This window comes from Dyadobacter sp. Leaf189 (assembly GCF_001424405.1).
Lineage (GTDB): Bacteria > Bacteroidota > Bacteroidia > Cytophagales > Spirosomataceae > Dyadobacter.
Genome location: NZ_LMPS01000004.1, coordinates 346,030 through 403,700, shown reverse-complemented (window position 1 = coordinate 403,700; position 57,671 = coordinate 346,030). Strand labels below are relative to the sequence as shown.

General features: G+C 48.5%; 52 protein-coding genes and 1 pseudogene (2 of these 53 only partly in view). 31 read left to right on the top strand and 22 right to left on the bottom strand.

Annotated features, from left to right (window positions below):
- The 3 genes from ASG33_RS10980 to ASG33_RS10970 all read left to right on the top strand — a co-directional run.
- A protein-coding gene (locus tag ASG33_RS10980; protein ID WP_082489187.1) for an exo-alpha-sialidase crosses the window boundary here: on the top strand, positions 1-372 show its 3' portion. It extends 789 nt beyond the left edge of the window; 372 of the gene's 1,161 nt are visible here — the last part of the coding sequence; its start codon lies off the left edge, out of view; it ends in the stop codon at positions 370-372.
- A 60-nt stretch (positions 373-432) separates the two neighbouring features.
- Positions 433-1,371, top strand: coding sequence for a glycerophosphodiester phosphodiesterase family protein (locus ASG33_RS10975; protein WP_056284402.1), 939 nt, complete (start codon positions 433-435; stop codon positions 1,369-1,371).
- 150 nt (positions 1,372-1,521) lie between these two features.
- Positions 1,522-2,061 carry a YceI family protein gene (locus tag ASG33_RS10970; protein ID WP_056286374.1) on the top strand — a complete coding sequence of 180 codons (540 nt, stop codon included), beginning with the start codon at positions 1,522-1,524 and terminating at the stop codon, positions 2,059-2,061.
- 89 nt (positions 2,062-2,150) lie between these two features.
- On the opposite strand, the gene ASG33_RS10965 is transcribed toward ASG33_RS10970, so the two are convergent.
- From ASG33_RS10965 to ASG33_RS10910, 11 genes are all read right to left on the bottom strand, one after another.
- Positions 2,151-3,899 (bottom strand): DUF6528 family protein, encoded by a 1,749-nt coding sequence (locus tag ASG33_RS10965; RefSeq protein ID WP_056284395.1) that lies wholly within the window; start codon positions 3,897-3,899, stop codon positions 2,151-2,153.
- A 13-nt stretch (positions 3,900-3,912) separates the two neighbouring features.
- Positions 3,913-5,466 carry a RagB/SusD family nutrient uptake outer membrane protein gene (locus tag ASG33_RS10960; RefSeq protein WP_056284391.1) on the bottom strand — a complete coding sequence of 518 codons (1,554 nt, stop codon included), beginning with the start codon at positions 5,464-5,466 and terminating at the stop codon, positions 3,913-3,915.
- Positions 5,467-5,486: 20 nt separating this feature from the next.
- Positions 5,487-8,861, bottom strand: a complete 3,375-nt coding sequence (locus ASG33_RS10955; RefSeq protein WP_056284388.1) for a TonB-dependent receptor — start codon at positions 8,859-8,861, stop codon at positions 5,487-5,489.
- Between the two features lie 313 nt (positions 8,862-9,174).
- Positions 9,175-10,179: a FecR family protein gene (locus ASG33_RS10950; protein ID WP_056284384.1), complete on the bottom strand. Its 1,005-nt coding sequence runs from the start codon at positions 10,177-10,179 to the stop codon at positions 9,175-9,177.
- Between the two features lie 12 nt (positions 10,180-10,191).
- Positions 10,192-10,749 (bottom strand): RNA polymerase sigma factor, encoded by a 558-nt coding sequence (locus ASG33_RS10945; protein WP_056284380.1) that lies wholly within the window; start codon positions 10,747-10,749, stop codon positions 10,192-10,194.
- A 237-nt stretch (positions 10,750-10,986) separates the two neighbouring features.
- Positions 10,987-11,664, bottom strand: coding sequence for a VTT domain-containing protein (locus ASG33_RS10935; RefSeq protein WP_056284375.1), 678 nt, complete (start codon positions 11,662-11,664; stop codon positions 10,987-10,989).
- A gap of 62 nt (positions 11,665-11,726) precedes the next feature.
- Positions 11,727-12,113 (bottom strand): GreA/GreB family elongation factor, encoded by a 387-nt coding sequence (locus tag ASG33_RS10930; protein ID WP_056286371.1) that lies wholly within the window; start codon positions 12,111-12,113, stop codon positions 11,727-11,729.
- 228 nt (positions 12,114-12,341) lie between these two features.
- Positions 12,342-13,325, bottom strand: a complete 984-nt coding sequence (locus ASG33_RS10925) for a hypothetical protein (protein WP_056284372.1) — start codon at positions 13,323-13,325, stop codon at positions 12,342-12,344.
- A 128-nt stretch (positions 13,326-13,453) separates the two neighbouring features.
- Positions 13,454-14,299 carry an AraC family transcriptional regulator gene (locus tag ASG33_RS10920; RefSeq protein WP_056284368.1) on the bottom strand — a complete coding sequence of 282 codons (846 nt, stop codon included), beginning with the start codon at positions 14,297-14,299 and terminating at the stop codon, positions 13,454-13,456.
- Between the two features lie 5 nt (positions 14,300-14,304).
- Complete coding sequence (locus ASG33_RS10915; RefSeq protein WP_056284365.1) at positions 14,305-15,120, bottom strand: oxidoreductase; 816 nt, start codon at positions 15,118-15,120, stop codon at positions 14,305-14,307.
- A 140-nt stretch (positions 15,121-15,260) separates the two neighbouring features.
- On the bottom strand, positions 15,261-15,539 hold the full coding sequence (locus ASG33_RS10910) for a hypothetical protein (RefSeq protein ID WP_056284362.1): 279 nt from the start codon (positions 15,537-15,539) through the stop codon (positions 15,261-15,263).
- 336 nt (positions 15,540-15,875) lie between these two features.
- On the opposite strand from ASG33_RS10910, the gene ASG33_RS26270 reads away from it, so the two are divergent.
- The 7 genes from ASG33_RS26270 (at position 15,876) to ASG33_RS10880 (ending at position 24,696) form a co-directional block, all read left to right on the top strand.
- Positions 15,876-15,953 carry a potassium-transporting ATPase subunit F gene (locus ASG33_RS26270; protein WP_082489226.1) on the top strand — a complete coding sequence of 26 codons (78 nt, stop codon included), beginning with the start codon at positions 15,876-15,878 and terminating at the stop codon, positions 15,951-15,953.
- Between the two features lie 48 nt (positions 15,954-16,001).
- The gene (gene kdpA / locus ASG33_RS10905; RefSeq protein ID WP_056284359.1) at positions 16,002-17,687 is read left to right on the top strand and encodes a potassium-transporting ATPase subunit KdpA; all 1,686 of its coding nucleotides are present in this window, start codon (positions 16,002-16,004) and stop codon (positions 17,685-17,687) included.
- Positions 17,688-17,845: 158 nt separating this feature from the next.
- The gene (kdpB, locus tag ASG33_RS10900; protein WP_056284356.1) at positions 17,846-19,885 is read left to right on the top strand and encodes a potassium-transporting ATPase subunit KdpB; all 2,040 of its coding nucleotides are present in this window, start codon (positions 17,846-17,848) and stop codon (positions 19,883-19,885) included.
- A 61-nt stretch (positions 19,886-19,946) separates the two neighbouring features.
- Entirely contained in the window at positions 19,947-20,510 is a 564-nt protein-coding gene (locus ASG33_RS10895) for a K(+)-transporting ATPase subunit C (protein ID WP_056284353.1), read from the top strand.
- 27 nt (positions 20,511-20,537) lie between these two features.
- On the top strand, positions 20,538-21,623 hold the full coding sequence (locus tag ASG33_RS10890; protein WP_056284351.1) for a porin: 1,086 nt from the start codon (positions 20,538-20,540) through the stop codon (positions 21,621-21,623).
- A gap of 193 nt (positions 21,624-21,816) precedes the next feature.
- Positions 21,817-22,941, top strand: a complete 1,125-nt coding sequence (locus ASG33_RS10885; RefSeq protein ID WP_056284348.1) for a histidine kinase — start codon at positions 21,817-21,819, stop codon at positions 22,939-22,941.
- A gap of 30 nt (positions 22,942-22,971) precedes the next feature.
- Positions 22,972-24,696, top strand: coding sequence for an ATP-binding protein (locus ASG33_RS10880; protein ID WP_056284345.1), 1,725 nt, complete (start codon positions 22,972-22,974; stop codon positions 24,694-24,696).
- 123 nt (positions 24,697-24,819) lie between these two features.
- Here ASG33_RS10880 and ASG33_RS25770 read toward each other — a convergent pair whose 3' ends face one another.
- Positions 24,820-25,329 (bottom strand): T9SS type A sorting domain-containing protein, encoded by a 510-nt coding sequence (locus ASG33_RS25770; protein WP_157474708.1) that lies wholly within the window; start codon positions 25,327-25,329, stop codon positions 24,820-24,822.
- Here ASG33_RS25770 and ASG33_RS10870 point away from each other — a divergent pair.
- Entirely contained in the window at positions 25,322-25,663 is a 342-nt protein-coding gene (locus tag ASG33_RS10870; protein ID WP_056284341.1) for a hypothetical protein, read from the top strand. The genes ASG33_RS25770 and ASG33_RS10870 overlap by 8 nt on opposite strands.
- Before the next feature lie 80 nt (positions 25,664-25,743).
- On the opposite strand, the pseudogene ASG33_RS26265 reads toward ASG33_RS10870, so the two are convergent.
- A pseudogene (locus ASG33_RS26265) lies at positions 25,744-25,833 on the bottom strand (hypothetical protein); the annotation flags it as partial.
- Between ASG33_RS26265 and ASG33_RS10865 the strand changes: the two are divergent.
- Positions 25,820-26,080, top strand: coding sequence for a hypothetical protein (locus ASG33_RS10865; protein WP_056284338.1), 261 nt, complete (start codon positions 25,820-25,822; stop codon positions 26,078-26,080). The pseudogene ASG33_RS26265 and the gene ASG33_RS10865 sit on opposite strands and share 14 nt — an antisense overlap.
- Positions 26,081-26,281: 201 nt before the next feature.
- Here ASG33_RS10865 and ASG33_RS10860 read toward each other — a convergent pair whose 3' ends face one another.
- From ASG33_RS10860 to ASG33_RS10820, 9 genes are all read right to left on the bottom strand, one after another.
- On the bottom strand, positions 26,282-26,950 hold the full coding sequence (locus ASG33_RS10860) for a hypothetical protein (protein WP_056284335.1): 669 nt from the start codon (positions 26,948-26,950) through the stop codon (positions 26,282-26,284).
- Positions 26,951-27,064: 114 nt separating this feature from the next.
- A complete protein-coding gene (locus ASG33_RS10855) occupies positions 27,065-28,642 on the bottom strand; it encodes a trypsin-like peptidase domain-containing protein (RefSeq protein WP_082489185.1) in 1,578 nt (525 codons plus the stop codon).
- A 371-nt stretch (positions 28,643-29,013) separates the two neighbouring features.
- On the bottom strand, positions 29,014-30,108 hold the full coding sequence (locus ASG33_RS10850; protein WP_056284330.1) for a hypothetical protein: 1,095 nt from the start codon (positions 30,106-30,108) through the stop codon (positions 29,014-29,016).
- Positions 30,109-30,113: 5 nt separating this feature from the next.
- A complete protein-coding gene (locus tag ASG33_RS10845; protein ID WP_056284327.1) occupies positions 30,114-33,278 on the bottom strand; it encodes an FAD-dependent oxidoreductase in 3,165 nt (1,054 codons plus the stop codon).
- Positions 33,279-33,311: 33 nt separating this feature from the next.
- On the bottom strand, positions 33,312-34,607 hold the full coding sequence (locus ASG33_RS10840) for a hypothetical protein (protein ID WP_056284324.1): 1,296 nt from the start codon (positions 34,605-34,607) through the stop codon (positions 33,312-33,314).
- A gap of 21 nt (positions 34,608-34,628) precedes the next feature.
- The gene (locus tag ASG33_RS10835; protein WP_056284321.1) at positions 34,629-36,071 is read right to left on the bottom strand and encodes a RagB/SusD family nutrient uptake outer membrane protein; all 1,443 of its coding nucleotides are present in this window, start codon (positions 36,069-36,071) and stop codon (positions 34,629-34,631) included.
- Between the two features lie 12 nt (positions 36,072-36,083).
- Positions 36,084-39,551 carry a TonB-dependent receptor gene (locus ASG33_RS10830; protein ID WP_056284318.1) on the bottom strand — a complete coding sequence of 1,156 codons (3,468 nt, stop codon included), beginning with the start codon at positions 39,549-39,551 and terminating at the stop codon, positions 36,084-36,086.
- Positions 39,552-39,621: 70 nt separating this feature from the next.
- Positions 39,622-40,620, bottom strand: coding sequence for a FecR family protein (locus tag ASG33_RS10825; RefSeq protein WP_056284315.1), 999 nt, complete (start codon positions 40,618-40,620; stop codon positions 39,622-39,624).
- 1 nt (position 40,621) lies between these two features.
- Positions 40,622-41,260 (bottom strand): RNA polymerase sigma-70 factor, encoded by a 639-nt coding sequence (locus tag ASG33_RS10820; RefSeq protein ID WP_056284312.1) that lies wholly within the window; start codon positions 41,258-41,260, stop codon positions 40,622-40,624.
- Positions 41,261-41,554: 294 nt separating this feature from the next.
- On the opposite strand from ASG33_RS10820, the gene gdhA reads away from it, so the two are divergent.
- The 19 genes from gdhA to ASG33_RS10735 form a co-directional block, all read left to right on the top strand.
- Positions 41,555-42,892, top strand: coding sequence for an NADP-specific glutamate dehydrogenase (gene gdhA, locus ASG33_RS10815; protein ID WP_255356494.1), 1,338 nt, complete (start codon positions 41,555-41,557; stop codon positions 42,890-42,892).
- Between the two features lie 115 nt (positions 42,893-43,007).
- Entirely contained in the window at positions 43,008-43,442 is a 435-nt protein-coding gene (locus ASG33_RS10810) for a cupin domain-containing protein (protein ID WP_082489184.1), read from the top strand.
- Between the two features lie 41 nt (positions 43,443-43,483).
- Positions 43,484-44,290 (top strand): helix-turn-helix domain-containing protein, encoded by an 807-nt coding sequence (locus ASG33_RS10805; protein ID WP_056284309.1) that lies wholly within the window; start codon positions 43,484-43,486, stop codon positions 44,288-44,290.
- Between the two features lie 72 nt (positions 44,291-44,362).
- Positions 44,363-45,334 (top strand): nitrilase family protein, encoded by a 972-nt coding sequence (locus tag ASG33_RS10800; protein WP_056286362.1) that lies wholly within the window; start codon positions 44,363-44,365, stop codon positions 45,332-45,334.
- 141 nt (positions 45,335-45,475) lie between these two features.
- The gene (locus tag ASG33_RS10795) at positions 45,476-46,480 is read left to right on the top strand and encodes a glycosyl hydrolase (protein WP_056284306.1); all 1,005 of its coding nucleotides are present in this window, start codon (positions 45,476-45,478) and stop codon (positions 46,478-46,480) included.
- Between the two features lie 2 nt (positions 46,481-46,482).
- A complete protein-coding gene (locus ASG33_RS25765; RefSeq protein ID WP_157474706.1) occupies positions 46,483-46,626 on the top strand; it encodes a hypothetical protein in 144 nt (47 codons plus the stop codon).
- 50 nt (positions 46,627-46,676) lie between these two features.
- Positions 46,677-46,898 (top strand): hypothetical protein, encoded by a 222-nt coding sequence (locus ASG33_RS10790; protein WP_056284303.1) that lies wholly within the window; start codon positions 46,677-46,679, stop codon positions 46,896-46,898.
- A 216-nt stretch (positions 46,899-47,114) separates the two neighbouring features.
- Complete coding sequence (locus ASG33_RS10785; RefSeq protein WP_082489183.1) at positions 47,115-47,522, top strand: EthD family reductase; 408 nt, start codon at positions 47,115-47,117, stop codon at positions 47,520-47,522.
- A 205-nt stretch (positions 47,523-47,727) separates the two neighbouring features.
- Positions 47,728-48,042 carry a hypothetical protein gene (locus ASG33_RS26060; RefSeq protein ID WP_056284300.1) on the top strand — a complete coding sequence of 105 codons (315 nt, stop codon included), beginning with the start codon at positions 47,728-47,730 and terminating at the stop codon, positions 48,040-48,042.
- Positions 48,043-48,064: 22 nt separating this feature from the next.
- Entirely contained in the window at positions 48,065-48,304 is a 240-nt protein-coding gene (locus tag ASG33_RS26055; protein ID WP_056284298.1) for an alpha-L-rhamnosidase C-terminal domain-containing protein, read from the top strand.
- Positions 48,301-49,170: an AraC family transcriptional regulator gene (locus ASG33_RS10770; RefSeq protein ID WP_056284295.1), complete on the top strand. Its 870-nt coding sequence runs from the start codon at positions 48,301-48,303 to the stop codon at positions 49,168-49,170. The genes ASG33_RS26055 and ASG33_RS10770 overlap by 4 nt, the downstream gene beginning before the upstream one ends.
- Positions 49,171-49,289: 119 nt before the next feature.
- Positions 49,290-49,805 carry a cyclophilin-like fold protein gene (locus ASG33_RS10765; RefSeq protein ID WP_056284292.1) on the top strand — a complete coding sequence of 172 codons (516 nt, stop codon included), beginning with the start codon at positions 49,290-49,292 and terminating at the stop codon, positions 49,803-49,805.
- Positions 49,806-50,054: 249 nt separating this feature from the next.
- Positions 50,055-50,258: a hypothetical protein gene (locus tag ASG33_RS25760; protein ID WP_157474704.1), complete on the top strand. Its 204-nt coding sequence runs from the start codon at positions 50,055-50,057 to the stop codon at positions 50,256-50,258.
- 71 nt (positions 50,259-50,329) lie between these two features.
- The gene (gene paoA, locus ASG33_RS10760; protein WP_056284287.1) at positions 50,330-50,974 is read left to right on the top strand and encodes an aldehyde dehydrogenase iron-sulfur subunit PaoA; all 645 of its coding nucleotides are present in this window, start codon (positions 50,330-50,332) and stop codon (positions 50,972-50,974) included.
- Positions 50,975-51,019: 45 nt separating this feature from the next.
- Positions 51,020-51,970, top strand: coding sequence for a xanthine dehydrogenase family protein subunit M (locus ASG33_RS10755; protein ID WP_056284285.1), 951 nt, complete (start codon positions 51,020-51,022; stop codon positions 51,968-51,970).
- Between the two features lies 1 nt (position 51,971).
- Positions 51,972-54,170, top strand: coding sequence for an aldehyde oxidoreductase molybdenum-binding subunit PaoC (paoC, locus tag ASG33_RS10750; RefSeq protein ID WP_056284282.1), 2,199 nt, complete (start codon positions 51,972-51,974; stop codon positions 54,168-54,170).
- A 115-nt stretch (positions 54,171-54,285) separates the two neighbouring features.
- Positions 54,286-54,918: a (2Fe-2S)-binding protein gene (locus ASG33_RS10745; RefSeq protein WP_056284279.1), complete on the top strand. Its 633-nt coding sequence runs from the start codon at positions 54,286-54,288 to the stop codon at positions 54,916-54,918.
- Positions 54,915-55,934: a xanthine dehydrogenase family protein subunit M gene (locus tag ASG33_RS10740; protein ID WP_056284276.1), complete on the top strand. Its 1,020-nt coding sequence runs from the start codon at positions 54,915-54,917 to the stop codon at positions 55,932-55,934. Before ASG33_RS10745 ends, ASG33_RS10740 begins: the two co-directional genes overlap by 4 nt.
- A 2-nt stretch (positions 55,935-55,936) precedes the next feature.
- Positions 55,937-57,671, top strand: partial view of a xanthine dehydrogenase family protein molybdopterin-binding subunit gene (locus ASG33_RS10735; RefSeq protein ID WP_056284275.1) — the 5' portion only. Its footprint extends 494 nt past the window's final position; 1,735 of the gene's 2,229 nt are visible here — the first part of the coding sequence; it begins with the start codon at positions 55,937-55,939; its stop codon lies beyond the right edge, outside the window.

Genomic DNA, 57,671 nt, shown 5'->3' with positions numbered 1-57,671 from the left:
GTGCGTGCGCGCATTGTGGCGGTGAGCAGTGATGGTGGTGTGAAATGGGATACTACTTATTTTGACCACAACCTGCCGGATCCCGTATGCGAAGGAAGCATTCTGACCATTGGCAAAAACAAAAAACAAAACATCCTCGCATTCTCCAACGCTGCCGACACCAAAAACCGTGATAACCTCACATTAAGGATCAGTTTCGATGATGGAAAAACATGGACGAAACAGTATGTAGTGGATAAAAGCAACGCCGGTGAAAGGGACTTTACTGCGTACTCTGATCTTGTAAAAACAGGAAAAAAGACGATCGGAGTGCTTTATGAACGGGACGGTTATAAATCGATTGTATACAAAGAGATAACCTGGGGTAAGTAGGTTAGCTGTTTTTATGCAAAATCGAGGACAAGCCAAACCCCTGATTTTAACAAAACATATATGCAAACGCGACCCATTTACGGCCTGATTTTAGCAGGTATGCTGACGTTCAGCGGTAGTTTTTCAGTCTGTGCACAGGATAAGTTGAATGTGATCAAATCCGGCAGTGCGAAGGAAATGCATGCTTTTTTCAAATATACAGGCAACGACAGGCTGCTGATTGCGGGACATCGCGGTGGTATGGTGAAGGGATTTCCTGAAAATTCGATTGCTACTTTTGAAAATACGCTGAAACATACGCCGACATTTTTCGAGATCGATCCGCGGCTGACCAAGGATAGCGTGATCGTTTTGATGCACGACGCCACGCTGGACCGCACCACGACCGGAACGGGAAACCTGAAAGATTACACTTATGAAGAACTGAAAAAGTTCAGGCTGAAAGATGCCGAAGGTAATGTGACCAACTTTCAGATCCCGACCTTAGCGGAGGTCATTGAATGGGCGCGGGGGAAAACAATCCTGAACCTGGACCGCAAAGACGTGCCTTTGAAAATGACGGCTGACCTGATCCGTAAATACAAAGCCGACGCCTTCGTCATGCTCACAGTGCACAATCCCGCAGAGGCAAGGTTCTACCTCGATGATAACAAGGACCGCATGTTTTCCGCATTTGTCACGAACAAAAAGCAGTTTGACGAATACGAGCAGGCGGGCATTCCTTTTACCCAAATGATCGCCTATATCGGTCCGCGTGTGAAGCCCGACAACCAGGAGCTTTACACCATGCTCCACAAAAAAGGCACCATGTGCATGATATCGGCGGCTTCCTCTTACGACAAGCTCAAAAGCGCCGAGGAAAGAAAGGCTGCGTACATCTCCATTGTGAAAGACGGCGCGTCCATACTTGAAACGGACCTGCCGATCGAGGTCGCAGAAACCGTGGACGATCTCATCAAAAAGGATACGCCCAAGAAGAAATTTTTCGGAAGAAAATAGCGGCTGGTTGAGAGCTTCGCATCGGTGCACTATACCAGAGGTTACTACTAACCTTTGGTATACTACTATATAATGAATAGTTACAAGATCTATGTTTGTGCTGCCAATCAGAAATGGTTCAATGATCAGTATAAACATAACTCTTGCACAATGTCAAAAATAGTTTGGAATGTAGATCCCATGCATTCGGAAGTTCTGTTCAAGGTAAAACACCTTGTTATCTCAACAGTAACAGGATCATTCAAATCCTTCAACGGCCAAGCCGTTACCGACGGAGATGATTTCGGGAATGCAGAAATTGAATTCACGATCGATGTAAACAGCGTGGATACAGGGCAGCCTGCGCGTGATGAGCATTTGAAGAACAGCGACTTCTTCGAGGCAGAAACTTATCCGCAGTTCAACTTCAGATCCACCTCATTTACCAAAATCAAAGCCGATTTATACAAACTGAAAGGTAACCTGACGATGAAAGGTGTTACCAAAGAAGTGGAATTGGAAGCAGAATATGGCGGCACCGTAAGGGACCCCTGGGGCAATACGAAGGTAGGGTTTGAAGTGACGGGGGTGATTGACCGCAAAGACTTCAATGTTACATTCAACTCAGTGACGGAAACTGGTGGCCTGGCTTTGGGTGAAAACATCAGGATCATCGCCAATATCCAGCTCGCGAAGCAGGTAGCTGCCTGAGTTGTGTACAAAAAAGGCTCCGACTTTTACGTCGGAGCCTTTCTAATTTCTTAGAACGTACTAACCCAGTTTGCCGGACATAAGAATCCTCACTGATAAAACCACCTGGCTTTATATACCTTCATATCCGGGAATGCAAAGCTGCGTTCGGGAGCAAGGAAACGTACGTGATAAGTCCACCAGCTTTTTTCCGGGATTGTGAAAATGTACTGGCCGGAGCGGTCCCGGTTCAGGCTCTTGATATTTTCAGCATCGGGAAATCCTTTGATCTTCGTGAACTGATGATCGTTCTGGTTGAAAATCCATGCGCCGGTATGTTCGGTTACGAACAGGGTATTTTCATCCGAAGTAAGGCCCAGTTCATGCCCGCCTTCACCGGGGATCTTCCAATGCGCTTTCAGGGCAAGACTGTTACCATTCAATTTATACTCCCGCAAAACATCAAAGCCCAATGCGAAAAGGCTTTCCCTTTTGGCATCCCACACAACACCGTGCGCTGAATACAGGCTGTCTGTAAAGAGCGGCTGATTGGGTTTGTTGAGATCGAAAAGCATGATCTTGTTTCCTTTGGCATGCGTGGAAGCCGCAGCTGCCAGCCTGTTGCCGGGAAGCAGTGTAATGGAATGTGCATTGGGCACTTCCGCGAAGAAGGTAACTTTTTTATCAGCCACGTTCAGGATTGCAATCGCTCCGGACGAGGAAGAAATCAGTATTTGTTTTCCATTGTTAATGGATTTGCAATCGTCAGTCGAGTTGAACTTCCGGTTTCTGAACTCCTCGGGAAGGTCCTGGGCTTCGTGCGCATCCCAGCTCCATATTACCTGGGGAATGCTGTCGCGGGATTTGTTGTAATCGACAATCAGGATTTTGCTGTCGCCACAAACGAGGAAGGATTTAGGTGGAATGGCTTGCGCATATTCCTGATTTAGCCACGCTTTTTTCAAAGATTCGTAATTGGGTTTCAAATCTTTAAAGCTGTAATCGTTATCGGCTTTCTTGACAGCCTCATACATGAAAGAACCCTGGTAACCCACTTCGACAAGAGCTGAAATTACTTCATTCCAGTCGATAACTCCTTTTCCAGGCAGCCAGTGGCGTTCATTTACATTGTCATAATCTGAAATATGAATCATGCGTATGCGCTTGTTCACTGCCCTCACAAAATCCTGGGGCGTTTCTTTCAGGAGGTGATTGGAGTCAAAACAGATGCCGATGTTGTCGATACCGTCGAGTATCTGCAGGATTTCCTTGCTCGTGTTGCCCAGGCAGGTGCGCGGGAGGCATTCGATGTTGAGCGAGGCGCCTTTTTTCCGGCAGTACACTGATAACTCTTTCAGCGATTCCCGGCAAGCCGCTATTTTAGCTGTCCGCTCCGCATCTGCAATCGGCTCCGTACTCGGGTGGATCACGATCTGTTTCACCTTCATTTCCATTGCCAGGTCAATATACTCTTTGGCATTGCGCAGGATCTCCGGCCTCTTTGCGGGATCGGTTTCGGCCAGGTCGAACTTTTTCCCATAAGGAATATGTGTTGACCAGACTATCAGCCCTGCCTTTTTTGCATCCCGGTAAAAGTTCTTCACAAAAGCCAGTCGCTCCGCCGGTGTACCATTTACCAGATCCGGCTTCCAGTTAAGCTCTACGTGTTCAATGCCGCTTGCTTTCACCTCGCGTAAAGTCTCGGGTGTCAAATCCGGGAACAAGCCGGAAGCTGTGCCCAGCTTCCAGCTTTCCGGAATTTTTTTGGTACCCTGAGCAACACAAGGTTGAAAAACGTAGCCTGTCGCCAGTACAGCGAGCAGTATCAGGTATTTCAATCGTGCTATCCCTTCATTCATGGTTGTTCCGGTTTTAGTATCCAACGTTTTGTTCAAGTTTAGGATTTCTGTCGCGTTGTACATCCGGGATTGGCCACCAGTAATCGCGTTGGGCATTGAATGTGCGGGTCATGATCGGCTTGGCCTCGTAAGTAAGAACGGGCGCATTCAGTACCCTTTCGGCCGTTTTCCATCTGCGGATATCCGTATAGTACAAGCCTTCACCTGCAAATTCTACCCGGCGTTCCAGACGGATGATCTCACGCATTTCTTCTTTCGTTTTGCCTGCGCTTACAGTTGGCATTCCGGCCCTTGCGCGTATTTTGTTCACCGCGTCCAGTACCGTTGCGTCCGGAGCTGCGGAAACTTCGTTTTGCGCTTCGGCATACATGAGCAATATATCTGCGAAGCGGATCACCATATAGTTGGTCTCCGAGCGACCATCCTGAAGATTATTGGTGTTGGCCTCTTTATCATAAATGGTATACTTCTTCGTACCATATCCGGTTACCACAAACCGGGAAGGGGTAACCACCTCACCCTGGAACACATCGCCCGGATATACGATCGTCTGGTACATACGCGGGTCGCGGTTGTCGTGCGGCTTGGCTGGGTCGTACAATGGCGACTGTGATTGCGGCAGTCCGTCTTTCATCAGGTACGCATTCACAAGATCGCGCACGGGTGCATTCGTATTGTACTGGCGACCGATGAGGTCAAAAGAGTTGCCTTGCTGGGGCGCGATAAACTGCACGTCAAAGATCGACTCGCTGCTGTTTTCGTTGGCAGGAAGGAACAATGCGCGGTAGTTTGGAAAAAGGGCATACCCAGTTCCGGGAAGATCCATTACCGCTTTGGCTGCATCGGCTGCAAGCTTCCATTTAGCCACATCTCCCGACGTATTCACCAGCGGGCTCGCTTCAAAAAGCAGTGTTTTTGCTTTCAAAGCGAGCGCCGCGCCTTGGGTTGCTCTGCCTTTATCCGTTGCGGCCGCATACTTCACCGGCAACGCAGCAATGGCCGCATCCAGATCTTTCATGATCTGCTGTACCACATCCTCCCGCGAATTGCGCGGCAGTTCCGACTGGGTAGCCGGGTCTGGCTTGTCGAGGATCAAAGGCACACCACCGTAGTAGGTTGCAAGCGTGGAGTAATACAATGCTCTCAGGAAACTGGCTTCTCCCTTCATCCGGTTTCTCAATGCGGCATCCATGGACACGCCATCGATTTTTGCAAGAAGCGTATTGCAACGTCCGATCCCGCGATAGGCATCGTCCCACCTGCTGGTGATGATCGCCGAGTTGCTGGCAGTTTGTGTACCGGCTCCGATCACGTTCCAGCCTCCCGAGTTGTCGTAATTATATGCATTGGGCGTGGCCGTTTCTTCCCAGAGGGGCGTTGCGGTGCCACCGTACATGCCTGCATTGCGTAGAACAGCGTAGCAGCCGGTCAGGCCCATGATTGCATTGGATTCGGATGTCCAGAACGTTTCTTCGGTATACCGGTCATTGGGCTGCACATTCAACATATCGTTTCCGCAGCCGGCCAGGAATAAGCTGAGCGTAAAAACGCATATTATCTTTTTCATAATGTCTTTTTAAGGTGGGATTAGAAAGTAACATTCAGACCAAAACTCACAGTCTTGAGCATGGGATAGTCGTAAAGGTTATCAGCCGTGATATTGCGTTCAGGATCAGAGTCTTTGTACTTCGAAAAAGTAAAGAAGTTCTGAACATTGGCAAACAAATTCAGCTTGCTGATCGATGCCCGCGAAACCCACTTCTCGGGAAAAGCATAATTGAGCTGAATGTTCTGCGCGCGCAGGTACGATCCGCTTCTTAGCCAGGCAGTTGAGCCCTGGTAGTTTTCCGAAGCTCCCTGCGGCGTGGTAAGGATAGGCAGCTTTGCGCCCCGGTTTTCCGGTGTCCACGAGTCAGTTGCCCATTCTTTGGTCAGTCCGGCGCCGTTGTTCACCGGATAAGCCAGGTTGGCAGTTGGGTAAATGTTGATACCCTGCACACCCTGAAAGTAGGTATTGAGGCTAAACTGTTTGTAGGTCAGGTTGATCGCAAAGCTGTAATTCCATTTCGGTATGGAAGATCCGGTGATTACGCGGTCGTCTCCGTTGATCGTACCATTGCCGTCCACATCCTTGTACTTGATATAACCCGGCTTCACCGCACTGCTCACTTTTGCGCTGTTGTTTACTTCTTCCTGTGTCTGGTAAATGCCCTCGGCCTGCAACAAATAGTAAGCGTCCAGTGCGTAACCTTCTTTCAGGATCCTTCTGCCGTTGATTACAGTCTCGCCATTCAGGTCGACGATCTTGTTTTTAACATAACTTACAGAAGGACGGATTTCATACCTGAATGCACCAATCCGGTTTCTGTGGCTCATGGTAAGTTCAAAACCTTTGTTGTCCACCACCCCGATATTGCTTTGCGGACCTGCCAATGCGCCGATCTGCGAAGGCAATGCTACCTGCCGCAATATGCCTGATGTTCTCTTCTTGAATACCTCAAATTCAGCAGAAAGCTTTCCTGACCAGAACTCTGCATCAATGCCGGCATTGTAAGTGGTGGTAGTTTCCCATGAAATGTTCGGATCGTTGTAGGAAGTAGCCGCAGCACCGGGTTGCAGTAAATTGCCAAACGAGTAGTCAGCGCCCAGATTAACCACATTGAGGTAGCTGTAAAGCGGTACAGCCTGGTTACCCAGCTTGCCGATAGATGCGCGGAGTTTCAGAAGATTGATAAAGTTTACGTCAAAGAAGCTTTCCTGGTCAATGCGCCAGCCGGCAGAAAGGCCGGGGAATACGCCCCAGCGGTTATTTTGACCAAAACGCGAGGAACCATCGTACCTTAAAACCGCTTCAAGCAGGTATTTTTCTTTAAAATCATAATTTGCCCGGCCGAAAAAGGAGGTAAGCTTGTCGCGTGTTACTTCGCCACCAATTACCGGATTCAATGCGCTGGCTTTTAAGTCAGTAAGCATGTTTCCCGAAAGGTTTTCTATGCTCGCATTGAACAGGCTGTTGTCAAAATCGTTATAGCTCGTTCCCACCAGGGCAGACAAGTTGTGCCCGCCTGCAAATGTTTTGTTCCAGGAAAGCGTCTGGAAGAAGTTCAGATTAAGGTTGCTTACGTTACCATTGTAGGAAACCGTCTGGCCGTAGTTCATTACTGCCAGTGTAAGCGGATCGTAGGTATTTACCCTTGAATTAAAGCGTCTTTCCACATTATCCAGTTTGTCGATACCCAGGTTGACACTGTACTTGATATCATACGGAAGCTGGTAATCAGCAAAAAGCTTGGCGAAAATGCGCTGCACGGTAGGTTTGCGGTAACCTTCTTTTACGAGTTTCATCGGATTTTCGATCAGGTTACGTCCGGGTGTCCTGAACACGACGTTACCATAACGGCCATCTTCCACATAGGGCGTAAAAATGGGCAGTACGCGCATCAGCGAAGTAAAATAACCGCCGGTACCATCTGCCGGCTCGGTGGATTTGCGGTAGTTGGCAATGATATTGGCTCCTACCCGCAGCCGGTTTGTTACCTGCGTAGACAGGTTCAGGTCTATCGAATAACGTTTTGCATTATCGTTGGCGATCAGCACGCCTTTCTGGTCCATGTAACCCAGGGATAGCTTGTAAAGCGTTTTGTCAGTTCCTCCTGAAAACTGCAGATGGTGCTGGTTGAGCGAGCCATTTTTCATTACCTGGTCAAACCAGTTGATATTCGGGTAAGCATACGGATTGCTGGCCATTCCATTTCTGTATTGCTCAATCTGCGCGTCCGAATAGTCCACCACGGTTTTGCCTTCGTTGCGCAGTGCCTGGTTTTTCAGTTGCATATACTGAATGGGGTCCCAGATCACGTCCGGCATCATCGTCGGGCTTTGGATACCGTGCGAGAAGTTGTAGCTGATCTTGCTTTTACCTGCTACTCCTGTTTTGGTCGTGATCAAAACAACACCGTTTGCAGCGCGGGAACCGTAAATGGCGGCCGAAGCATCTTTCAACACGGTAATCGTTTCGATATCGTTGGGATTCACCTCATTCATATCGTATTCCATTCCATTGACCAAAACCAGCGGGTTGCTGTTGTTCGTCGTACCTACACCCCTGATGCGAATGGTGGCGTTATCGGCGCCGGGACGTGACCCTGCCTGGTTTACCCAAAGTCCTGATACACCATGCAGTGCCTGACTGGCGTTGGTTACCGGGGTATTTTCCTTGGTTTTCATATCCAGCATAGAAAGCGCGCCTGTCAGGTTCACCTTCTTCTGCGTTCCATACCCCACTACTACCACTTCTTCCAGCGCTTTTGTGTCCGGTTTGAGGGTGATGTCCAGGGTAGTTTGGCTGCCGACAGCAACTTCCTGGGTCAGGTAGCCCACAAAGGAGAATACCAGCACATCGGAATCCGTCTGCGCGGAGATCTGGTATTTTCCATTTACATCGGTCGTTGTTCCCTTCTGGGTCCCTTTGAGCAGTACACTTACACCGGGCAAACCGGCGCCTGTTTCATCGGCGACGGTCCCGGTAAGCAGCCGGGCAGCGGCATTTACGGACTCAATGGTGCCCGTGGGCTTCTGAGGAAGTGCTTTCTCCTCCTTTTTCTCTGTTTTAAGTAAAATCCGGTTTTCCGAAACAGTGTAGCTGACTGCGATCGGTTTCAGAAGATCCCTTAAAATCGCATCCAGGTTTTTGTTTGTAGCATTGACATTCACTTTCTGGTTAATGTCAATCACACTGGAACTGTACACAAAACGCACATTGGTCTGACTTTCAATCGACAAAAGCACTTTTTTTAATTTAACATTCTCCAATTTCAGGGAAACAGGCCTGCTGAGTATTTCCTGTCCGGCGGCTTCGCGGGCATACGCAAATCCGCAAAAAAGCAGAATGATGAGAAATTGGTGAACTGACATTTTCATTGCTCGCCAGGCCAGGCCTGGGATCCGTAATTTTTTGTTCATAAATTGTTAAGGTCTAAGGTTTATACGACTTTAAACAGGTGCATTTCCGCTCGTAAGATGTCGTTAACAGGCGTCGGGCGGTGTACTTTCATAAGCCGGCAATGTTGGCGCATTGTCGGCTTACTTTCTTTCGGGTAATTGGAAAAGGGTTTAGGGAAGTGCTTTAATCAAGTGGGTTAAGGGTTTAGGTGAATAAAAAATGTAAAGTTGCTCGCTTCGTGTTATTCCCGTATTAAGAAGATTTCATCAGAAGTTTAAGATTTTCAATACTGTGAATGCGGGCGCACTTGACGGGCTGTGATCAGATCCTGGTTCATTTTTCACAGCCGGTACCATTTACGAATATGGTCGTGCCGCGTATCTCGTACTCCGCATTTACCACTCCGCAAACCATTTCAAGCTGCTGGTACATGGTCAGTCCGTTTAGATCGCCCGTAAATGCGCATTCATTCAAAACAGCATTTCCTACCAGGATTTCAACGCCATAAGCCTGCTGCATCCTGGCCAGCACATTGCGCACGGTTGCTTCATCAAACTGGAAATCCGAAACAGCTGGTTTGGGTAGTATCACTTCGGGCACATCGACGATATCCTGTCGGATGGTCTTGCTTTGAGCATCGTACAACACGCGCTGATTAGGGGTGATGATCACGCCATTCTTTTTTCTGCTGCCGCTACCGTCCGGCGCATACACAGATACCCGCCCTGATTTAACCGAAACTTCAATCGTGTTGCTGCCTCTTTGCGGTTTGATCCGGAAGCTCGTGCCGAGTACTTCTGTTACCAGGTCGCCGGTGTGCACCAAAAACGGCATTTCAGTATTGCGCTTGATGTCGAAAAATGCTTCTCCGGTCAGGTAAACTGTCCGGGTCTTTTTTCCATAATTCTCTTCTGTGATAATGCTCGCATTTTCCGAGAGGATCACCACACTACCGTCTGGCAAGGTGACTTTGTGCTGAGAGCGGGCAATGTTCTTGGTCTCAATACCATGAATGGAAGTTGCCGCGACAGGGACGCGCGCATCATTTTGATTGATGTACCAATAGGAGAGCAGCATCGTAAAACAGGCAGCTACACCCGTCCAGATCCATTTATTAATGAACCACGACCGCCTTTCGCGGGGTGTCATATCTGATTCTATCCTGTCCCACAGCAGCCGGCCGGTTTCGGCAGCTTCGTGTTCAGCTTGAAAGGGTTGGTTGAGGTTGTTTTGGGTAAAATGGGTATCAGACCATTTTTGCAGCATCTCGATCTCCTCCGGTGAACAATTGCCTGCCAGGTACTTTTCAGAAAGGATGTTAAATTCATGATGTGTCATCAAGCCCGGATTTTAGTTGTTGGAGTGATAGTTCTGCAGGTGTTGCCGCAGCATTTTGAGAGACTTGGTAATGTGGTATTCTACGGCTTTGTCGGTAAGATCCATTTGCCGCGCGATCTTTTTGACAGGCATTTCCTCGATTTTGCTCATCCGGAAAATGGCAGCTGTTTTTTCGGGCATCTTCTGCAGTACATTTTCGATTGCTTTCGAGAGGTCTTTTACATGAAAGATTTCGTCGGAATTGGCAGACTCGAATACGTGATGCAAAAGCTGGTACTCGCGGTATTTCCGCAGGTTGATCTGGGCTTTGATGAATTTGTTGGTGAGATTCCGCGCGGCAATGAAAAGGTAAATGCGCAATTGCTGGATCTGTGCCTGCTGGCGGTTTTGCCAGAGGCTTAGCATCAGGTCATGGACGATCTCTTCGGTATCTTCTTTGGAACCAAGCTGTTGGTACACGAAACTATACAGCTGCCGCCAGTACCTTTGGTAAATAACCTTGAAGGCATCTGGATCATCGTTTTTCAATAAACATACCAACAATTCGTCGGTAAGATCTGCGTAGGGCATCAGGATCTTGATTTATTGCCTAAGGTTCGCCTCGGCAGGCAAATCCCTAAAATTTCGTCTATTTATTTTTTAAAAAGTGCTAACAACAAGCATATAGCTGTGTTTTCGGCCTGCAAAACAAAGGCGTTTCAGATTGTCCGCAAAAAAGAAATCCCTCTGCGCATCAGAAATGAGCAGAGGGACAAAGCCGCTATTCTTCCATGAAAAGCGGATAGTAATAAACAGGCTGTATGGAAATCAGATGCTCGCCGTTGTGTTCGAATTGCTGGCAACGCGGTCGCCTTTGACGAACTGCCATACCAATGGGAGCACTGACAGTGCAACGATGGCGAGTATTACTTTCTCAAAATTTTCCCTGACAATGTCAATGCTGCCCAGGAAGTAGCCTGCCAGTGTAAGTCCCACGATCCAGACGAATGCACCGATAACATTGAATTTGAAGAAAACGGCATAGTTCATTTTCCCTATCCCGGCTACAAATGGCGCCAGGGTGCGAACGATGGGAACAAAGCGGGCAATCACGATGGTAGAAGGTCCGTGTTTGTCGTAAAAACTGTTTGTGCGCGCCAGTTGCTCGGGTTTGATCAGCGCTCTGCCGAATATTCTGGTTCTTAATGCCCTTTCCCCGAAGTACTTGCCGAACATGTAGTTACAGGTATCGCCAAGTACGGCGGCTACCAAAAGCAATGCAATAATTAACCATACATTCAGGGATTCGCCGTATTTAGCCGCCATCATACCGGCAGCAAACAGCAGGGAATCGCCGGGTAAAAAAGGCATGAACACCACACCGGTTTCGATGAAGATGATCAGGAAGAGTACGATGTAAGCAAGTGCGCCATAATCCTCAACTATTTGTCCGAGATATAAATCCAGGTGTAAGAAAATGTCAATAAACTGGCTGAGGAATTCCATTTAAATGTGTTTTGATATGGATTACTGGTTGGACTTTTTTTGAATTAATCTTCCTGTTGCGATCAGCTCTGTTTTACATCCAGGATTTCGAACTTCTTCATACCTGCCGGCATCTTCCATTCCACGGTTTCTCCCTTGCACAAACCGATCATGGCCGCGCCCATTGGTGTTAAAATCGAGATCTTCTTTGCATTGAAATCTGCGTGTGCGGGCATTACAATGGAGAATTCCATTTCTCTGTTCGTGGTCAGTTCCCGTACTTTTACAAACGAGTTCAGGCGAATGCTGTCGGCCGGTAGCTCGTCATCTTCAACAACAATGGCGCGGTTCAGCTCGTAAGACAGGGACATTTCGTTTGTCCCGGTGTTATTGGAGAGCGTTTCTGTAAACTGTTTCAGCATGCGAAAATCATCGCGGCTAAGTATGACGTGGTTTCTTTGCGTGTTCATTTTGATTGACATTAATTGATTGATACCTGTAATAAGGAAATCAGGCCCTTGAAGTCTCCCGCTTCAAATGGCCGATGTGTGACATTCGTCGTTATGTAATAAATAATTCACACACCACTTTTCAGGGAAGTGTGGAGGCAGGAGTTTTTTTGTAAAAAGATGTAGTCTGTTTAGCTGTTCCGGATTGTTGGAAACTTCGGATTTCAGATCAGAAATAAAGAACGAGACTTAATTCTGATGGATCAGCGCGCTTGCAGCAAGCTGGTGAAAGACTTTCTCATCCAGTTTATAGCGGTCGTTCAGGGTAAGACTGCTTCTTGCATTGAAAAGCGCGTGATTGACAGCATTGTACATCAGCCAGTAAGATGGATCTGAACCAAGTATACGCTGCTCAAACCGGAGCCGTTCTTTGGCCTGTTTGGCTAATTGCACCGGAATAGGCAAGGCTTTCAATATCTCATCGTCGGCCCGGTACACTGTTTTTTGCTGGAACTGTTCATATACCCTAGCCGTCAATGTCGGCTGTTGCTGATTGAGCCCTTCGAGCAGGTTATAGAGCTGCTCCTGAAACATTTCCGGAGCAAGAGTACTTTGATGGATCTTCCGCAACGAAGGTTCTTTTTTTAGCAAGGTCGAAATAGACGCACTTTTTCCTGCTCTTTTCTTTTTCGTCTCGTGCGCCCCTTGTTGCAGCCAATCCTGGTAGTCGGTCAGCGCGGCAAAGGAGTCAGCCCAACCCATTAAACCATTTTGGCACAAAGCCCGGTACATACTCCCGGCGTGCCCTGAACTGCCGTCGAGAATGGTCGTGAGCGTTTGTCCCTGTATGCTGAATGGCGTTTTGCCATTGTAGCTGTTTGTCAAAATAAGACTGCGTTGTAAAGATTCTCCGCCGATCGTGAGTTCGTGCGGAAGAATGATACTGATACTGAATTCACCTGTGGAAGTATACTTGATCTGCAAGCTGTAATCGGAATACAGCTTGTCGATCACCTCCCGGATAAGGATGTTAGGGATTATAGAATAGTCAGCACTCTGAATACCAAAGATAGTTTTCCGCTCTCCCAAAGGCTCGCCAACTACCAGCTGCTGCCTGTCAGTGGCCATGATTTCATAGTCCGGCAAAATATCCGCCAGCCAAACCGGTCTGACCGGATAGCAAATATCATCCCAGGAATCTGATAAACTTGGCTGAGCAGTTAAGTACGTCATGACTTACAATTTTTACAGTTGTAAATTTACTAAGGCAAACTTGCTATTCCAAATAACGGTTCAAACTTTGATCTTGCCAGAGTGCATACTTGTAGTGAAACGATAGGAGCGCTGAGGGTGAGGAATCTCTACTGGCGACTGCTGATCCTGTTTTGTGCAGTCAGCTCGGAGGGGGTCATGCCGAATGTTTTTTTGAATGCGAATGAAAAGTGTGAGAGGTTTTCAAAGCCGACTTCCAGGTAAACCTCTGACGGCCGCATTTCTCTTTTTGAAATAAGATAATGTGCTTGTTCCAGTCGCTTTTGTTGCAACCACTTTTCCGGCGTCGTTTCGAATATTCTGGTGAAATCGCGCTTGAATGCAGACAAGCTGCGGCCTGCGAGTTTGGCGAAAGACGAAAGCGGAATGTTGTACTTGAAGTTGTGGTTCATGTACATCTCCAGATCTATCTTATGCGGCTCTTGAAAATCAAACAAAAGCTTTCTTTGAGAATCGCCGGTTTGAAGCAATAGCTCAATCGCTTCGTAGCTTTTGAGTTCTGCGAGTTTTGCGGTTAATCTTTTCGGATGATCGGCATAGGGAAGCAATGAATCGAAAAAGCCTTTCAAAAATGCATTATCTGTCAGGTCGATCATGGCCTTACCCTTGTATGCGTTTTGTTTCGGAAGATCGTTTTCTGATGCATACCGCTGCAAGGTTTTCTGATCGAGGAACAGGCTGATCAATGAAGGCGGCTCGCCGCTGGGACCAGCTTTTTTCAATTTTTTAAACAGCTCATTACGCCGCATCAGGCAGATGGTACCCTCTTTCATTACAAATGTCCCCTCATTCGAGAAGTAATGCGATTCGCCAGAGAGCATGATCCCCAATGCATGATCGGGAAAGTAGTGTTCACTGCTCTGCATTTTCTGATGGCCCTGCGCATACAGGAAGTTGTGCTGAATGACGACGTTTTCCATTATGCTCGATTCCATTGCGGCTATTTTATTTGGCTCATGATCAGTTTGTCCATTTGCTTGTCGGACAGAATCCTTCTCAAAAATAATAAAAGCGAAGAGGCCAGTTGCGAAGTGGTATACCGTGTTTTCGGGTTTTTAGCTTCGATTCCATTCCTGACGAGCCTGGCGATCACTTCTGGTTCGGCGATATCCTTATTCAATCGGGTAAAAACGTTGTGCGTTTTCGCTGCGAGGTCTTTATAAGCAGTGTGTCCCGAAACTTTCATCAGAATATCCGTTGCGACATTCCCCCATTCAGATCGCGTAGCACCCGGCTCCACCACGATCACGTCAATGCCGAAATCCTTTACTTCACTCCGCATACTATCGCTCAATGCTTCCAAAGCGAATTTGCTTGCGTGGTACCAGCCGCCCAGCGGGAAAGCAATCTTGCCGCCAACGGACGAAATGTTCACGATCTTACCGTATCTGTTTTCACGCATTTTCGGCAAAACCAATTGCGCCAGACGCATGGCGCCAAATACATTCACCTCCAATTGATAGCGTGCATCGCCGATCGGAATATCCTCGATTGCGCCTTCCATTCCAAACCCCGCATTGTTTACCAAAATATCAATACTTCCAGCTTCCTGAAAGATTTGATTCACACAGGCGGTCACGCTTTCATCTACCGTTACATCGAGCGCGATGGGTTTAATGCCATAGCTTTTTAATGTTTCCAGCTTATCGATCCGCCGTGCAGCACCGTACACATTATAACCATGTTGCGCGAGATAAATGGCCGTCGCCATCCCAATTCCAGCCGAAGCCCCTGTTACCAATACTGTCTTTTTCATGTTGCCTGATGTTTTTGTTTATGTAAAATCTACACAACAAAGGTACCTCAGCCCCACAGGCGCCGGTTTGTTGAAAAGTCCAGGTTTGTTTGTTCAGAGGGTCAGGGTATAAATTGGCTCAGCGGCTGCGAAGTTCATTTTCAAGATCTTGAAAAGCCGTAAATGACCAAACCGACCAGTACTGCTTCTGTGATCCAGATGGTGCGGGTGTTATAATGCGAGATCCGCCGGGTCAGCCAGTGACCACCGAGGCAAAGGATCATGATAGGCAGGCCGAGAACAATTTCAAGCGGATAATCGCGCTCCTGGTCCGGTGTTCCATAGAGCACATAGAACAAACCATGCAGGATCTCGTACAACCCCAACAATGCCCCCAATGTCAAAGGTGTAATCCAGGTCAGCAACTTCTGCGTGTTCATGTTTTCTGTGGTTTGATCTTTATCAAAGCTACTTTAATGGCTTCCAAAATGACATGTTGCAAAAAAGGGAAGAAATTCTTTCTGTTCTATCAAAATGATACCGCCTTATCATTTTGATAGGGTTACCTGGTGACCTGGATTAGTGGTATTTCGCATTAATGTATTGATCAATAAGTAGATGCAGCATTATGCGTGCAGCTGGCATATTAATGGAACCTCCTCCATCATTGCTACTTAAATATCTTAAATCATGTTAACAATCCTCTTAATTCTCGCCGGGCTGATCTGCTTTGCGATCTTTTATGGTTCAGTAAACTATTTCGAAAAAATCTGATTATGGCAGCGCTATTCATCGTCGCGATCCTGGTATTTGGGTACATGTGCTATGTACTGGTCAAGCCGGAAAAATTTTAAAACCAAGCGGCTTTGGCAACAAACCGGGCCAGACTAAATCACAAATAAATGAATACTGAATTATTAGGCGTTATTGCCATGTTTGTCATCACGGTGGTGCTGGCAATCCCCTTCGGAAAATACATCGCCAAAGTGTACGCAGGCGACAAAACGCTGCTCGACCCGGTGCTGGGTCCGCTGGACAAGCTGCTTTTCAAACTCACGGGCGTAGACGAAAAGCGCGAAATGACCTGGAAAGAGCATATGTTCGCGCTGCTTACCATCAATATGGTGTGGTACCTGCTTTGCACTTTTGTTTTGATGAATCAAAGCTGGCTGCCACTCAACCCCGACGGTAACCCCAATCAGACCGCCGACCTGGCGTTTAATACCAGCATATCTTTTGTGGTGAACTGCAACTTGCAGCACTATTCGGGTGAAAGCGGCGTGAGTTATCTTTCACAATTGTTTTTAATGTTTCTCCAATTTGTCAGCGCCGGTACCGGTCTGGCCGCGGCGGCGATTATTTTTACTGCATTGAAAAACAGGACTGCCGAGCAGCTGGGCAACTTCTGGAACCTGCTTGTTAAATCCTGCACGCGCATTTTATTGCCGCTGTCGATCGTAGTCGCCACTATTCTGGCTTTCAATGGCACGCCGATGACATTTGACGGAAAAGACACGGTCATCAACATGCAGGGCGACAGCGTTCAGGTTTCAACCGGTCCGGTAGCCGCTTTTACAGCGATCAAACATTTGGGCACCAATGGAGGCGGGTTTTTCGGTACCAACTCGGCGCACCCGCTCGAAAATCCGAATTACCTGACCAATATGGTTGAAATGTTTTCGCAGCTGATCGTTCCATTTGCGATGGTATTTGCGTTCGGTTATTTTTTGAGACGGAGAAAGTTCGGCTGGATGATCTTCGGCGTGATGACCATAGGATTTCTGCTGCTTGTCATTCCTACGATGATCTGGGAAATCAATGGTAACCCGGCGATCGGGAAACTGGGTGTCGATATTTCATCGGGTGCGATGGAAGGCAAGGAAGTCCGCTTCGGCAGCGCCGCATCTGCATTTTGGAGTATAGCCACTACCGTTATCTCGACAGGCTCCGTCAATTCCATGCACGACAGCGCGATGCCGCTTTCAGGAATGATGCAGTTGCTGGCGATGATGACCAATGCATTTTACGGCGGCTGCGGCGCGGGGATACTCAACTTTTTCGTCTTCATTGTACTGGCGGTATTTATCAGCGGTTTGATGGTAGGCCGCACGCCGGAGCTTTTTGGTAAAAAAATTGAGGCTCGCGAAATGAAGATTGCAATGATCGTCGCACTGCTTCACCCGCTCATGATCCTGGCCGGAACTGCATTGGCTTCCGCCTTTCCCGAAATTACATCGGCCAATCTCAATAACCCTGGCTTCCACGGTTTTAGCGAAATGCTTTACGAATACACTTCATCAGCAGCTAATAATGGTAGTGGTTTTGAGGGACTTGGCGACAATAATCTCTGGTGGAATATTACGACGGGCATTGTGCTGATCTTCTCCCGCTTCATTCCGATTATCGGTCCGGTAGCTATCGCAGGTCTCTTAGCCAAAAAGAAATTCATCCCGGAAAGTGCAGGCACGCTGCCAACCGACTCAGCTACTTTCGGCCTGATGACACTCGGCGTAATCGTGATCATCGCCGCATTATCTTTCTTCCCGGCACTTACGCTGGGGCCAATTGCGGAGTATTTTAGCTTTTAGAGCTATCAGCTGTCGGTTATCGGCAGTCGGCTTTTGGGCCGGTTACATTTAAAAATCTTATTGGAGGATTTCAAATATCAATTAAACCAATGCTGTCTAATAAATGCAGAAAGCTCAAAGCCGATTGCCGAAAGCCGACTGCCGACAGCCCATATACAATGAAAACTCAAAGTGCATCCTTATTCCAAAAGGAGCTTGTTAACGAGGCGATTAAGCAATCGTTTATAAAACTCAACCCAAAATTGCTCTTCCGTAACCCGGTCATGTTTACCGTGGAAATCGGGACCGTAGTGATGCTGATCGTCAGTCTGTGGATCCTGGCGGGTGAAAAATCGCAGGGCAGCTTCGGCTATAACTTCGTGGTATTTCTGATCCTTTTCCTGACGCTGCTTTTTGCCAATTTCGCAGAAGCAATTGCCGAAGCCAGGGGTAAAGCGCAGGCGGACAGTTTACGGAAAACACGGGAAGAAACCCAGGCGAAACTGGTTGTCGACAACGTGCAGGGATTCAATGTAAATACCAAACAGGTGATGTCGGCCCAGATGAAAAAGGGCGACGTGTTTATCTGCGAGGCAGGCGACAACATTCCGATGGACGGTGAGATCATCGAAGGTCTGGCTACCATCGACGAGAGTGCGATCACAGGTGAATCCGCACCGGTAATCCGCGAGGCAGGCGGCGATAAAAGCAGCGTCACCGGCGGTACCAAAGTGCTTTCCGACCGGATCAAAGTACGCGTGACCACTGCGCCGGGCGAAAGTTTTCTGGACAAAATGATCGCGCTGGTAGAAGGTGCCAGTCGCCAGAAAACACCGAACGAAATTGCGCTGACGATCCTGCTGGCTGGTTTCACGCTGGTATTTATCATTGTGTGTATCACCCTGCAGCCTTTTGCCAGCTACGCAAGTACGCCAATTACGATTGCTGCATTCATTTCCCTGTTCGTGTGCCTTATCCCAACCACGATCGGCGGGCTGCTTTCGGCCATCGGTATTGCCGGCATGGACCGTGCATTGCGGGCAAATGTGATCACCAAATCAGGTAAAGCAGTGGAAACTGCCGGAGACGTGGACGTGCTTTTGCTGGATAAAACAGGTACCATCACCATCGGTAACCGTAAAGCCACCCGGTTTCACGCTGCCAGAGGCATTAATGATACTCATTTTATCAAAAGCGCCGTACTGAGCTCGATTGCCGACGAAACGCCGGAAGGTAAATCCATCCTGGAACTGGCTAATGCAACGCCTGCTACCTACACTTTGCCCAGTCCGAAGTTTGTAGAATTTACCGCCGAAACCCGCAGCTCGGGAGTCGATTATGAGAATACCCGCATCAGAAAAGGCGCTTTTGATTCTATCAAGAAACTGGTGGAAAGTGCGGGCAACCATTTCCCGGAGGAGATTGATACCAAAGTGAAAGAGATCTCTAACAATGGTGGTACCCCGCTGGTAGTTGCTGAAAACGAGCGGGTATTAGGCGTCATCGAGTTGCAGGATATTATCAAAACCGGTATTAGCGAGCGTTTTGAAAGGCTACGCAAAATGGGCGTCAAAACAGTAATGGTAACAGGTGATAACCCGCTGACTGCCAAATTTATCGCCGAAAAAGCAGGTGTAGACGACTTTATCGCCGAAGCCAAGCCGGAAGACAAAATGAACTACATCAAAAAGGAACAGGAAGGCGGCCGCCTCGTGGCGATGATGGGAGACGGTACCAATGATGCGCCTGCATTGGCCCAAGCCGACGTAGGTGTAGCGATGAACAGCGGTACGCAGGCAGCCAAAGAAGCCGGCAACATGGTAGACCTGGACAATGACCCCACCAAGCTGATCGAGATCGTAGAAATCGGAAAACAACTCCTGATGACCCGCGGTACGCTGACTACTTTCTCCATCGCCAACGACGTAGCCAAGTACTTTGCAATAATCCCGGCACTTTTTATAGCCAGCATTCCGGCGCTGCAAGGATTGAATATCATGCGCCTGTCCAGCCCTGAAAGCGCAATACTCTCAGCCGTGATTTTCAATGCGATCATCATCCCATTCCTGATCCCGCTGGCTTTGCGCGGCGTAAAATATACCCCGATCGGTGCAAGTGCATTGCTGCGGAAGAACCTGTTTATCTACGGCCTGGGCGGCGTGCTGGTTCCTTTTGTGGGAATTAAAGTGATTGATATGGTAGTGAGTATCTGGTTGTAAAAAAATACAAAAGTCAAACAAAGGTCTAAAAGCTAATCGCTAACAGCCAAAAGCTAAAACTATGAAAACGAATTTAATGCCTGCCATCAGGCTCACTCTTGCTACACTCGTGCTTTTTTGTGTAGTGTATCCCGGCATCGTCTGGGCGATTGCCCAGCTTGCTCCCAACAGTGGAAAAGGAGAAGTGATTATAAGTGGCGATAAGAAGTATTACGCCAACATCGGGCAGGTTTTTACGGAAGACAAATATTTCAATTCCCGTCCGTCCGCGGTGGACTATAACTCTGCCGGTAGCGGGGGTAGCAACAAAGGCCCATCCAATCCCGAGTACCTGGCTGTGGTGCAGGCGCGGATTGATACCTTCCTGGTGCATAATCCGGGCGTCGCAAAAGAAGATATCCCCGTAGAAATGGTAACTGCCAGCGCCAGCGGACTTGACCCGCACATTTCGGAGCAGGCTGCATTGATCCAGGCTGAGCGCATTGCGCAAGTTCGCGGTATTTCCAAAACAGCAATCACTGACCTGATCGGTAAAAATACAGAAGGTGCATTGCTGGGCATTTTCGGACCATCGTCACGCGTCAATGTATTGAAGCTGAACCTGGCTTTGGACGCGCTTAAATAGTAATTCAATTTTTTGATTTTAACACAAATGAAAAAGTACCTCGTGGCAGCTATGATGCTTGCCTTGTTTCAAAATACCAATGCCCAGGATTCAACCGAGACTGCCCCTGTATTTACCGTCAGCGGATACCTGGAAGCTTATTATAATTGCGATTTCAACCGTCCGGTTAATAACACCACGCCGTCGTTCTTATACAATTTTAACCGTGCAGGTGAAGTCAACATCAACCTCGGCTTTATTAAAGGAAGCTACAACAGCGACCGCGTCCGCGCGAACCTGGCTTTGGGAGTAGGTACTTATATGAATGCCAACTACGCCGCCGAGCCGGGCGTGCTGAAAAACATTTACGAGGCCAATGCTGGTGTGAAGCTCGCTAAAAATGCCAATCTGTGGCTGGATGCAGGTATTATGTCGTCGCACATTGGTTTTGAGAGTGCGATCGGAAAAGATAACTGGGCATTGACCCGCAGCTTGGTGGCCGAAAATTCGCCGTACTTCGAATCGGGCGCAAAGCTGAATTTTACAACAAATAATGGCAAACTCTACCTGGCCGCGATGTACCTGAACGGTTGGCAGCGTATACAGCGCGTGGACGGCAATACGACCCCGGCATTCGGGACGCAGGTAACTTACAAACCAAGTTCGGCTGTGACATTGAATTACAGCACATTCATCGGCAACGACAAGCCCGACAGCGCGCGCCTCATGCGTTACTATCATAATGTGTATGGGATATTCCAGTTAAGTCCGCAATGGGGCATCACCGCCGGTTTTGATTACGGTACCGAGCAAAAGGAAAAAGGCAGCAGCAAGTATAACCGGTGGCTGGTACCCGTCATGATCGTGCGCTACTCGCCAACTTCCAAAGTGAATGTCGCCGTGCGCGGGGAGTATTTTGAGGATAAAAATGGGGTGATAATCGCGACGGGAACGGAGTCGGGATTCAGGACCTGGGGCTTTTCAGTGAATGCAGATTATCTGATTTTACCGAACCTGGTTTGGAGGATTGAGGCGCGGACGCTTTCTAGTAAAGATGCGATTTTTGTGGAGCGGAATGAGGGTGTTAAGAGGAGTAATAGTTTTGTTACGACGTCGTTGGCGATAGCGTTTTAGTTCACCTCTTTTGTAACCCTAAGCGCAGCTCCCTTTGTCACCCTGAGCGCAGTCGAAGGGCACGTCCGGAGGTGAACTAGCTACGTGCTGTTTGCCTCCGGGAAGCCCTTCGACTGCGCTCAGGGTGACAAAAAGAAGAAAACAACCCTAAACCAGACCTGACCACACCTAACCACCAGCCCTCTCTATCCTCATGTCCGAAACCACCCCAAGCGCGCAACACTTCCTTGACCTGATTAAAAAGTCCAGGCGGGGGAAATTTAAAATTTACATTGGTATGAGTGCCGGGGTGGGGAAGACTTACCGGATGTTGCAGGAGGCGCATACGCTCATGCGGAATGGGATTGATGTGAAGATCGGGTATGTGGAGACGCATAACCGGAAGGAGACGCATGATTTGCTGGACGGATTGCCGGTGATCCCGCGTCGAAAGCTGTTTTATAAAGGGAAAGAACTGGATGAGCTGGATGTGCAGGCGGTGATCGGGCTGCGGCCGGAGATTGTGATTGTGGATGAGCTGGCACATACCAATATTGAGGGGAGTAAAAATCACAAGCGCTGGCAGGATGTGCTGGAAATTTTAGAGGCCGGGATCAATGTGATCAGCGCAGTGAATATCCAGCATATTGAAAGCCTGAATGAAGAAATCAAGCAGATCACAGGCGTGGAGGTACGTGAGCGGATTCCCGATAATGTGCTCGCGATGGCCGATGAAGTGGTGAATATCGATTTGACGGCGGATGAATTGATCACGCGGTTGAAAGAAGGCAAAATTTACCAGCCTGAGAAGATCCAGACTGCGCTCAATAACTTTTTTCAGTCCGACAATATCCTGCAATTGCGTGAGCTGGCATTGAAAGAAGTAGCCAGTCAGGTGGAGCGGAAGGTGGATTCGCAGGTGCCGAAAATGATTGCGCAACGTCGCGAGAAATTTCTGGCTTGCGTGAGTTCCAATGAAGTCACGGCGAAGCATGTGATCCGGAAAACGGCCCGGCTTGCCAGCTATTATAACAGCAAATGGTTTTTACTTTACGTAGAAACTCCCAAGGAAAGTAAGGACAGGATTGCATTGGACAAGCAGCGGCATTTGATCAATAACTTTAAATTGGCGACCGAAATGGGCGCCGAAATTATCCGCGTGCAAAACCGGAATATTTCAGAAGCGATTATTCAGGTAGCCGAGCAGAAGGAAATCACGACCATTTGCATTGGAAAGCCGCATATTACATTGATAAGGGTTATTTTGGTTACAAACCTTTTTAATAACCTCCTGAAAAAACTATCATCCTCAAACACCGATCTTGTGATCCTTTCCTGAAAAACCGGATCTTGCCAAACAACCCAACTCATGAATATTAAAACCAAACTTCGCCTGAGCATCGGTCTGCTTTTCGTAATGATTTTGCTGCTTACACTCATATCGTCCAAATACATTTACAGTCTGCGCGACGATACCACCAACATTCTGGCCGACAATTATCAGTCACTGGAATATTCCCGCAACATGCTGACCGCACTGGATCAAATGCAGGCAGACCCGAATGCAAGGCTGGCTTTTCAGACGAATTTGAAAAAACAAAAGGCCAATGTTACCGAAATAGGAGAGGCGGAAGCGACCCAGCGCGTGGAAGACCACTTTCTGGAACTGCTATCAGATCGCAACCAGACAAATGCATTGCCGCTGATCAGGAAAGACATTTCGGAGATCATGGGTGTGAACATGCGTGCGATACAGGCGAAAAGCGATAAGGCGGTTCTTACTGTCAAATCGGCGATTGCGTGGATTCTCATTGCAGGCACGATTTGCTTTATAGTTTCATTGACGTTATTCATCAATTTGCCCGGCAGCATTGCCAATCCGATCAAAGCGCTGGCTGAAAGCTTTCGTGAAATCGCGGGCAAAAATTATGCACAACGCGTTCACCTGGACCGCAAGGATGAATTCGGTCAATTGGCTGGCTCTTTTAATACAATGGCGGAAAAACTGGAAGAATATGACAACAGCAATCTGTCCAGGATATTGATCGAAAAGAAGCGAATTGAGGCTTTGATCAATAATATGCATGAGCCGGTTATTGGTTTGGATGAAAATAAAATTGTCCTTTTTGCCAATGAAGAAGCATTGAAAATTACCGGTCTCTCGATGTCGGATATGATAGGCAGGTCGGCATTGGAATTGTCTTTACAAAATGACCTGATCCGCGCGCTGATACAGCAGCCGCAGACCGCCAGCACATCGGGCAGTCAGCCTGCGCTGAAAATTTACGCAAACAATAAGGAAAGCTATTTCGAGAAAGAAATCGTGGATATCACCATTACGCGCACCGGAGAGCGGCAGAAAGCTTTTATTGGTCAGGTGATTGTGTTGAAAAATGTGACGATGTTTAAAGAGCTGGATTTTGCCAAAACAAACTTCATAGCGACCGTTTCCCACGAATTGAAAACACCGATATCTTCCATTAAAATGAGTCTGCAACTGCTGGATAACCATCACACTGGCGAGGTGAACGAGCAGCAGAGACAGCTGATTGAAAGCATCCGCGAAGACAGCGACCGACTACTGAAAATTACGGGCGAGCTGCTGAATATGTCGCAGGTTGAAACGGGAAACATCCAGCTGACGATCCAGCAAAGCAAGCCGGAGCAGATCCTGCAATATGCTTTGGATGCAGTGAAAACGACGGTGGATCAGAAAGACATTAAGTTGATGATCCTGGTACCTGAATACCTGCCCGACGTGAAGGCCGATCTGGAAAAAACGGCGTGGGTATTGATCAATTTTCTCACCAATGCGATCCGGTATTCGCAGCCTGAAAGCAAGGTGCTCGTGGAGATCAGGGAAGAAAAGAATGCGATCAGGTTTTCGGTAAAAGATGAAGGAAAAGGGATAGACAGCCGCTATCGCGACAAGATATTCGACCGCTATTTCCAGGTACCCGGAAGCGCCAAAACAGGTACGGGGCTTGGACTGGCGATCAGCAAAGAATTTATCGAAGCACAAGGCGGCAGCATCGGGGTCGACAGCGAAGTAGGAATGGGAAGTACATTTCACTTCGAGCTTGCCAAGGCGTAGCTACTTGTTGTTGTTTCTTAGTCCACGTGAATTTTAGTACGTATGTCGAAGTATCCAGGAAGAACGCTATAAAAAGATAAAAGCCCCTCAGCTTGTGCGAAGGGGCTTTCATCCGTTGTTTTCTCATTTTAAAACTACCTGTACTTTCTCTGACTTTTTATTTGATTTACTAGGGTAAAGAAGGTGAAGAAAGTAGGTGCCACGTGGTAAATCGCTCACGTTCAGGTCAAACTTTTGCTTTCTAGATAGGTCTGTCGTGCTTTTGCTAATATTCGTATCAACCTTTTTCATTGTCATACCCGATCCTTCACTGATAAGAAGGATATTTTCCGGGAATGTGGGTTCGTCCTCTGCTGATTCAAATTCTACTGCTATCACATCCGTCGCGGGGTTCGGGTATATCGCCATTTTGAAACAATTTTGAGAAATCAACGATGCGCCGCTGCTAAGGCTGCCGCAACTATTTGATACGTTCAGACTGATCGTCGAATATTCAGCGGTATAGTCGACGAAATCGACGTATGAGTTTGTTGACGAACTACTGAAATAGCCATTGTTGCCGCCGCTTCCGTAGGTTTTAGTCCAGCTGTAATTGAGCCATTGCTGATAACTGGGGGAAGCTGATATGGTCAAAGTACTTCCTGTGCAGAAAGTGGTGTTTGACGGCGATACACTACTCAAAATAGGGTTTCCGACCCATACTTCCCTATTGACATTAAAGGTCCCGCAGCCGTTTGTTATCCGGCCGGTAATCGTAACAAGTCCATTGCTCGATCCGACCCGCGTAGCTACTCCGGACGAATTGATGGTGAGCTTACTGGCGTCACTGGTCAGCCAGGTGACCGACCCCACGGCAGTACCGTTCAATGTAAAAGTGGAGCTGGTACATATAGGACTGGGCCCATTTATAGCGGTCACAGTGCCTGTGCCACTAGGTCTTGTAATCGCTAATGTTTGGGACGTATAAAATCCGGATACATCCGATCTCATAGCTCTTACCGTGATTGATCCGCCAGATGAACCTGGGGTGACTGTGATACTGTTCCCACTGCCGGTGTATGTCCAGCCACTCGGAAGGAACCATTGATAGGATGTAGCGTTTGTAACCGGATCAACCGATGCCGTGAAAGAGCTCACCGAGCAGTTAACAGCGTATGATCCGCTTTGCGCAGCACCGTCTATCTTGATATTGCCCACAGGCCCTAAATATCTTATCTGGGTTGATCGGGTTACCGATGTACAGGTAGAACTTGGGTTGCAAGCAGAGACAGCTACAGATATCGTGCCGTTTGAAGCAGAATTATTCCATTTCACAGGCACTGTCACTAGTCCTACGCCGGTCGATGCAGTTGTAATGACGCCATTGGTAACGGTCCAGGTATAAGTACAGCTATTCGGAGACGATGCACAAAGGTTCGTGACAATATAAAATACATTAGTTTCCGGCGGCGCCGACGTAGCATAACTGGAATTGACAGGTTGAATCTGAAGAGTTTGAGCGGAGGTCTTGAAAGCGACCGTCAGCAGCAGCGCTAGTACAAGTAAAACATTTTTCATAGGGCATAATAGTTATACTGTTAGATGATTAGAAAAAAAATGAAATGTACAGATGGTTTAATGGCAGGAATTTAATTCCGTATCCGCGTGTAACGCCCGCTTCATTTGAATTTTGTCCAATAAATGCTTTGGATCTCTGCGCATAATAGGCCAAAGAAGTTTCTGTGGAGATTGCCAGATTTTTAAGTACGAAATAACGAACTCCAACAAACGCGCCCGCTCCAATTTTGCCAACAGTGACGGTCGAAGTTTCAAATGTTTCTGGCAACTGATCCGAAGGAACATTCTTTTGTTTATACCAGGAATAACTTGCGTTAGGTCCATAAAACAACTGGAACCGGCCGTTTGATTTTCTGAATTCTATCCCGGCTTCCAACAAATAATTCAATGTTGATTGCGTATAAAGCGTAATGTCAGGAGAGAGTGAGTCTACTTTTCCGGAAGGCTTCAAGTTGTCATAATCAAAGCCAATATTAAGACGGAGCGCACTCTTTTCCGGATTTTTCGCATATCTCAACATCATTAACGGTGTTCCTGATTTTAGCAGATTGTAAGCATCAATGCTTAAATCCCAATGTAATTCATTTTGGAAATTGTTATTAGATTTTGTCAAATCTTGGGCATTGGTTTGCGGAACAAATGCAAATGCGATTAGAAACAATAAATACAGAAATGATAGCGCAATTTTCGGCGACATTTACTAAAATAGTTTTGGTGATTGTGATTGTTTAATTAAATAAACTACTCGGAAAAAGTAAGTAATATACTGTGAGGTAACAGCTGCCAGGATTGTCAGAATGGAAGTGTCGTCTTACTTAATATTGACCCTTCGTTTCTCTACTTTTTTACCTTTTACAAGATGAACGAAGTAAGTTCCTCTTTCAAATTTGCTTACGTCGATCTCCACTTTATTATTGACGATATTTTTTCGTGCCCCTTCACTCGCTACATCCATGGTTAAAGCAGGAGTTGATGACTTATCGCTAAAAAGATATATCGCATCCGGCATCAGTTCTTTCTGGTCGGTCCTGCTAAATTCAACTGTTAACACATTGCTTGCAGGATTGGGATAGACGAGAATGGACGACCAGTTAGCCCAAAATTCAATTGTTCTTGTAGACGTGCCACATTCGTTCGTAACGGAAAGCGGACTGAAAAAAAGGCTTTGTCCTGGTTGTAGTTGAAAGTCAAACCGGTTTACGCCAGGTGATCCGCTCGGGACGCCGCTACTCCAGCTTTGATTCCACGAATAGGAGGTATTGCGAACCGGATAGAGTGTCATGTAGTGGTTATCGTAGGGCGTCACTACCGTCAGGGCACTGACAGGGGTGTTTGAAAAATCATAGGTCAACAGGTTCAATGCAGGTTTTCCCACTGTAAGGTCCAACGTTATCGCCTGGCCTTCCCACGTGGCCCTGACCCAGCCCCAACCCGACGCACTTGGACCATTGGCTGTAATGTTTGCAAAGTTGCCGCCTGAATTTACAATTGAGACATTACTTGATGTAGTCCATGTAACATTCTGACCTGGCGCCAGGTGGGGCATGTTTACAGTCCTGTTCGTGCCATAACAAAGAATTTCCGGACGTATTCCGTTAAAGGAAAACGGTTTCAGATAATCCATGCTGGACAGATTGGAATACGGAGAAAGCCAGTATTTTAATTGCTTGTCGGTCGATGAAGACCTGTCCCACATTTTATCAAACCTTCCGAAGTTTTCGGCATATGACAGCGCTCCGATAACTTGTTTTGCATCGTTGAATAATGCACCGCCAGACGCTCCGGATGAAGTTCCTCCCTGGTCCCAGTTGACAGTTGTTTTCCACGGATCATAGGATTGTATTGTCGCTTTATGTCCAAACGATATTTTTTGGGGATCACCATTTGGATGTGCAATGTGCGAGAAATTTCCGGAGGGAGACTCTCTTTTCCAACCTGCATAAACGAGATCAGGATCAAGGGGCAAATTGTTAGGATGTATCTCCAATAAAGCAAAATCGGTAAAGAAGTCCGCAGCTCTAAAAATTGCTCCGGTATAAACTTCCGTTGTCTCGTTGACGGTACCGCCACAGGTTATACGACGAAGTTTGAATGTAAATGTTGCATTTTGCGCAGATGCCTTTTCAGCAGCCGATAGGCTTACATCAAAGTTGTTAGCAGTCAAAATATGTCTGGCTGTTAATACATATGGCTTTTTATCATTGTTTTCATTATTCAATAAAATACCTGATGCAACAACACCATTCACTGATATCTGGCATACCGCATTTGCAGGAATGAGATAGCCGGGAGGTGCACATTGTACATCACTTTGTGCGACAGATTCTCTTATGCAAATCGAGCTGCATACCATGAGAATAAATGCAATCCTTTGTAGAGCGTTTTTCATATGTTATTATTTTAGAGTTGATGTTCACTTGTGTAATTGGAATGCGCGTAGGTAAAACAATATGCTATGTTAAACGCGACACTGTATACGCTTCCATATTGCATTGTTAAATTGCAGGCAGTAATGCACTGAATAGTGTGAGGAGCTTTCTGGTACAGAGGGACGTTTAACTTGTAAGAAAGTTACTTTAATGCCAGACTCGCTTCAAAAAAAATCGACAAATGCGATATAGCATTCGATGAATGCAAATTAATCTTCGACAAACCCAGAAAAAGTGAAGGCAAAGGCACTGGGCCACGTGTGATTTGGAAGGGAACTCTGATAATGAGGGGTTGAGGAAGGTGCTCCATTTGAGCACCTTTTTGAAGTTGTTATCGCGAGACTGATCGTGCGCTTTCAAATTCTTTTACCGCCTTTTGCACGACAGGTATATCGCTTTGCGATAGCTTTTTTACAGTTTCAAGAACCTGCGGGGATTGTGTGCGACTGTGCTTTAATGCGGCGAGAATTTTGACAGACATCCAGGGATTTTCCGCACTTAAATCTTCTGCCAAAGTAGTGTAAAAGTTTTCCGATAGCTGGGCTGCCGGTCGTAACCGGGTCAGTATCTCCACGCGCTCGGGCTGTTTTTTATTTTTGTAAATGGCTGCCAGACGGTCCTGTAATGCAGGTTGCGTCAGGTCCAGCTGCTGTAATGCATTGAGCGTCACCGCGTGCAGCGTAGGATTTGCAGCATCGGTAAGACTGCTTAGAACGAGCGATTCTGTGAAGCTGTTTTGCGGCAGATTTCCCTGCGCAAACATATCGAGCAAAAAAGGCTGATACTTTTCGCGTTGTGCCTGCAATGCTTTTTCCAGGAGATTTTTGTCATTCAATCTTGCGGCGGTCAGTTTTGCAAGTTGTTCTTTTTCTCCTACATGGATTAAATGCCAGAGTGTATGTGTGGTGTAAACGGCCTTTTCCACCGCCGCCTGCGCGATTTCATGTTTAGTCGCACCTGAAACCACATCGACACTGTCTTCTTTTTTTTCGTCCACCAGCTCGCTCAGTGAATATTCCCGCAATGGCGACCAGTCGTCGTTCAGGATCGACATCAATCTCCGGTAGTCGAACGTGGAGAAATCGCTGTGGTCGGTTTTGGTTAACGGCTCTTTAAAAACTTCCAAACCAGCAAAGTCGCCTGTTCCGTCCCAGTAAATCCCAACGTCTATCGGGCGGCAGTCGCCCGTGAGGCATACTTCGGTGGCAATGCGCCGGTACCAGTAAATAAGGCCGTCTGGGGAAGTAAATTCCCGGACGGCAAAGGGTTCCATATGGTCGTCGTTAATGCTTGCTGAGAATCCTTCGGTAATCAAATTCAGCCTTTCCAGCTCGGGAGTCCGATAATACGTTCTTTCCACCAGCTGCCCGAAAGTCAGCGTGGTGGAAAGCAGGAAAAGCAGCGGTATCAATCGGTTTTTTAGCATTGATACTAGATTTCTACTTCTTTTTTTAATGCCTTCACAGGTTGCGGATAGGAGAGTCCCGCCAGGTGTTTTTGCCAATCCTGGGGCTTGTAATCCCAATTTTTCCCTGTGAGTTCTTTGAGTTCACTGAGTGCAAATGTTTTGTAATTATAATGCAGATCTCCGAGGTAGGCTTGTAAAAGCTCGTATCCTTTTTTGCTTCCGCACCGCGCCATGGCCGCCGCCACGCTGATTTCCAGCGATCCGCCGTATACGCGCCACCTCACTTTTTCGTAGGTTGAAGTCACAAAACCGCCCACGTTCGGATCTTTCAATACGTTTTCGAACCCGCTGATCAATGAAGGGTCGGGCAGACGTTCAGCATACACCGCAAGCGCGACAATGCGGTTGTGAAACGGGACAAATTTGATATCAATGCGCTCATTGAAGTAGTCGCTGGTGCGCGGTACCATTCCGCCGCCGGAAGCTGTCTTTTCAAGAATATGCCGGATTTTTGCCGTTTCCGAACCACTTCCCGACATACCCAGCAATGCGATGTTCTGATTGATTTTCCAGAACAGTCCTTCCAGCTTGTTCTTCGGCCGGCCGCGGATGTTGTCGTAATCGTCGATATACCCCTTTGGATAACCGTCTTCCTGTTCCAGTTCGAATAAATTGGCCAGCTCCTCGCCGATGAGGGCATTTCCGCCGGCATCGCCAAACCATGCCAGCATTTTAGCAAGCAGCAGCTTCCCTTCCGGACGATCAGTTTTCTCGAAACGTTCTTTGATCAGTGGCAAGATCAGCGATTTCTCCACCCGGCTGCATTCATACAGGTATTCCGGCGCGCCGGATTCCAGCTGTTGCACGCGGCGTTCTATTTCCGCTTTGTCGGCGCGGAGGTCGCCCGGTTTTTTGCTTAAATATTCAGCCGGAAGATATCCCAGCGAAACCCATTCTTTTTGCAAAGTGCTGACGCTGTAATCTCTCGGACGCACTTTTTTCCAGGCTATGTCGGCAGCAATTTGTCCGGTGAGGTAACCCAGCACGAGCAAATCCGCGGTCATCCGTGTGAACTGCAATGCATTACGGCTTTGCCCAAACCCACGGCCCGATATCAGCAGGCCATCGAGTTTTTTGGGAACAATGGATCGGTAAGGAATTTCAACGGTAATGTCATTGGAATGGGGTAGCAGAAATCCACATTTGCTATACTCTGACGAAGCTACATTGTGCGGGTCGAAATCGCTGCTCGCCAGTGCCAGTACGTCCTCGAAATGCCGTTTTTCAACACAATCAATCAGATCCAGATTATGGATACCATCAATGCGCCGCGATTCGCGCACGGTCATGAACGGGTGGAAGTCATAGCAATGCGCCTCATAATGCGAGATAAAAAGGCCACGCTGCTGCTCGGAGACTTTCCGGTTGTCGAGAATGTCGTAGTCGCGGTTGGTGGCCGAGGGTAGTTTCCCCGCACCGGCAATGTCCCACTGACTGTAATTTTGTGTGAATCCGATGCGCGAATCGCCGATCTTGAAACTAGCACCCGCCATCGCAGCTACGTCGCCATCTCCGGTAGCATCGATGGTCACTTCCCCGAGCACCATTTCCAGCTGTCCGTGGCGGCATACTACTACACCTTTCACGGTGTTGTCTTTTGTAACTGCCTGGCAAAGTATCGCCGAGGTCAGAAACTGCCCGCCTTTTTCCACCACCGAGCGCAGGTGATAGATCTGCCGCCCGATCTTTTTGTTCATATTAGCTTCCAGCGCAAGTCTTTCCGCTTCTTCATTTTGTTTTTTGAAAAATACATTTTCTTTCACGCCGTGGTAATAACCCATGACGCCACCCATGGTTTTGGTGCCGCCGAGGTCATTGAAATAGTCCACCACGATGGTATCCGCGCCTTTTTCCACCGAACCGGCCGCAGCAAGTGCCCCGGCTGTACCTCCGCCCGCGACAATCACCTGCGTTTGCTTCTTGGCAACGACTGCGTCCATCCAATCGAGATGCACAGCCTGTAACGGCACATTGAACCCCGGCTCGTCCACCTCTTCGAATTTCACCTTCTTGATATCCAGTTTTTTACCGGGAAGGATCAGGTTTTGCGGAGTTGCGGTTTGTGACGGGATCTTTATCCGGTCTACCAGGGCCTGTGCATTTTTTTCTAATGCTAAAAGTGCCGTCGCGGAAAGGGGTGAAGCGGTACTATCCAATACATAATGTCCATTCAATGAAGGAGTTGGTGCTGCATTGTCAGCCAATGTCAGCGAGGCTTCTAATGCGTATTGCTGGATCTGGGCGGTTGATAAACCTGCGCCCAGGGTCTTGATTTTAGAGCCGAGCTGCGTGGCGATCTGTCTGCCTTTGTGCTCGATCTCTTCCAGTTTGTCGGTATCGACGGTATATTCGAATGCAAGAAATGCGTGGTCGTCCGAGAGTTTTCCCGGATATAATGTCAGCTTATTTCCATCCAATCCAAAAGCTGCATCTGCTTTAATCTCCCTAAATGCCGGTTTACTTACTTTATTTAATTCCATTACAAAACCCGCTTTCTGCACTTTCAGCGACTTTCCTGCAAGTCGGCGGCTGAATATAAGCTGGTCCGAAGCATCGATAAAGGTTTTACACGGAACTGAAAAAACGCCCTGTTTGGTAGCCAGCAACACGCCGCTTACCTGACCTTTACTTTCAAACAACCCACAGGTGTCGGTCATTAGCAAAAGATCCACTTTGCCGACGAGCAGGTTGCGCACCATTCCTTTACGGATGCTGCCTTTGAAAAGCGCAATATGGTCGCCCAGCTGACTTTTTCCTTTGCCGGTACCTTTGGTGTTCTTGATTTCCATAAGCTCCTGCTCGGGTAGCAGCAGTTCCTGCAAGTCGGGCCGTAATGTGTCGAATCCTTGTGCATTGAGCCAGAGCCGGCTTTTGGCAGCCATGTCAAATCCCGGACTCGACCGTTTTTCCACGACCAGTACTTTTTTTCCTTTCGAAGCAGCGTGGAGCGCAGCGAAGTAGCCCGAAAGTCCCGCGCCATTGATCACAATATCGTAATGCCCGACCGCATTCTTGCCATCGAACTGCCGCCCGATCTCGGCCATTGCCTGCTCGCTGAGCAACGAGCTGGTCAGGAATACGGCGCCGGTGGCGGGTAATGTCAGATTTAGAAATTTACGCCTGTCCATTATAAAGGTTTTTAACTTGTCAGGGACAAGTGGTTAAGGTTTCAGTTCTTCAATTGTCTTTTTCAGGTCAGCTATGTACACGCCCCGGTTGTCGTCGTCGTACCCATTAAAAATCACATATCGGCCGGTGCGGTCCCAGGTAGGGTGGGCATCCATCCGGAAGGAATTGTCTTCCACTTTGGGAACCTTCACATGAGCAAGAAGGATCTCCTTGCCGGTTTTCGTGTTCATCAGTCGGATCGGCACGATCCCGTCTCCTTTTGCAACACTTTTTTCGTGGTTATACGAGTCGGTAATGATCAGCGGCAGGCCTTTCGGATGAAAACTGGGGTGGCCGGATCCCGGAGAGAATACGGTTTTCAGCTCGGAGCCGTCGTACTTCGCGGTAATCAGTTCGAGACCGTTTTTCGTGCTGTCCACTTCCAGGTTCATGGAGAAATGGTCGCCGTCTGGCATCCACGCCATGTGGTGTCCGCCTTTGGCATATTGTTTCGTGGTAACGGCCGTGCGGATGTCGCTGCCGTCGGGCTTAATGGTGATGAGCGCCACTTTTCTCGGTCCTCCTGTTTTTGGTTTGATGATCAGGCAGGTCATCAGCCGGGTACCCTGTGCATTCCACATCGCTTTGAACGTGTAGATCTCATAGTTGTCCGGATCATCAATTCCGACCTTTGGTTTTGCCTCGTCAAAAATGTGTTTAATGGACGCGATCATTTTCGTTTTGCCTGTTTTTACATCCGTTACAAAGAGGCCGTCGTTATTTACTACGCCCGAATTTTTGCGGCGGAATTTTTCAGGCAAAATCACCCCGTATCCCGACTGTGCGTTTACCGAATTGATCATATTGTGGCTTGCTGCCTGTTTTCCATCCGGTGTTACCATGAATGTGGCACCTTCCCATTTCCGGGATGTTTTGCGGATCGGGTCATGCAGGATGGTATAAGCTTTCCAGGTGCTGGTATCTACCTGATTGTAAAACAATTCGTGATCGGTTGCGCCCCACTGCACATTTGCGCCGACCTGCATTTCCCAGCCAAAAGAACGTTCGATGACAGTTTCCTTGCCAGTCGCCATGTCTATCAATACCACCTCGCCGACGTCACCTGCTTCGGGATAATGGTCCTCGAAAGGGATGCGGAACAAGGCAATGTATTTGCCCGACGGACTAATGGGCGAGGTGTCGTGGAAACGGTGGATGATCTTGCCCGAAGCGATTTTCCGGATCGGAATGTCGGCCGCGCCGCCGAGGGTGTTTGTTTTCGGAAAAATCATTCCCGAAAACGCAGCTGCCAGCGCGCATATCCATATGGTTATCCAACAGTTTTTCATAAATGTTTTGGTGAGATCAGCTTAATAACCTTCATTTTGTTTCAGTTTCGGATTGGCATCCGTGTCGGATTGCGGGAATGGGAAGAGTACGTGGAATGGCTGGATTTTCGGGTTCCGGTTGAAGGTTGTTTCGGCTTTCACGGCATCGATCAGTTTGCCGGTCCGCAGCAGATCAAAGCGACGGTGGTTTTCAAAGGTCAGTTCCAGGCGTCGTTCCAGCCAGACAGCTTCTTTGAATGACTGGTAGGTCAGGCCGGTTAATGCCGCAAGTTTGGCTCTTGTCCGTACTTTGTTCAATGCGGCATAAGCTTCGGCAGTAGGTCCGTTGTTCACTTCATTCAATGCTTCTGCATAAAGCAGCAGTAAGTCGGAGTAGCGGAGAATGGGAATGCTGGTTCCTTCGCCGCCGCTCGTTTTCGCCGTTTTATCCCATAATTTTTGAAAGGAAACTGCCTTGGTAAAGTCCGGATCGGTGATGGACAGCTGGGTAGTAGTTCCATTGTAGGTATAGGAGGTCAGAAAAGTAACCGGTTTTCTGGCGTCCTCGGCTGAATAGAGATCAAACAAACTCTTGGTAGGCCGCGCAATCCCACTTCCGCCGCTCGGGTAAATGAGGGCACCCCGCACGCCATAACCTCTTCCCTGACCATGGCCGCGGACATCCGTCAGGTATTGAACTTCAAACACATTTTCTTTCCCACCTCTGGCTGTAAGCGCAAATGCGTCAGCAAAGTTGGCATAAAGGTCATAAACCCCGGAATCGATCACCTGTTTGAGCTTGGCAACTGCCTGCGCCCAGTAGGGAGACTGGCGGTTGGTACCTGCCATCGTAATATACACTTTGGCAAGAATCCCCATGGCAGCACCTTTTGTAGCCCGGCCCACGTCGCTGGCCGGATAGGTGGCTGGCAGCACACTTTCAGCGGCAGTGAGGTCATCAATAATCAATTTATAAACTTCTTCCACCGAAGCTTTTTCCACTTCCAGGCCTTCCAGCGAAGCAGTTTCGGACGTCACGATCGGCACGCCGCCATACCATCTTACCAGGTTGAAATAATGCAATGCCCGCAGGAAACGCGCTTCGGCAATGTAACGGGTTTTCAATGCTTCGTCCATGGTAATGCCTGGCAGCCTGTCGATCACAATGTTGGACCGGTTAATTCCCCGGAAACCACCGGCATACTGGGCTATGAATGAGTTGGCTGTGGTGATCTCGTAACGCCAGAGCTGCGGCCGGTCGGCGGCACCTGTCAGGAACGGGATCGCATCGTCGGTCGTCACCAGATCGGCAAATGGGTCAAGGTTTCCGATGGCGGCGTAGCAGGCGCCGAGCGCAGCTTTCGCGTCTTCGGCGGTTTTATAATAGGTAGCGTTTGTCAGGTTGGTGACGGGCGTAAGGTCGAGCTTGCTTTCGCAGGACATGGTCAGCAGGGCCGGAAGCAGATATATAAGGTAACGTTTCATGGATTTTATATTTTAAAATGTCAGGTTCAGTCCTACGAGAATGGTTTTGGAAGCAGGATAGCCGCCGTAATCGATACCCTGGCTCAGCGAGGAACTTCCGTAGCGGTTTACCTCAGGATCGTAACCGGTGTATTTGGTCAGCGTGAAAAGGTTTTGCGCGGCTACATAGATTTTAGCCTGCTGCGACCGCAGCTTGCTGCGCCATTGCGGAGGCAGGTTATAACCCAGCGAAATGTTCTTGAATCTCAGATACGAACCGTCTTCCACATGAAGGGTCGACAACAACCGCGAACCGCCGGCCGCATTGGCTCGGGGAATGGTGTTGCTTGGGTTGGTAGGCGTCCAGCGGTCCAGTACGCCCGTCGACTGGTTGTTTCCACCTGTGAAATTCAGCTGATCGAATGAGCCATAGTTCAGAATTTCATTGCCGTAAGAGCCCTGAACGAATATGTTGAACTCGAAACCCTTGTAAGAAACCGTGTTGTTGATCCCCCCGAAAAAATCAGGATTGGCGCTGCCCAGGATATCCCGGTCATTGTCGTTGATCGCGCCGTTGCCGTCACGGTCCAGGTAGCGGATGTCACCAGGCTTGGCGGTTTTCTGTGCCGAATTGTCTACTTCCGACTGGTTCTGGAAAATGCCGTCCATGACCAGTCCGTAGTAGTTGCCTAACTCGGTTCCCACGCGGAGCAGGATGGGGTTTTGGGATGTATTGGAGATCGTAGCATCAGAGCCGGTCCGGAATTCCTGGCGACCATCGAGGGTCAGGATCTTGTTGCGGTTGAATGTGATGTTGAACTCCGAACTCCATCTGAAACCACCTTTGTCGATATTGACGGTATTGAGCGCCAGTTCGAGACCTTTATTCTGTACGCTGCCAATGTTTTTCAGTGTCGTAGAAAAGCCGGACGAAGTGGGTACACCGACGTCAAAAAGCAGGTCCGAAGTCTTTTTGTAATAATAATCGGCTGACAGTGTAATCCGGTTACGGAACAATCCCAGATCCAGACCGATGTCGAATTGTGCGTTTTTCTCCCATCTCAAATCCGGATTGGCGATACCGGCCGTGGCCGAACCTGTGTTGAGCACGCCGCCGATCACGTAAGGCGAAGCGCTGATGTTGGCCAGATATCTGTAATTCCCGATCTCCTGGTTTCCCGATAGTCCGTAGCTGGTACGAAGTTTCGCCTCGGTAACCGAGGGGATGTTACTGAACCAGCTTTCATTATGCAGCTTCCAGGCCAGTGCGCCAGATGGGAAAAAGCCCTGCTTGCGGTTAGGTCCGAATCGGGATGAACCGTCGCGGCGGCCAGTCAGGGTCAGCAAAAAACGGTCGTCATACCCGTAGTTTACACGTGCCAGGTAGGAGATGAGCGCCCATTCACTGGCTGTGGACGAAGGAGCGATCAGGGTAGATCCGGCGCCGAGATTGTTGTATTCAGCAAAGTCGTCGGAAAATGTATTAGCCCTGGCTACCGCTTCTTCCGTTTTGATCTCCTGGATCGTATATCCGACTAATGCGCTGAATGAATTTTTAGGGTTAAAATTTTTGGTGTAGTTTAATGTATTCTCATTCAGCCAGTTGAGTCTCTGTCTGGTGGTGATTGCCGCGCTTCCCTGCACGCTGGCGCCTACGAGTGCATTTCTGGTGACGTAGTAGTTGAGCCGGGAGGCCAGAATGTCGGCACCGATGCTGCTCCTGAAATTCAACCCGTCCATGATCTTGATGTCAACAAAAGAGTTGGCCAGCAACCTGATCGCAGAGGTTTTGTTGGTAAACTCATTCAATAGTGCCAGCGGGTTGTCGGCGCCGAGGCCATTCAGCTGTCCCTGGTTTTTGTAGTACGTGCCATCCTCGTTGTACATTTTAAATGTCGGCGAGTAGTTCATGGCTGCGCTGATCACGCCGGTGTAAGCAAGGTTGTTGGTAGGTTCCGTCTGTGCATCGTTGCTTTCGGTATATGCGCCCTGAAACGTCAGGCCGACTTTAATGCGCGAGGATACGTCCGAGTCGATATTCGAGCGTAAGGTGTAGCGCTTGAAACCCGAATTCTTGATAATACCGTCCTGATCGTAGTAACCGAACGAGATCGCATACCTTGATTTTTCCGAACCGCCGGAAATGCCCAGTTGGTGATTCTGGATCGGGGCATTTTGAAGAATGGCGTCCTGCCAGTCTGTTCCTTCGCCGATCGCCGAAGGTAATGGGCGGTCGGCATTGGAGCCGTCGAAATAGGGTTTACCTCCATTGTTAACCTGCGCTTCGTTGACAAACTCTGCAAATTGCTGTCCACTTAACAAAGGTATTTTGCGGCGCACCGATTGCACCCCGTAGTATCCTTCATAGCTCACTACTGTTTTTCCGGCCTTGCCATGTTTGGTCGTGACCATCACTACCCCATTGGATCCCCTGGAACCGTAAATGGCTGTTGCAGACGCATCTTTCAGGATTTCAATGGATTCGATGTCGTTTGGGTTGATCGAGTTGAGGTTGTCGGTAGGAAATCCGTCGACCACGTACAGCGGGTCGTTGCTGGCATTCACCGAACCTGAGCCACGGATACGGATGGTGGAGCTGCCGCCCGGCCGGGCCGAGTTGCTTACTACCTGCACGCCTGCTGCCCGTCCCTGCATCGCGCGGTCGAGCGATACAATGGGGGTGGCTTTGATATTTCCTTCCCCGATCTTCGAAACTGCGCCGGTCAGGTCACTTTTTTTGACCGTACCATATCCCACCACCACCACTTCTTCAAGCGCCTTGGTATCCGCAGCAAGCTTCACAGATAGGTTCGACTGGTAGGTTACTTCAATCTCTTTTGATAAATATCCAACAAAGGAAAACACCAGTGACACAGGCAATGCATTCAATGTCAGTCTGTAATTTCCTGATGCATCTGTGGCGGTACCTTGCTGGGTACCTTTTACCATCACACTCACACCCGGCAGAGGCTCGCCCGCCTCATCGGTTACCTTTCCCGAAATACTCACATCGGCACGGTTCTGAACCGGCGCAGCTGACGCGAGTGTCTCATTTGCAGCTGCCTTGCCTGATCCATTCTGCAAATCAGCCGGGTTTTCAAGACCTGTGGTTTTGATTTTTCCAGGGACCAAAGTATTGGTACCACTGCTCCGGTCGACGATCAGGTAAGAGCTTTTATTTACCTTTTTATAGGTGAGGCCCAGCGGCGAGAGCATTTCATCCAGGTTCTTTTCAACATTCCATTGTTTGTTAATGCGGAAGTTGGGTACCTGCACACCATTCGTTGCCTGTGCGTCGAAGAGGATATCAATCCGGAAATGATGTTTCAGCTCATTGAGCGCATCTCTCAACAGCAGCGTTTTTGCCTGGTGCTGCGCATTGGAGCGGGTTTGTTTCGTCTGGATAACGGCCAGCGCCTGGGCACCTGCCGGAACTGAAATCAGTAAATGAAGAAAGAGGAGAGCTCCCCAAATGGTAGCCGGGTAGTAAAGTCTGGACATAATGGGTTGGGTTGTTTAGGAACAGTTTGTATTCGCGACGGCCGGAAGATCAGGTACCGGCCGCCGTACTTCAGTGGTCTGTAAAAAGCACTTTGTTGTTCTCGCGGGTGACCGAGAGGTCGAGTACTTCCGCGATGGATTGTAAAAATTCATCAATGGTACGGCCTTTAAATGATCCCATCAGCTGCCGGTTGGCGATTGTCTGGCTGCTGAATTTCACGTCAAGTCCGTACGTTTCGTGGAGCTGGTAACCCATCTCTTCCAGGGTTGTCTCGTCAAACACGAACCGTTTGTTTTCCCATTCCGAATAGGTCTCAGGTGCTTCGGTGCGGGTTTTCTCCATTGGCCGGTCTTTCTTGAGCTTCACTACATCGCCGGGTTTCATAATGAGCTCTTTTTCATTCGTGGCTTCCTTGTAATGCAGTTTAACCTTCCCGTTTTTCAGCACCACTTTGGAGCCAAACTTCCGGGCCGACATCGTGAATTCGGTGCCCAGTACCTCCACGGCGAAGTTTTCGGGCGTGTTAACGATAAATTTCTGGTGATTTTTAAGATGTTTCACTTCAAAACTTGCGTCACCTTTCAGGAATACCTCCCTTTTTTTATCGCCAAAATTCCAGCGTGAAAGCTTTAATACCGAGTTCCCATTCAGTTTTACTTTGCTGCCGTCGCTAAGCTCGAATATCTCAATCTCACCATAGCCTGTTTTGTAGGAAACATAGGTGATCGTGTCCCGGTTGTACCAGGCTAATCCTAATGCAATAGCTATTACGGCGGCGATTTTCCCTGCATTGTAATGCGTCCAGTTTGCCAGTTTCTCACGGAAGCTGGTGCGCTCCTCAGGAGAGGCAAGTTCTTCTTGTTCAACAATTGAAAAAAAATTTTCCAGCGCAGTCTCGCTTGGCGCGTCGTATTGAAGATGGTTTCGTTCCCATTCTTCAAGCCACTCATAGTAAAGTTCTTCGTTATGCCTGTCTGTCAGCCAGTTTTCAATGGCCGTGCGCTGCAGGGGAGATGTTCTGTTTGCAAAATGGTCGAATATGAGCCGCTTGCTGATGGTTGGTTTCATATCAAATCCAATGTTCTTTTAAGCCCTGGCGCAGGGAAAGCAGCGCCCGGCTGATGTGTACTTCTACCGTTTTGATGGAAATGCCCAGCTCGTCTGCGATCTCCTGATACTTTTTTTCTTCAAAGCGGCTCATCAGGAATATCTTACGGCACTGAGGCGGAAGGCTTTGCACCAGGCGCTCCACATGGTGCAGGATCTCTTCATACTGCGTGATCATATCGGGCAGCTGACCACTGCCAGATACGTGCCCGGCCGCTGCTTCCAGCTGTTCGGTTGGCTGAAATTCCAGCCTGATGTAGTTGTAAGCCTCGTTTCTCACCGAGCGGAACAGGTAAAACCGGTAGGAGGTGGTGATGTTTTCGTAAGACCTTGATTTCCAAAGTTTGCAAAAAACCTCGCTGACAATGTCCTGCGCTACCGCATCTGAATATACGAAGCGGGCCGCGTGGCTGCAAAGTACCTTGTGATAGCGCTTGAACAGCAATTCAAAACCATGTTTCGGACTTTTTGCAAAACCGTTGCGGATCATCCATTCACTGTCAACAGGACCGTCCGTCTGAGCCGGTGTGCGCCCCACATTCATTACATTGTCCGACTCATCGTTCTCCCCGGAGGAATTTTGTGGCAGATTATCAGTCATAAGAGGCAGGACAATTTTTTCTTTGAATCGGTCTATTATATACAAGACAACTTTTAGAAAAATACCCCTTATTGGATTCTGGATTTTCTTTAAGAAAAATGTGAATAATTATTGGTCAGTATCTGCAGCGACTAGCAATAGCGACGATTTCTTACCTTTGTTCATTCTGGTGCGCAATTCCCTGATGCGATCACGTTCACAAAAAAGGCGGATTTGATTGCGATTGTTAAAGCGGGAATGTCATTTCATACAAAAGCCACCACTTTTACCAGTTATTCACCAACCACCGAAACAGTGACTTCAGTACAATCCTTTATGGACCGGATCGTAAAGCGAAATCCGGGTGAAAACGAATTCCACCAGGCTGTCAGAGAGGTAGCTGAAACAATTATTCCTTTCATTGAGAATAAACCACAATACCAGAATGCGAAGATTCTCGACCGTATGGCAGAGCCTGAGCGCGTCATCATTTTCAGGGTTCCCTGGATGAATGATCTTGGAGAGGTGGAGGTTAACCGGGGTTACCGTGTTCAGATGAACAGCGCAATCGGCCCTTACAAAGGTGGACTTCGTTTTCATCCTTCCGTCAATCTGGGCACGCTTAAATTCCTTGCATTCGAGCAAATTTTTAAGAATAGCTTAACTCAGCTTCCAATGGGTGGCGGTAAAGGCGGGGCTGACTTTGACCCAAAAGGTCGTTCCGACCGGGAGGTGATGTTCTTTTGCCAGAGCTTTATGACAGAGCTTTTTCGTCATATCAGTTCAGATAATGATGTACCGGCAGGCGATATCGGCGTAGGAGCCAGAGAAATCGGGTTTTTGTTTGGCCAATACAAGCGCCTGAAAAACGAGTTCACGGGAGTATTGACGGGAAAAGGCGCCAGCTATGGCGGAAGCCTGATCCGCCCGGAAGCTACCGGTTATGGGGTGGTGTATTTTGTGGAACAAATGCTGAAACAGCGTAACGACAGCATCAAGGGAAAAAGAGTTGTCATTTCCGGGTCCGGGAATGTAGCACAATATACCCTTGAAAAGTGCATCGAACACGGTGCCAAGGTACTGACGTTGTCTGATTCATCGGGATACATTTACGATGAACAGGGCATTGACGCTGATAAGTTTGCCTACATCATGCACCTGAAAAATGAAGAGCGGGGCCGGATCAATTCGTATGCCGATAAGTTCGGATGTGAGTTTGTAGCCGGGAGGAAGCCTTGGGAGGTTCCATGTGATATTGCCCTGCCTAATGCTACCCAGAACGAACTTGACGCAGATGATGCCCGCCTGCTGATTAAAAACGGCTGTTTTTGCGTAGCGGAAGGTGCCAATATGCCTTGTACGCCGGAAGCTATCGAAGTATTTGAAAACAATGATATTCTTTATGCGCCCGGAAAGGCGGCGAATGCGGGTGGTGTGGCAGTTTCAGGACTGGAAATGTCGCAAAATTCACTCCGCCTATCGTGGTCGCGCGACGAGGTAGACAAGAAATTACAGGATATCATATTAAATATCCACTCCACATGCCTGCGGTACGGACGTAAGCCCGACGGTCGCATGAGCTACATGCAGGGCGCCAATATAGGAGGCTTTGTACGGGTAGCAGACGCAATGCTTGCACAAGGACTTGTTTGATCCGCTGTTGCCGCATACTACTTTTAGCCTGCGTCTTACACGCCAATCTTGGTAAATACCAACACGTCTGACTCTTGTGTATCCCAATTTTGCAACGTACTAAAACAACAGTAACATGCAAACACAGGTTATTTTGCTTTGTTATCGCCTGAAAACTTACCTGTCATTCATTGCGATAATCTTTCTTGTTCATATGTCGTGCTCATCAGGTATGGCCCAAACCGGACCAACCCGCAAAGCATTGCTGGACGTTATGCTGACAAGTCAGCAACTATCCAAAGTGGAAGTCAACGAAGTTACAATGGCCGCGGGGCAGAGAGCGCCCAGGCACAGCCATTTTTGTGCAGTGGTGGGGTATGTGTCTTCCGGTCGGGTGCTGTTTCAAATGGAGGGAGAAGAAAAACGCATCATTGAAGCCGGGGAAGCCTTTTACGAACCCAAAGACAAGGCTGTCCTGCACTTTGATAATGAATCTTCGGAGCAGCCGCTGACATTCATTGCTTTCTATTTAAAGCAAGCCGACGAAGAATCGGTGAAGATTATTAAGTAGGATTTAACATCTTTGATCTGCACTTAGTAAAGCAGTTTAACATGCAACGTCCAGCAACTACCGCACTTTCCCAATTGATCAAACACTTTTTGATCATTGACAGCGATGTTGCGGCGAACCGGAACCTGCGAATGTTTTCGGACGGCAATACCGGGATGGTTTTCAATTATAAAGATCCCATCCTGATCAGGCAAGATGGCCAGCCGGCTGCATTGCTTCCGGCTTGTTTCATGTACGGGCCATTTCGCCAGTATCAGGATATGACTGCCACAGGCAGAATCGGTCTTCTGGTTGCCGTTTTTCATCCTTTCGCCTTTTCTTCCATGTTGAAAATACAGGCTAACAATATGGTAGACCAGATAGTTGACCTCGAATCCGTTTACCAGCAGGAGGCCAGCGGTGTGTTTGATCGGATATGCAATGCTTCGGATTACGATGCAAAAATCAGGGTTGTGGAAGATTTTTTTCTGGAGAAGCTTTCGAATTTCAAGCCGGTGAGCCCTTATGCTATTCAGGCCGTCAAATTGATTCAGCAGCGGAATGGTGACGTGCCGGTCAGTGCGCTCTTGTCGTCGCTGCAAATTAGTGAAAGGAAATTAGAGCGCGTTTTTCAAGACAACATCGGATACCCGGCCAAGAAATTTGCAGGCATAATCAAGGTGCAGCATTTCCTGAGGTTACTCCGGCAAAACAGGCCGTCGAATTACACAGGTCTGGTTTATGAGTCCGGTTTTTTTGACCAGGCGCATTCCATTCGGGTTATGAAAAATATTTCAGGGCTTACTCCGGGAGATTATATAGCTAATGCTCATTTGCTGGCTGCCAACTTTTTGGAAATGCATATATGAGTGTCGGTTTTGTACAATCTTCAAAGTTTGGGTCGGTCTAGCTTTGCAGCATTCAACATTGATGTAAAAGACATGGAAAATTTAAAGGTTGCGACTGCCCAGTTCGAGAACCGCAGCGGAGACAAATCTTATAATCTCGAAATGATCAACAGGCTTTCCGGAAGAGCCGCACAAGAAGGTGCCAAAGTGATCGCCTTTCATGAATGCTCGGTAACCGGCTATACCTTTGCGCGAAAGTTATCTCGCGAACAGCTGCTTGAAATCTCCGAAATCATCCCTGATGGCCCGAGTATTCAACGGTTAACTGAAATATCTCGCGCCAATAATATCACCATTTTGGCCGGCCTGTTTGAAAAGGACGATCAGGACAATATGTACAAGGCATACGTGTGCGTTAATGCGGACGGACTTGTGGCCAAATTCCGGAAACTGCACCCTTTCATCAATCCCCACCTTACCCCGGGCAATGAGTATGTTGTCTTTGATTTATTTGGATGGAAATGCGGGATACTGATCTGTTATGACAACAACATTATCGAAAATGTACGTGCAACCAAATTGCTGGGAGCTGATATCATTTTCATGCCGCATGTAACCATGTGCACACCTTCTTCCCGCCCGGGCGCTGGTTTTGTTGATCCCGCTTTGTGGCTGAACAGGGAGTCTGATCCTACTACATTGCGTCAGGAATTTGACGGGCTTAAAGGGCGTGGCTGGCTAATGAAATGGTTGCCGGCGAGAGCTTACGACAATGCGGTCTACGCCATCTTTTCAAACCCGATCGGAATGGACGATGACCAACTTAAAAATGGCTGTTCAATGATCGTAGATCCTTTTGGGGACATCGTCGCTGAATGCCGGGAATTGGGTGATGCTATTGCAATAGCGACACTTTCACCCGAAAAAATAAATGCCGCCGGAGGAAGCAGATACATCAATGCACGCAAACCAGATTTATACAGCGAAATCATCGGAAAGGCACATACTTCGGAACAAAAGGTTGTCTGGCTCAATGATTCCGGCAGCATTCCGGGGAAAAGCTGAATTTACACGCGTTTACATTTCTTTTTACAAATGCCGAACAAGGTTTTACATTGATTTACAAGCACGGATAAGCAGGCGGCTACATTTGGATATGTGAAGTAAAAACAATTTTTAGCTATCATTTATCAAACCATTTCAGTCATGAAAATCCATCGCCTACCGTTCGTTCTCCTTGTTTTATTCTCGTTTGCCTTTTATCAGGCTTCTAAATCTCCAAAGTCAGCACCACTTACGGAGAGCCATAAAAAGCGGAATAAGGTGGTAGCTGTAAACATCATCTTTAAATCCTCTGATGGCGGCAAAACCTGGCAGGACATTAGTGCAGGGCTGCCAGCAAATGCGACCGCAAACGGATTTCCGAAGGATGGTTTCATTGCCAATGAGAATGGAATCTATCTGCGCACTGCCAATGAATTGTATTACCGCAAACCAAATTCAGGGGCTTCTTTTTGGAAAAAGGAGACTGTTCCCGTTAACCGTGCGAGTATTGTTCCTGGCAAAAATGGAGTGCTTGCATTTAACTATGGCGGGCAGTTTTCACAAAAAGTAAACGGAACAGATTTATGGCAGCCGATCTACACGGGTTTTCCGGGCAAGAACGTTCGCACTGTTTTTGAAGCCGGGGACACTGTTTTTGTCGGTTGCGATAAAGGCCTTTTTAAATCTGATGACAATGGGAAATCCTGGGAGCGGGTCTATGACGGAGGCTGGGCGATGAAACTGCTTGCGTCGGATGGTGTGTTGTTGGCAACCAGCCAGAAAGGCATTATCCGGTCGGTAGATGGTGGTGAAAATTGGGTGAATGTGATTAATGAAGGCGGAGTGGGCATTGCTATCGAACGCATCAAAGGCGGATTTGCCGCGATCACCTTCAATACTGAAACGGAGACAAGAAGAGTACGGACATCTTATGACGGCGGTAAGACCTGGCAGCCTATCGATGCCGAGCTTCCGCCAAGTATGGAGGTCGCCTCGATAACGCAGGTTGGTGAATACCTGTTCTGCGGTCACCCGGCAGGCATTTACAGGTCCTCAGACAAGGGAAAAACGTGGAAGCTTTTACTTCCAGCTATACAGGACAAAGTCTTCAACCTGTCTGTTTCCGGCAATGTGATTTACGCCATACCCAGAAGTGGAGGCTGTTAAAAATGCAGGTTGTGGTTGCATTCATGTTCCGGGAGATCGATTTGATGGGAGATCAGATCGGGCGGTTTGATACCGGCCATCTGACTTTTCATCCCGCGTCCATCCCTGCGGCTGGATCGAGATTCCCCGATATGCTTACAAATTAAAAAAGGATGGGAAAGGACACGTTTTTCTGATCATTCACGGGGAGAAGATTTTGGTTTATAATGCTGCAGAAAACAGCTTTGAAACCAACCCCGGCATCATTCAATATCCTGCAACACTTAAACCCACCTCCTTACAAAGCGACGCGGCGGGCAATATCTTGATCAGGTCCAAAAGTGGACTGGGCGTTTTTAGTGCCAAAATGAAGCGGTACTATTCGGCAGGCGATGTGTCAGAATTTCAGGCTACTTTACAAAAAGTGGCAGACATTTAATCTATCACCCATTTTCTTATCCAGCAAACCCTACATTACATTCAGTGCTATACTCATAATATTAATTTGGTGGTTAGCTGCAAAGAAAATATTGCTACATACCGCTTAATATGTAAATGCGACGAGTTGCCTGTTTGAAAGTATGAAATATGGTTTAAGGTTAATAAACTTGTATAAAAAGGGCAGGGTTGCCGGTTAACACTTAAAATCAATGATATGAAGCTAAGATTCACTTTCTCACTTTTTCTTTTGCTCAAATGTTTCGCTGCATTCAGTCAGGAAAATCAGAATGAAGGCCCTGCTTCAAAGGGCACAATTAAGATCCTTGTTATGTACCCTTATGCCGAAGGCAAAACTTTCGATATGGCGTATTATGAAACGAAACACATGCCAATGGTCGCCGGCTTTTTGGGGTCAAATTTGATTAAATACACAATTGAAAAGGGACTTGCCAGTGGCATTCCAAATCAACCGCTGCCATTTATGGCCATCGGTACATTCTACGTAAAAAGCCTGAGTGAGTATCAAGCTGCGCTGGCGCCAAAAAGGGATGCGATCCGCGCCGATTTTGCAAACTACACGAATATCAGCCCGGTGATTTTAGTAAGTGAGATCGTAAAATAAAAATCAAATTTACTTGTAATTATCCGCGGCATTCTTACTCTGCCTCAATCGGTAAAACTGGTAAATGAAACAGTAAAATGTATAAAGCAAATTCAAGCCAAGCTGACAATATTTGATGCGCATTGACACGAAATGTGATGTCATCAACAACCGCTTCGCCAAGAAACTGCCTATATGGAGATCATTCGGTAAAGTTTAGCAGTTGATGGCTTTTTGTTTCCAGCAATACACGCCGTTGAGCTGGCGGACATATCGCTACATCCAGCTGGTGGTCGAGATCAGGGCGGATCCCCTGGTGATCGATGACATTTACGGCACTTTCACGGGCTATCCTTTCGAGCAAAAAGCGAAGCTGCAAACCCAGGATCCGGAAATGGGCAAAATGATGGAAATCGGCTGGCGTACTGCCCGGCTTTGCGCATTTGAGACCTATATGGATTGTCCATATTATGATCAGTTGCAATACATTGGCGACGCCCACGTCGCGGTCGGATTGCTACGCTTGGGGATCGAGCCCTAACATTGAATTTTTCAGGACGGTTTTGGGGATTGACAGCGATGCGGCAGGTTTTGCAAAAGTGAAAATAACACCTCATTTGGGTTCGATCACAAGTATCAGCGGGGAGATGCCGCACCCGAACGGCGTTATTTCGGTGAACTATCAAGTGCAGCAAGGCGCGATGCAAGCAGAGATCAATCTTCCGGAAAAAACCTCGGGGAGCTTCGTTTGGAAGGGTAAAACCGTCCCTTTGAAGCCAGGGAAAAATGCGCTAAAAATATGAAAGATCGTAACGTTGCACCTGTATCCGAATTTGGTGCTGAGCTCAGAAACCAGGGATTCAAGGTTTTTGAAATCAAAGCTGGTGAAAATGTGGTCAGGACTTACAACCGGAAAGATTTTTATAAAATCTGCCTGGTTACAGGTCGCAGTATTGTGCAGTACGCCGACCGCGGAATTGAGATCGATGCAAAGACTTTATTCTTCGGTAACCCGCATATCCCATACTCCTGGGAGATCATTTCGGAGGAATATACCGGGTACACCTGTTTGTTTTCGGAAGGTTTTTTGAAGGTCAATGAACGTTCGGAAAGCTTGCAGGAAAGCCCGTTATTCAAAATAGGAGGGACGCCCATTTTTACATTATCTGAGGAGCAGCGGGACTTCATTGCTTCGATATTTCAGAAGATGATCGCCGAAGATGCGACAGACTACTTGTTCAAGCATGATCTGATGCGTAACTACATCAACCTGCTCATTCACGAAGCATTGAAAATGCAGCCCGCTGAGAATTTCTTTAAACATAAAAATGCGGCCGAGCGTACGGCTTCTTTGTTTTTTGACCTTCTGGAAAGACAATTTCCAATTGAAAGTATCGATCAGCCCATGCAGTTTAAAACGGCCCAGGAATTTGCTAACCGGCTCTCGGTGCATGTGAATCATTTGAACCGGTCTGTGAAAGAAATTACAGGCAGACCGACCAGCGCCCACATTGCAGAAAGGATCATTATGGAGGCAAAAGCGCTTCTCATCCATACCGATTGGACCATTGCCGAAATTGGCTATGCGCTTGGATTTGAGTATCCTGCGTATTTCAACAACTATTTTAAAAGACTCACCGGCACTGTGCCATCTTCGGTGCGATCCTGATTCATCTTGCGACGTGCTTTGGTCAGCATTGTTTGATATCCATAGTATACCGGTTGATTTCCATTGGATTCAGCAGTGGGATTCCCGCTAGATTTGAAGTATTAAAACGCAGAAAGCACATGAAACAATCAAGAGCAATCCTGTACCCTTTACTGGTATTTATCCTGGCGATCATGGCATGTAATTCAAACGGTAGCATGGACCCGAACCGCAATAACGACACCGGGCTGGAAAGCCCCGGGCAGGATAGCCCCGGCATCGACAGCACTGACGTGGACTCTTCCGGCAACCGATTGAAAATCATCATTGGTTCAAGAACATTCAATGCCACGCTGGTTTCGAGCCCGACCGTTACGGCCTTCAAAGCAAGACTTCCAATGACAGTGAACATGACCGAGTTGAATGGCAATGAAAAGCTTTACAATTTCGGCAGCGCCTTGCCAACCAAAGCTTCCAACCCGCGCAACATCGCAGCCGGTGATCTGATGCTTTACGGATCCTTCACGCTGGTGCTTTTTTACGAGTCATTTCCGACACCGTACAGCTATACCAGGCTAGGGAAAATAGACAATCCATCCGGTTTTGCTGCGGCTGTCGGCAAAGGTTCGGTTTCAGTCCGCTTTGAAATGGAATAGGGAAGGGGTGGAGTTGTCAGAGTCGCTTTTTAACGAAGCGATACCTCGCCTTTGTAGCCCCAGAGGGGCTTCCAGTCTATCACGAAATCGCACAAGATAGGATGTAGGGGGCTCCTCCGGAGCCAGGTTTTGGAATATTTATTTCGCCTTTTTTGCATCGCCTTTGTAGCCCCAGAGGGGCTTCCTGTTTATAGAAACATCGCACAAGATATGAAAAAGGGCTCCGGAGGAGCCTCCTGACCGACTACAATGAAGGAGGCCTCGCGGGAGCCTGGATATAGAGGAAATCTGTTTATGGCGATCGCTTCCGCGATCCGCCAGCTGGACGATGCGGATATGCCTTTCGGACAGTTTGATATTCATAAGGAATTGTTTGATATCCTACATTCTCCTCAATCGTGTCAGCTTATATTGGGTATATCAAAAGAGTGCAGAATGATCACGATTTTGTGACTATGACTTAGCTTACTTTTACACGGTATAGTTATTGTAGTTCAACAAGTTATACGCAAAAGGGCGAAACTATGAAAGAAGAAAATTCAGCAGGCCACATCAGCCGGCGCGAAATGCTGGCCGGGACTGCAATTGCAGTTACCACGCTGGCTATTACCAAGGTCACCGGAGTAGAGGCGGGGCCGGAGCCGCAGGCCGTTACACCTGTTGTTTCAGCTGAGGTATCGTTCACCGTGAACGGAAAGGTCCAGAAACTGGAAATCGATACCCGGACAACATTGCTGGATTCACTCCGGGAACATTTGCACCTGACAGGCACCAAAAAAGGTTGTGATCATGGACAGTGCGGTGCTTGCACGGTGCTTGTCAATGGCAAGCGTATCAATTCCTGTCTTTCGCTCGCCTTGCAGCACGAAAATGATTCGATCACAACAATCGAGGGGCTGGGATCACCTGAAAAGCTTCATCCGATGCAATCTGCATTCATCAAGCATGATGGATATCAATGCGGTTATTGCACGCCGGGACAGATATGTTCGGCCGTGGCGGTGCTGGAAGAAATAAAAGCAGGCATACCCAGTCACGCAAGTGCCGATTTGAATTCGAAAGTTGCTTTTACTAGTGCGGAATTCAGGGAACGGATGAGCGGGAATATCTGCCGGTGCGGCGCATACTCCAACATTGCCGAGGCAGCAGCAGAAGTTGCGGGCGCATAGCGGGTAAAACCTAATGCATCATTTTCACCAAAGACATTCCATCCGATGAAATCATTCACATACCAGCGCGTGACTACGCCAGTCGAGGCGGCCGCAGCCATTGCTGCTAAACCAGGTGCTAAATTTCTAGCCGGCGGCACAAACCTGCTCGACCTGATGAAATTACAGATCGAAACGCCCACCCACCTGATCGACATCGGCCGTATTGGACTGGATAAAATTGAACCGACAGCCAATGGCGGCGTAAGAATAGGCGCACTCGTCACCAACACCGACCTTGCGGCAGACCCGCTTATCCGCAAAGATTACGGCATTTTATCCAGGGCATTGGTCGCTGGCGCTTCGGGTCAGCTTCGTAATAAGGCGACGACGGCGGGCAATCTTTTGCAGCGCACGCGGTGCCCTTATTTCTATGATACCAATCAGCCATGTAACAAGCGGGTGCCCGGAAGCGGTTGCGCAGCCATTGCCGGTTTCAGTCGGCAACTAGCTGTTATAGGCAGCAGCGATGCCTGCATTGCCACCTATCCCGGCGATATGGCCGTGGCTATGACGGCGTTGGATGCGACGGTTGAAACCATTAACCCAGCTGGCAAGACCCGGCAGGTTCCCATTTCGCAGCTTTATCGTTTACCGGGGAAAACGCCGCATCTGGAAACCACGCTGGAAAAAAATGAGCTTATCACTTCCGTGGTGCTGCCTGCTCCGGCCGGAGGCACACATATCTATCATAAAGTCCGTGACCGGGCTTCCTATGCATTCGCACTGGTTTCGGTTGCTGCCATTTTATTTAAAGATGGGACTGGCAGGATTGCCGTTGGCGGCATTGCTCCAAAACCCTGGCGTGTTCCCGGGGCAGAAAGTCTGTTACCATCGGGCGCCAAGCCATTTTCTGCAAAACTGATGGAAGGCGCCAGGCCCACTAAGGAGAGTGAATTCAAAGTCAATTTGGTAGAACGCACTATTGCACTGGTCTTAAAAGAAGGGAAAAGCTGATATGAAATTCGACAAACCAGCAGGGCAAAACCCCATCGATCAGTTAAAGGTCGTTGGCAAGCCAACCGACCGCATTGAAGGCCCTTTGAAAACAACCGGCACGGCCAAATATGCCTATGAATACAATGAGGAGGTTACTAATCCTGCTTACGGCTATATCTTAGGTGCGGCCATTGCGCGTGGGACCATTACGCGCATCGATCAGGCTGCGGCCAAAGCTGCGCCAGGTGTGTTGGCAATTGTCACCGCTGCGAATGCCGGTCCATTGCAGGCTGGAAAGTTTTACGTCAGCCGTTTTCTGGCCGGGCCGCAGGTCGACCATTATCACCAGGCGGTGGCTATCGTCGTGGCTGAAACTTTCGAACAGGCACGGTCAGCAGCCGCGCTTTTGAAGGTTGAATACAAAAAACAAGCTGGCAATTATGATCTGGAAGCTTCAAAAGAGGGTGCCCAGCCTCCTAACCCAGGCCCATACACGCCTCCGGGTGAATCCCGCACAGGCGACTTTGACGGAGCATTCAAAACAGCTGAGGTAAAAATAGATCGATCTTATTCCACACCTGACCAGGCACATGCGATGATGGAGCCTCACGCCACCATTGCAAAATGGGAGGGTGATAAGCTGACATGCTGGTGTACCATTCAGCAGATTAACTGGGGCGTACGCGACCTAGCTTTCATATTAGGTATACCCAAAGAAAATGTGCGGCTTATCTCAGCTTACATCGGCGGTGGTTTCGGCGGGAAGGGTACAGTGCTTTCAGATCTTGTGGCTGCAAGCCTAGCGGCCCGTGCTGCTGGCCGGCCGGTAAAGCTGACATTGCAGCGTCCTTTGATGTTCAATAACACCATTCACAGGCCTAAAACCATTCAGCGGATCAGGATCGGGGCAAATCCCGACGGCACTATTACGGCGATAGGTCATGAAAGCTGGTCGGGTAATCTGCCAGGGGGCATGACCGAATCTGCTACTGCATCAACCAGGATATTATATGCGGGTGCCAACAGGCTTACCAGGCTCCGGCTGGCCGTTTTGCATCTTGCTGAGGGCAGCGCCATGCGGGCACCGGGAGAGGCATCGGGTATGATGGCACTGGAAATAGCGATGGACGAAATGGCTGAAAAGCTGCAAATGGACCCGGTCGAGTTCCGGATCAAAAATGATACACAGGAAGATCCCGAGAAACCGGGACGCAAGTTTTCGACCCGTAAACTGGTTGAATGCCTGCGCGAGGGAGCTAAGAAATCTGGATGGGAGCGCCGAAATGCCAAGCCGGGTGCAATCAAGGAAGGGGACTGGCTCATCGGGATGGGCGTGGCCGCAGCGATGCGGGGTGCTCCCATTACTAAATCCGCTGCACGTGTACGGCTGGATAGCAACGGCAGGATCACTGTGGAAACCGATATGACCGACATCGGCACCGGCACCTATACCATTATCGCCCAGACAGCCGCAGAAATGATGGGCGTCGGGATTGATCAGGTTCAGGTGAAGCTTGGCGACTCGTCTTTCCCCGAGTCATCAGGGTCAGGCGGGCAGTGGGGAGCAGCATCTTCCACTTCCGGCGTGTATGCGGCCTGCATCAAACTGAGGGAGGCAGTAGCCGGTAAGCTTGGTTTCGATGTGGAAAAAGCACGGTTTTCGGATGGTCGTATTATTCTTGGTGATAAAAGTGCTGCCTTAATTGAGGCTGCCAAAGGCGGGGAGCTTGTCGCCGAGGATACAATGACCTATGGCGAACTTTCCAAAGAATACGCGCAGGATACATTCGGGGCGCATTTTGTGGAAGTGGGCGTGAATGCATTTACCTATGAAATCCGTGTAAGAAGAATGTTGGCAGTGTGCCACGCAGGCAGGATTTTGAATCCAAAGGCGGCGCGCAGCCAGATAATCGGCGCGATGACGATGGGCGTAGGCGCAGCATTAATGGAGGAAATGGTTGTGGACAAGAAGGTAGGCTTTTTTGTAAATCATGACCTGGCAGGCTACGAAGTGCCTGTTCATGCAGACATCCCGCACCAGGAAGTAATCCTGTTGGAAGATCTTGACCCTACGATGTCGCCGATGAAAGCGAAGGGAATTGGTGAGCTGGGCATTGTTGGTGTGGCAGCAGCCGTGGCCAATGCAGTTTATAATGCGACCGGCATCAGGATTAGAGATTATCCTGTTACGCTGGATAAGCTATTAAGAGTAGTTTAAATAGATAGCGACTGGGAATTATCACGGACCCGAGATCATTCGCATGATTTTAGTACGGGTACAATAACATTTACCCAATTACCTGCAGCACTGTATTTATATCACGAGGATCACCATGGAGAACGAAAATAATGCCGGCGAACCGGAAAGCACGGGTGCATCGCGGCGTGCATTCCTGAAACAATCGTCCGCGCTTGCTGCCTTCGCGCTGACGCCGCCCGCCGCCGTTCACGCCGTGGAGAGAGGGCTGGACGAAAAAGTGGCAGTTGCATTTGAACAGCAGCCGCTTCGCGTGGAGATCAATGGTGTAGCGCAACAATTATCGGTGGAGCCGCGGGTGACTTTACTGGACTTACTTCGCGAACAATTAAACCTTACCGGCACCAAAAAAGGCTGCGACCACGGTCAGTGCGGCGCTTGCACGGTGCACGTCGATGGGCAGCGCGTCAATTCCTGCCTCACGCTGGCACTCACCACGGAAGGCAGCAAGGTTACAACGATCGAGGGATTGGGTAGTGTCGACAAACTGCATCCGATGCAGGAAGCATTTATCAAACACGATGGATTTCAATGCGGCTATTGCACACCTGGACAAATCATGTCGGCCGTGGCCTGCATTAATGAAGGACATGCCAATTCGCCCGACGAAGTGCGGGAATATATGAGTGGAAATATCTGCCGCTGCGGTGCGTACGCCAACATTGTGGAAGCGATCATGGAAGTTAAATCGAAAGGAGGCCGGATATGAACCCATTTCAATTCACGCGTGCAAACACGACCCAGGCGGCAGTATCGGCCGTTTCAAAAGAAACTGGCGCCTATTTTCTGGCCGGTGGCACAAACCTGATCGATCTTGTCAAAAGGGAGGTTATCATTCCCGAGCGGCTCGTTGACATTAACCGTTTGCCCCTTGCCACGATTGAAGAAACCGCCTCAGGTATCCGAATTGGAGCAATGGCAAAAAACTCGGCGGTTGCCGATCACCCGTTGATTAAAAAACATTTCCCATTGCTATCCATGGCCTTGAATGCAGGTGCTTCTGCCCAGCTTCGCAACATGGCGACCGTAGGAGGCAACATGATGCAGCGGACACGCTGTCCGTATTTTTATGATCATTCCATGCCTTGCAATAAACGCAGTCCGGTGCAGTCGGGTCCTTTCAAAGGGCAGCTTAATGGTCCCGCAGGCTGTGGTGCGATTGGTGGTGTCAACAGAATGCATGCGATCTTCGGGACTTCCGAAAAATGCATCGCCGTGCACCCCAGCGACATGTGCATTGCGCTGGCTGCACTGGACGCGACGGTCAATGTAACGGGGCCAAAAGGGAACCGCAGCATTCCTTTTGCCGAATTTCACCGCCTGCCAGGCGATGCTCCACAGAAAGATAACACGCTCCTTCCGGGAGAGCTGATTCTTTCAGTAGATGTTCCAAAAAATGAAATGAGCAAATATTCGCATTATCTCAAAGTGCGCGACCGCGCATCCTATGCATTTGCGCTGGTGTCAGTGGGCGTTGCTGCGGATATGAAGGGCAAGACGATTCAGGATATCAGGCTGGCGATGGGCGGCGTAGCACATAAGCCGTGGAGGCTCGCCGAAGCGGAGGTTTATTTGAAAGGGAAGGAAGCAACCCTTGAAAATTTCAAACAAGCCGCCACCTTGGCTATGCAAGGCGCAAAAGGTTACGGGGAAAATGATTTTAAACTGACCCTAGCTCCAAATGCCATCATCGAAGCACTTCAAATCGCCACGCAAACCGTCTGATCATGAAAAACGAAAAAAATCCACCGCTTGACCGGATCGACGGACGAATGAAAGTAACCGGCGGAGCCAAATACTTTGCTGATTTTGCCATTCCCAATATGACCTATTGTGTCATTGTAGGCAGTGAGATCGCGCGTGGGACCGTCACTAATATTGATATTAAAAAAGCACAAGGCGCTCCGGGCGTGCTCGGCGTATTTACCCATCAGAACATGCCGCCCATTCCGGGCTGGGATGCGCCGCCAAGCAAGCAGGCTGACGGACCACCGCCCAAGCCGGATACTGAAGAAAAATACCGCATTCTCAGCAGTCCGAAAATTCTGTTCGACGGGCAGCCGATTGCCATGGTTGTCGCTGATACCTACGAGCGCGCCACCTACGCGGCATCATTGGTCAAAGCCACTTACAGCAAGCAGGCAGCACGGACGGATCTGGACAAACATAAAAAAGACGAGATCACACCCAAGGGTGGCGATTACGCGCGCGGAAATGCAAAAGCTTTTGAATCCGCTCCTGTCCAGCTGGAATCGGAATATACCATTCCGATTGAAGTCCATAATCCGATGGAATTGCATGGGATTGTTGTGCATTGGACCGGCGCTGATCAGCTGATGATCTATGCCAAAACGCAGGGCGTCAATTCTACCCAGCAGGCTATGGCGCAAGCATTCAAACTGGATCCAAAAAACATCCATGTGCATACCGAATTCATGGGAGGCGGCTTTGGAATGGGATTACGCACCTGGCCGCAGGAAACCGCGACCGTGGCCATTGCCAAAAAAGTAGGTCGTCCCGTAAAACTGGTGATGCACCGCAGCCAGATGTTTACCACGGTTGGTCACCGTCCTTACACGGCGCAGTCCATTCAAATGGGCGCGGACAAAAACGGCAAACTCATCTCCATTCATCACGCGGCAACAGCAGAAACAGCTAAATACGAAGACTTTACGGAAGCTACTGTCAACATGACGAAGTTTATGTATGACTGTCCGAATGTAAGCACGCGCTATCGCCTTGTGCGCCTGGACCGCAGTGTGCCCATCTGGATGCGCGGCCCGGGTGAAGCCACAGGTGCATTTGCATTGGAGTCGGCCATGGACGAAATGGCGCACAAGCTAAACATGGACCCGATTGAATTCAGGATTAAAAATTATACGGAAACAGATCCCGAACACAACAGGCCGTATTCAAGCAAACATTTAAAAGAAGCTTACGAGCGCGGCGCAGAAGCAATAGGCTGGAAAGAGCGGAAAAACGAGCCGGGCGTCAGCAAGGAAGACAACTGGCTTGCCGGTTATGGCATGAGCACGGGTGTTTTCAATGCATTCAGATGGGAAGCTTCTGCCAGAGTGGTGCTTAATGCGGATGGATCGCTGGTGGTGCAAAGTGCGGTGACCGACATCGGTCCGGGCACAGGCACCGCCTTGACGATGATCGCACACAATGTGCTGGACATTCCTTTTGATCGCATCAAGGTCGAGTATGGCGACACGTCGTTACCCAAAGCGCCAAGCCAGGGCGGTTCGGCCATCGTGTCCGCAGTAGGCTCTGCTGTTTTTGATACTTGTACCAAAATCAAAAATGAGCTGTTTGAACTTACGACAAAGGCAGGCGCACCGCTTGCCGGCAGTAAGGCCGCTGATCTTTCAATGGAAAACGGAAACATCTTTTTATCTAATAGCCCTTCAAAAAAGGTAGCGGTAACTGAGTTATTGAAAACCAATAACCTGCCTTCCA

Bases quoted from the DNA above. Each gene is read 5' to 3' on its own strand.
- ASG33_RS10975 (WP_056284402.1), top strand. From the start codon at position 433: ATGCAAACGCGACCCATTTACGGCCTGATTTTAGCAGGTATGCTGACG.
- ASG33_RS10970 (WP_056286374.1), top strand. From the start codon at position 1,522: ATGTCAAAAATAGTTTGGAATGTAGATCCCATGCATTCGGAAGTTCTG.
- ASG33_RS10965 (WP_056284395.1), bottom strand. From the start codon at position 3,899: ATGAATGAAGGGATAGCACGATTGAAATACCTGATACTGCTCGCTGTA.
- ASG33_RS10960 (WP_056284391.1), bottom strand. From the start codon at position 5,466: ATGAAAAAGATAATATGCGTTTTTACGCTCAGCTTATTCCTGGCCGGC.
- ASG33_RS10955 (WP_056284388.1), bottom strand. From the start codon at position 8,861: ATGAACAAAAAATTACGGATCCCAGGCCTGGCCTGGCGAGCAATGAAA.
- ASG33_RS10950 (WP_056284384.1), bottom strand. From the start codon at position 10,179: ATGACACATCATGAATTTAACATCCTTTCTGAAAAGTACCTGGCAGGC.
- ASG33_RS10945 (WP_056284380.1), bottom strand. From the start codon at position 10,749: ATGCCCTACGCAGATCTTACCGACGAATTGTTGGTATGTTTATTGAAA.
- ASG33_RS10935 (WP_056284375.1), bottom strand. From the start codon at position 11,664: ATGGAATTCCTCAGCCAGTTTATTGACATTTTCTTACACCTGGATTTA.
- ASG33_RS10930 (WP_056286371.1), bottom strand. From the start codon at position 12,113: ATGAACACGCAAAGAAACCACGTCATACTTAGCCGCGATGATTTTCGC.
- ASG33_RS10925 (WP_056284372.1), bottom strand. From the start codon at position 13,325: ATGACGTACTTAACTGCTCAGCCAAGTTTATCAGATTCCTGGGATGAT.
- ASG33_RS10920 (WP_056284368.1), bottom strand. From the start codon at position 14,299: ATGGAATCGAGCATAATGGAAAACGTCGTCATTCAGCACAACTTCCTG.
- ASG33_RS10915 (WP_056284365.1), bottom strand. From the start codon at position 15,120: ATGAAAAAGACAGTATTGGTAACAGGGGCTTCGGCTGGAATTGGGATG.
- ASG33_RS10910 (WP_056284362.1), bottom strand. From the start codon at position 15,539: ATGAACACGCAGAAGTTGCTGACCTGGATTACACCTTTGACATTGGGG.
- ASG33_RS26270 (WP_082489226.1), top strand. From the start codon at position 15,876: ATGGCAGCGCTATTCATCGTCGCGATCCTGGTATTTGGGTACATGTGC.
- kdpA (WP_056284359.1), top strand. From the start codon at position 16,002: ATGAATACTGAATTATTAGGCGTTATTGCCATGTTTGTCATCACGGTG.
- kdpB (WP_056284356.1), top strand. From the start codon at position 17,846: ATGAAAACTCAAAGTGCATCCTTATTCCAAAAGGAGCTTGTTAACGAG.
- ASG33_RS10895 (WP_056284353.1), top strand. From the start codon at position 19,947: ATGAAAACGAATTTAATGCCTGCCATCAGGCTCACTCTTGCTACACTC.
- ASG33_RS10890 (WP_056284351.1), top strand. From the start codon at position 20,538: ATGAAAAAGTACCTCGTGGCAGCTATGATGCTTGCCTTGTTTCAAAAT.
- ASG33_RS10885 (WP_056284348.1), top strand. From the start codon at position 21,817: ATGTCCGAAACCACCCCAAGCGCGCAACACTTCCTTGACCTGATTAAA.
- ASG33_RS10880 (WP_056284345.1), top strand. From the start codon at position 22,972: ATGAATATTAAAACCAAACTTCGCCTGAGCATCGGTCTGCTTTTCGTA.
- ASG33_RS10870 (WP_056284341.1), top strand. From the start codon at position 25,322: ATGGTCAAAGTACTTCCTGTGCAGAAAGTGGTGTTTGACGGCGATACA.
- ASG33_RS10860 (WP_056284335.1), bottom strand. From the start codon at position 26,950: ATGTCGCCGAAAATTGCGCTATCATTTCTGTATTTATTGTTTCTAATC.
- ASG33_RS10855 (WP_082489185.1), bottom strand. From the start codon at position 28,642: ATGAAAAACGCTCTACAAAGGATTGCATTTATTCTCATGGTATGCAGC.
- ASG33_RS10850 (WP_056284330.1), bottom strand. From the start codon at position 30,108: ATGCTAAAAAACCGATTGATACCGCTGCTTTTCCTGCTTTCCACCACG.
- ASG33_RS10845 (WP_056284327.1), bottom strand. From the start codon at position 33,278: ATGGACAGGCGTAAATTTCTAAATCTGACATTACCCGCCACCGGCGCC.
- ASG33_RS10840 (WP_056284324.1), bottom strand. From the start codon at position 34,607: ATGAAAAACTGTTGGATAACCATATGGATATGCGCGCTGGCAGCTGCG.
- ASG33_RS10835 (WP_056284321.1), bottom strand. From the start codon at position 36,071: ATGAAACGTTACCTTATATATCTGCTTCCGGCCCTGCTGACCATGTCC.
- ASG33_RS10830 (WP_056284318.1), bottom strand. From the start codon at position 39,551: ATGTCCAGACTTTACTACCCGGCTACCATTTGGGGAGCTCTCCTCTTT.
- ASG33_RS10825 (WP_056284315.1), bottom strand. From the start codon at position 40,620: ATGAAACCAACCATCAGCAAGCGGCTCATATTCGACCATTTTGCAAAC.
- ASG33_RS10820 (WP_056284312.1), bottom strand. From the start codon at position 41,260: ATGACTGATAATCTGCCACAAAATTCCTCCGGGGAGAACGATGAGTCG.
- ASG33_RS10810 (WP_082489184.1), top strand. From the start codon at position 43,008: ATGCAAACACAGGTTATTTTGCTTTGTTATCGCCTGAAAACTTACCTG.
- ASG33_RS10805 (WP_056284309.1), top strand. From the start codon at position 43,484: ATGCAACGTCCAGCAACTACCGCACTTTCCCAATTGATCAAACACTTT.
- ASG33_RS10800 (WP_056286362.1), top strand. From the start codon at position 44,363: ATGGAAAATTTAAAGGTTGCGACTGCCCAGTTCGAGAACCGCAGCGGA.
- ASG33_RS10795 (WP_056284306.1), top strand. From the start codon at position 45,476: ATGAAAATCCATCGCCTACCGTTCGTTCTCCTTGTTTTATTCTCGTTT.
- ASG33_RS25765 (WP_157474706.1), top strand. From the start codon at position 46,483: ATGCAGGTTGTGGTTGCATTCATGTTCCGGGAGATCGATTTGATGGGA.
- ASG33_RS10785 (WP_082489183.1), top strand. From the start codon at position 47,115: ATGAAGCTAAGATTCACTTTCTCACTTTTTCTTTTGCTCAAATGTTTC.
- ASG33_RS26060 (WP_056284300.1), top strand. From the start codon at position 47,728: ATGGCTTTTTGTTTCCAGCAATACACGCCGTTGAGCTGGCGGACATAT.
- ASG33_RS10770 (WP_056284295.1), top strand. From the start codon at position 48,301: ATGAAAGATCGTAACGTTGCACCTGTATCCGAATTTGGTGCTGAGCTC.
- ASG33_RS10765 (WP_056284292.1), top strand. From the start codon at position 49,290: ATGAAACAATCAAGAGCAATCCTGTACCCTTTACTGGTATTTATCCTG.
- ASG33_RS25760 (WP_157474704.1), top strand. From the start codon at position 50,055: ATGAAGGAGGCCTCGCGGGAGCCTGGATATAGAGGAAATCTGTTTATG.
- paoA (WP_056284287.1), top strand. From the start codon at position 50,330: ATGAAAGAAGAAAATTCAGCAGGCCACATCAGCCGGCGCGAAATGCTG.
- ASG33_RS10755 (WP_056284285.1), top strand. From the start codon at position 51,020: ATGAAATCATTCACATACCAGCGCGTGACTACGCCAGTCGAGGCGGCC.
- paoC (WP_056284282.1), top strand. From the start codon at position 51,972: ATGAAATTCGACAAACCAGCAGGGCAAAACCCCATCGATCAGTTAAAG.
- ASG33_RS10745 (WP_056284279.1), top strand. From the start codon at position 54,286: ATGGAGAACGAAAATAATGCCGGCGAACCGGAAAGCACGGGTGCATCG.
- ASG33_RS10740 (WP_056284276.1), top strand. From the start codon at position 54,915: ATGAACCCATTTCAATTCACGCGTGCAAACACGACCCAGGCGGCAGTA.